This is a genomic window from Microbispora sp. NPDC049125, from assembly GCF_040802045.1.
GTDB lineage: Bacteria > Actinomycetota > Actinomycetes > Streptosporangiales > Streptosporangiaceae > Microbispora.
The window spans coordinates 57,672-115,342 of sequence record NZ_JBEZDW010000028.1 but is presented as its reverse complement, the minus strand read 5'-3'; the positions used below and the strand labels follow the sequence as shown (position 1 = coordinate 115,342).

At 69.9% G+C, this 57,671-nt stretch carries 47 protein-coding genes and 2 tRNA genes (2 of these 49 cut by a window edge); 21 read left to right on the top strand and 28 right to left on the bottom strand.

All coding sequences use genetic code 11. The features are described 5' to 3' along the window. From AB0B72_RS28175 to AB0B72_RS28160, 4 genes are all read left to right on the top strand, one after another. Positions 1-507, top strand: partial view of a replication initiator gene (locus AB0B72_RS28175; RefSeq protein ID WP_367742076.1) — the 3' portion only. 873 nt of this gene lie to the left of the window's left edge; 507 of the gene's 1,380 nt are visible here — the last part of the coding sequence; its start codon lies beyond the left edge, outside the window; its stop codon occupies positions 505-507. Beyond that, positions 504-689 (top strand): helix-turn-helix domain-containing protein, encoded by a 186-nt coding sequence (locus AB0B72_RS28170; RefSeq protein ID WP_367742075.1) that lies wholly within the window; start codon positions 504-506, stop codon positions 687-689. Before AB0B72_RS28175 ends, AB0B72_RS28170 begins: the two co-directional genes overlap by 4 nt. Then, positions 686-1,930, top strand: a complete 1,245-nt coding sequence (locus tag AB0B72_RS28165) for a tyrosine-type recombinase/integrase (RefSeq protein ID WP_367742074.1) — start codon at positions 686-688, stop codon at positions 1,928-1,930. The genes AB0B72_RS28170 and AB0B72_RS28165 overlap by 4 nt, the downstream gene beginning before the upstream one ends. A gap of 162 nt (positions 1,931-2,092) precedes the next feature. Then, positions 2,093-2,812 carry an HNH endonuclease gene (locus AB0B72_RS28160; RefSeq protein WP_367742073.1) on the top strand — a complete coding sequence of 240 codons (720 nt, stop codon included), beginning with the start codon at positions 2,093-2,095 and terminating at the stop codon, positions 2,810-2,812. Positions 2,813-3,245: 433 nt separating this feature from the next. Here AB0B72_RS28160 and AB0B72_RS28155 read toward each other — a convergent pair. From AB0B72_RS28155 to AB0B72_RS28140, 4 genes are all read right to left on the bottom strand, one after another. Beyond that, positions 3,246-3,322: transfer RNA gene (locus tag AB0B72_RS28155), tRNA-Thr, on the bottom strand. Positions 3,323-3,389: 67 nt separating this feature from the next. After that, positions 3,390-4,940: an alpha/beta hydrolase gene (locus AB0B72_RS28150; RefSeq protein WP_367742072.1), complete on the bottom strand. Its 1,551-nt coding sequence runs from the start codon at positions 4,938-4,940 to the stop codon at positions 3,390-3,392. Positions 4,941-5,136: 196 nt separating this feature from the next. Continuing rightward, entirely contained in the window at positions 5,137-5,433 is a 297-nt protein-coding gene (locus tag AB0B72_RS28145; RefSeq protein WP_367742070.1) for an STAS domain-containing protein, read from the bottom strand. Then, positions 5,430-9,614: a SpoIIE family protein phosphatase gene (locus tag AB0B72_RS28140; protein WP_367742069.1), complete on the bottom strand. Its 4,185-nt coding sequence runs from the start codon at positions 9,612-9,614 to the stop codon at positions 5,430-5,432. Before AB0B72_RS28140 ends, AB0B72_RS28145 begins: the two co-directional genes overlap by 4 nt. 111 nt (positions 9,615-9,725) lie before the next feature. Between AB0B72_RS28140 and AB0B72_RS28135 the strand changes: the two genes are divergently transcribed. Continuing rightward, positions 9,726-10,082, top strand: coding sequence for an STAS domain-containing protein (locus AB0B72_RS28135; protein WP_367742068.1), 357 nt, complete (start codon positions 9,726-9,728; stop codon positions 10,080-10,082). A gap of 42 nt (positions 10,083-10,124) precedes the next feature. Beyond that, positions 10,125-10,505, top strand: a complete 381-nt coding sequence (locus AB0B72_RS28130; RefSeq protein ID WP_367742066.1) for a PPOX class F420-dependent oxidoreductase — start codon at positions 10,125-10,127, stop codon at positions 10,503-10,505. A 197-nt stretch (positions 10,506-10,702) separates the two neighbouring features. Here the strand turns inward: AB0B72_RS28130 and AB0B72_RS28125 are convergent, their stop codons facing one another. From AB0B72_RS28125 to AB0B72_RS28115, 3 genes are all read right to left on the bottom strand, one after another. Beyond that, positions 10,703-11,326 (bottom strand): LGFP repeat-containing protein, encoded by a 624-nt coding sequence (locus tag AB0B72_RS28125; protein WP_367742065.1) that lies wholly within the window; start codon positions 11,324-11,326, stop codon positions 10,703-10,705. Between the two features lie 129 nt (positions 11,327-11,455). Beyond that, on the bottom strand, positions 11,456-12,046 hold the full coding sequence (locus AB0B72_RS28120) for an LGFP repeat-containing protein (RefSeq protein ID WP_367742064.1): 591 nt from the start codon (positions 12,044-12,046) through the stop codon (positions 11,456-11,458). A 698-nt stretch (positions 12,047-12,744) separates the two neighbouring features. Beyond that, on the bottom strand, positions 12,745-13,077 hold the full coding sequence (locus AB0B72_RS28115) for a winged helix-turn-helix transcriptional regulator (RefSeq protein WP_367742062.1): 333 nt from the start codon (positions 13,075-13,077) through the stop codon (positions 12,745-12,747). A 119-nt stretch (positions 13,078-13,196) separates the two neighbouring features. Here AB0B72_RS28115 and AB0B72_RS28110 point away from each other — a divergent pair, with 119 nt between their 5' ends. The 5 genes from AB0B72_RS28110 (at position 13,197) to AB0B72_RS28090 (ending at position 20,740) form a co-directional block, all read left to right on the top strand. Continuing rightward, entirely contained in the window at positions 13,197-14,048 is an 852-nt protein-coding gene (locus tag AB0B72_RS28110) for an MBL fold metallo-hydrolase (protein ID WP_367742061.1), read from the top strand. Beyond that, positions 14,045-14,923, top strand: coding sequence for an alpha/beta hydrolase (locus tag AB0B72_RS28105; protein WP_367742060.1), 879 nt, complete (start codon positions 14,045-14,047; stop codon positions 14,921-14,923). Before AB0B72_RS28110 ends, AB0B72_RS28105 begins: the two co-directional genes overlap by 4 nt. Before the next feature lie 99 nt (positions 14,924-15,022). Further along, entirely contained in the window at positions 15,023-16,351 is a 1,329-nt protein-coding gene (locus AB0B72_RS28100) for an SWIM zinc finger family protein (RefSeq protein WP_367742058.1), read from the top strand. Then, positions 16,348-19,572 carry a DUF6493 family protein gene (locus AB0B72_RS28095; protein ID WP_367742057.1) on the top strand — a complete coding sequence of 1,075 codons (3,225 nt, stop codon included), beginning with the start codon at positions 16,348-16,350 and terminating at the stop codon, positions 19,570-19,572. Before AB0B72_RS28100 ends, AB0B72_RS28095 begins: the two co-directional genes overlap by 4 nt. A gap of 154 nt (positions 19,573-19,726) precedes the next feature. Further along, positions 19,727-20,740, top strand: coding sequence for an NAD(P)-dependent alcohol dehydrogenase (locus tag AB0B72_RS28090; protein WP_367742056.1), 1,014 nt, complete (start codon positions 19,727-19,729; stop codon positions 20,738-20,740). A 287-nt stretch (positions 20,741-21,027) separates the two neighbouring features. On the opposite strand, the gene AB0B72_RS28085 is transcribed toward AB0B72_RS28090, so the two are convergent. From AB0B72_RS28085 to topA, 7 genes are all read right to left on the bottom strand, one after another. After that, on the bottom strand, positions 21,028-21,879 hold the full coding sequence (locus AB0B72_RS28085) for a stage 0 sporulation family protein (RefSeq protein ID WP_367742079.1): 852 nt from the start codon (positions 21,877-21,879) through the stop codon (positions 21,028-21,030). Positions 21,880-22,014: 135 nt separating this feature from the next. Then, positions 22,015-23,478 (bottom strand): hypothetical protein, encoded by a 1,464-nt coding sequence (locus AB0B72_RS28080; RefSeq protein ID WP_367742054.1) that lies wholly within the window; start codon positions 23,476-23,478, stop codon positions 22,015-22,017. After that, positions 23,475-24,029: a SigE family RNA polymerase sigma factor gene (locus AB0B72_RS28075; protein WP_367742053.1), complete on the bottom strand. Its 555-nt coding sequence runs from the start codon at positions 24,027-24,029 to the stop codon at positions 23,475-23,477. Before AB0B72_RS28075 ends, AB0B72_RS28080 begins: the two co-directional genes overlap by 4 nt. 133 nt (positions 24,030-24,162) lie before the next feature. Then, on the bottom strand, positions 24,163-25,341 hold the full coding sequence (locus AB0B72_RS28070; protein WP_367742052.1) for a DNA polymerase III subunit delta': 1,179 nt from the start codon (positions 25,339-25,341) through the stop codon (positions 24,163-24,165). A gap of 61 nt (positions 25,342-25,402) precedes the next feature. After that, the gene (gene tmk, locus AB0B72_RS28065) at positions 25,403-27,460 is read right to left on the bottom strand and encodes a dTMP kinase (RefSeq protein ID WP_367742051.1); all 2,058 of its coding nucleotides are present in this window, start codon (positions 27,458-27,460) and stop codon (positions 25,403-25,405) included. A gap of 320 nt (positions 27,461-27,780) precedes the next feature. Continuing rightward, positions 27,781-29,064 carry a metallophosphoesterase gene (locus tag AB0B72_RS28060; protein ID WP_367742050.1) on the bottom strand — a complete coding sequence of 428 codons (1,284 nt, stop codon included), beginning with the start codon at positions 29,062-29,064 and terminating at the stop codon, positions 27,781-27,783. Positions 29,065-29,193: 129 nt separating this feature from the next. Beyond that, positions 29,194-31,872 (bottom strand): type I DNA topoisomerase, encoded by a 2,679-nt coding sequence (gene topA / locus AB0B72_RS28055; protein ID WP_367742049.1) that lies wholly within the window; start codon positions 31,870-31,872, stop codon positions 29,194-29,196. A 284-nt stretch (positions 31,873-32,156) separates the two neighbouring features. Between topA and AB0B72_RS28050 the strand changes: the two genes are divergently transcribed. Then, positions 32,157-32,342, top strand: coding sequence for a DUF5703 family protein (locus AB0B72_RS28050; protein WP_367742048.1), 186 nt, complete (start codon positions 32,157-32,159; stop codon positions 32,340-32,342). A gap of 321 nt (positions 32,343-32,663) precedes the next feature. Here the strand turns inward: AB0B72_RS28050 and AB0B72_RS28045 are convergent, their stop codons facing one another. The 3 genes from AB0B72_RS28045 to AB0B72_RS28035 form a co-directional block, all read right to left on the bottom strand. Continuing rightward, a complete protein-coding gene (locus tag AB0B72_RS28045) occupies positions 32,664-34,703 on the bottom strand; it encodes a chaplin family protein (protein WP_367742047.1) in 2,040 nt (679 codons plus the stop codon). A 206-nt stretch (positions 34,704-34,909) separates the two neighbouring features. Beyond that, entirely contained in the window at positions 34,910-35,536 is a 627-nt protein-coding gene (locus AB0B72_RS28040; RefSeq protein WP_367742046.1) for a hypothetical protein, read from the bottom strand. A gap of 94 nt (positions 35,537-35,630) precedes the next feature. Then, positions 35,631-36,929: a M20/M25/M40 family metallo-hydrolase gene (locus AB0B72_RS28035; RefSeq protein WP_367742044.1), complete on the bottom strand. Its 1,299-nt coding sequence runs from the start codon at positions 36,927-36,929 to the stop codon at positions 35,631-35,633. 170 nt (positions 36,930-37,099) lie between these two features. On the opposite strand from AB0B72_RS28035, the gene AB0B72_RS28030 reads away from it, so the two are divergent. Then, positions 37,100-37,185: transfer RNA gene (locus tag AB0B72_RS28030), tRNA-Leu, on the top strand. 575 nt (positions 37,186-37,760) lie between these two features. Here the strand turns inward: AB0B72_RS28030 and AB0B72_RS28025 are convergent. After that, positions 37,761-38,240, bottom strand: coding sequence for a MarR family winged helix-turn-helix transcriptional regulator (locus tag AB0B72_RS28025; protein WP_367742043.1), 480 nt, complete (start codon positions 38,238-38,240; stop codon positions 37,761-37,763). Positions 38,241-38,298: 58 nt separating this feature from the next. Between AB0B72_RS28025 and AB0B72_RS28020 the strand changes: the two genes are divergently transcribed. Genes AB0B72_RS28020 through AB0B72_RS28010 form a run of 3 tightly spaced genes read left to right on the top strand, consistent with a single transcriptional unit; the run spans position 38,299 to position 39,991 of the window. After that, positions 38,299-39,075, top strand: a complete 777-nt coding sequence (locus AB0B72_RS28020) for an SDR family oxidoreductase (protein ID WP_367742042.1) — start codon at positions 38,299-38,301, stop codon at positions 39,073-39,075. Between the two features lie 40 nt (positions 39,076-39,115). Continuing rightward, positions 39,116-39,565 (top strand): SDR family NAD(P)-dependent oxidoreductase, encoded by a 450-nt coding sequence (locus AB0B72_RS28015; protein WP_367742041.1) that lies wholly within the window; start codon positions 39,116-39,118, stop codon positions 39,563-39,565. Positions 39,566-39,580: 15 nt separating this feature from the next. Next, a complete protein-coding gene (locus AB0B72_RS28010; RefSeq protein ID WP_367742040.1) occupies positions 39,581-39,991 on the top strand; it encodes a nuclear transport factor 2 family protein in 411 nt (136 codons plus the stop codon). Positions 39,992-40,078: 87 nt separating this feature from the next. On the opposite strand, the gene AB0B72_RS28005 is transcribed toward AB0B72_RS28010, so the two are convergent. From AB0B72_RS28005 to AB0B72_RS27990, 4 genes are all read right to left on the bottom strand, one after another. Continuing rightward, positions 40,079-41,395: a DJ-1/PfpI family protein gene (locus tag AB0B72_RS28005; protein ID WP_367742039.1), complete on the bottom strand. Its 1,317-nt coding sequence runs from the start codon at positions 41,393-41,395 to the stop codon at positions 40,079-40,081. A gap of 7 nt (positions 41,396-41,402) precedes the next feature. Then, positions 41,403-41,792, bottom strand: a complete 390-nt coding sequence (locus AB0B72_RS28000) for a hypothetical protein (protein WP_367742038.1) — start codon at positions 41,790-41,792, stop codon at positions 41,403-41,405. 120 nt (positions 41,793-41,912) lie between these two features. Continuing rightward, the gene (locus AB0B72_RS27995; protein ID WP_367742036.1) at positions 41,913-42,566 is read right to left on the bottom strand and encodes a response regulator; all 654 of its coding nucleotides are present in this window, start codon (positions 42,564-42,566) and stop codon (positions 41,913-41,915) included. Then, a complete protein-coding gene (locus AB0B72_RS27990; protein ID WP_367742035.1) occupies positions 42,563-43,657 on the bottom strand; it encodes a sensor histidine kinase in 1,095 nt (364 codons plus the stop codon). The genes AB0B72_RS27995 and AB0B72_RS27990 overlap by 4 nt, the downstream gene beginning before the upstream one ends. Positions 43,658-43,804: 147 nt before the next feature. On the opposite strand from AB0B72_RS27990, the gene AB0B72_RS27985 reads away from it, so the two are divergent. After that, positions 43,805-44,113, top strand: coding sequence for a hypothetical protein (locus AB0B72_RS27985; protein ID WP_367742033.1), 309 nt, complete (start codon positions 43,805-43,807; stop codon positions 44,111-44,113). Positions 44,114-44,241: 128 nt separating this feature from the next. Here AB0B72_RS27985 and AB0B72_RS27980 read toward each other — a convergent pair whose 3' ends face one another. Next, positions 44,242-45,162, bottom strand: coding sequence for a hypothetical protein (locus AB0B72_RS27980; protein ID WP_367742032.1), 921 nt, complete (start codon positions 45,160-45,162; stop codon positions 44,242-44,244). Between the two features lie 436 nt (positions 45,163-45,598). On the opposite strand from AB0B72_RS27980, the gene AB0B72_RS27975 reads away from it, so the two are divergent. Continuing rightward, complete coding sequence (locus AB0B72_RS27975; protein WP_367742031.1) at positions 45,599-45,973, top strand: hypothetical protein; 375 nt, start codon at positions 45,599-45,601, stop codon at positions 45,971-45,973. 33 nt (positions 45,974-46,006) lie between these two features. On the opposite strand, the gene AB0B72_RS27970 is transcribed toward AB0B72_RS27975, so the two are convergent. Next, positions 46,007-46,153 (bottom strand): hypothetical protein, encoded by a 147-nt coding sequence (locus AB0B72_RS27970; RefSeq protein ID WP_367742030.1) that lies wholly within the window; start codon positions 46,151-46,153, stop codon positions 46,007-46,009. Between the two features lie 59 nt (positions 46,154-46,212). Here AB0B72_RS27970 and AB0B72_RS27965 point away from each other — a divergent pair, with 59 nt between their 5' ends. From AB0B72_RS27965 to AB0B72_RS27955, 3 genes are all read left to right on the top strand, one after another. Then, entirely contained in the window at positions 46,213-47,004 is a 792-nt protein-coding gene (locus AB0B72_RS27965; RefSeq protein ID WP_367742029.1) for a maleylpyruvate isomerase family mycothiol-dependent enzyme, read from the top strand. 187 nt (positions 47,005-47,191) lie between these two features. Beyond that, positions 47,192-48,064 carry a helix-turn-helix domain-containing protein gene (locus AB0B72_RS27960; RefSeq protein WP_367742028.1) on the top strand — a complete coding sequence of 291 codons (873 nt, stop codon included), beginning with the start codon at positions 47,192-47,194 and terminating at the stop codon, positions 48,062-48,064. A gap of 167 nt (positions 48,065-48,231) precedes the next feature. Further along, a complete protein-coding gene (locus tag AB0B72_RS27955) occupies positions 48,232-50,166 on the top strand; it encodes a maleylacetate reductase and hydroxyquinol 1,2-dioxygenase domain-containing protein (protein ID WP_367742027.1) in 1,935 nt (644 codons plus the stop codon). Positions 50,167-50,188: 22 nt separating this feature from the next. On the opposite strand, the gene AB0B72_RS27950 is transcribed toward AB0B72_RS27955, so the two are convergent. The 4 genes from AB0B72_RS27950 to AB0B72_RS27935 all read right to left on the bottom strand — a co-directional run. After that, positions 50,189-51,655 (bottom strand): ATP-binding protein, encoded by a 1,467-nt coding sequence (locus AB0B72_RS27950; RefSeq protein WP_367742026.1) that lies wholly within the window; start codon positions 51,653-51,655, stop codon positions 50,189-50,191. A 140-nt stretch (positions 51,656-51,795) separates the two neighbouring features. Then, a complete protein-coding gene (locus AB0B72_RS27945) occupies positions 51,796-52,533 on the bottom strand; it encodes a lysostaphin resistance A-like protein (RefSeq protein ID WP_367742025.1) in 738 nt (245 codons plus the stop codon). A gap of 383 nt (positions 52,534-52,916) precedes the next feature. After that, entirely contained in the window at positions 52,917-53,384 is a 468-nt protein-coding gene (locus AB0B72_RS27940) for a hypothetical protein (RefSeq protein WP_367742024.1), read from the bottom strand. A 296-nt stretch (positions 53,385-53,680) separates the two neighbouring features. Next, positions 53,681-57,671, bottom strand: the final stretch of a protein-coding gene (locus AB0B72_RS27935; protein WP_367742023.1) for a hypothetical protein. The gene runs 5,111 nt beyond the window's last position; only the last 3,991 of its 9,102 coding nucleotides appear in the window; the start codon falls outside the window, past its right edge — the gene reads right to left on this strand; its stop codon occupies positions 53,681-53,683.

The following is a 57,671-nucleotide window of genomic DNA, read 5'->3' as shown; positions in this document are numbered from 1 at the left end:
CTCGACACCCGGCCGATCACCATGCACGGTGAGCTGACCGACCAGGCGGTTGCCGGCTACATCGCCAAGTACGCCACCAAGGCAGCCGAATGCGTCGGCACCCTGGACCGGCGTATCCAACCCCTGGAAAACCTCGCCGCCCTACCGATCCGCGAGCACGCCCGGCGGCTCATCGCCGAATGCCTGCGTCTCGGGTCCTTCGACGAACTGGCCGATCTCCGGCTGATCCAGTGGGCGCACATGCTCGGCTTCCGCGGCCACTTCTCCACCAAATCCCGCCGCTACTCCACCACCTTGGGCGCCCTGCGCGCCGCTCGGGCTGAGCACAAGCGCGACGAGCAGATCACCACCGGGCGCCTCCCTCTCTTCGACGAGGACACCGTCCTTGTGGTCGCGAAGTGGCAGTACGCCGGACAGGGCCTCTCCGCCGGAGACGCCCTCCTCGCCGCCGCCCTCACCGGTGTCCCAATGACCCACCTGAGCGACGCGCCTGGGGGTGGATCATGACTCGGCTTCTGCTCACCGTCCCGGAGGCCGCCGAAGCACTGGCGATCTCCCGCGCCAAGCTCTACCAGCTCATCGCCTCCGGCGCCGTCAACTCGGTCCGCATCGACGGCTCGCGACGGGTCCCCGTCGCCGCGCTCACCGACTACATCAACCGCCTGGCCATCGAGGAGCACGCGGCATGACCAAGACCCCCACCACCAAGGCCGCGTCCCCCACCAGGCCTACCAAAAGGAGCAGTCCCAAGCTGCGCGACGGGGTCATGAAGCGTGGTAGCACGTGGTCATACGTGATCCGCGTCAAGGACCCTGAGATCGGCGAGAGCAAGCCCAAATGGGTCGGCGGGTTCGCGACCGAGGACGAGGCGAAGGCTGCCCGTGACGAGGCCCGCGTGAACGCCCGGCGGGGTGAGTACGTCGACCGAAACGAGATCACCGTCAGCGAGTACCTCGACATGTGGATTGAGGACCACGCGATCGAGATCAAGCCGGGAACGCTGGAGGACTACCGGATCAGCATTCGCCTCTGCATCAAGCCGTACATCGGCAAGATGCGACTCCAAGCGGTTCGGCCCTCCACGGTCACGAAACTCTATCGGGATCTCCTCGCTCGCGGTGGGCGGAACGGCAAGCCGCTGGCGGTGTCGAGCGTCGTCCACACGCACGCGATCCTCCGCCGCGCCTTCCGTGACGCCGTGCTGGTCCATGAGTACCTGAGCAGCTCGCCCGTTGAGAAGGCCAAGCGGCCTCGTAGCGACCTGCGCGAGCCTGGAATGATCTGGACGCCCGCCCAGCTCCGGACATTCCTGTCTCTCGTCCGGTCGCATCGGCTCTACGCCTTTTTTCATCTGGCCGCCTATACGGGAGCGCGGCGCGGTGAACTCCTCAACCTTCGATGGCCTGACGTCGACCTGGAGAACAAGCAAGTCACCATCAAGGGTTCAACAGGCGTGGTGAACGGCGAGCACATCGAGGGAACCACGAAGAGCGGTCGGACGCGCGTGGTCACGATCGACGAGGGCACGGTCAACGTCCTCCGGGAACACCAAGAGGCTCAAGAAGCCGAGAAAGCGCGCGTCGGCGACGCGTGGAAGGGTGAGGAGAACGGCCATGTCTTTACGACGGCGTGGGGCGGTCCCATCTACCCGACGACTGTGACCGCGCTTCCGGCCAAGCTCATCAAGGCGTACAACGAACCGGAGGACGAGACGCAGGTCTCGGCCGAACCTCTGCCGTACGCCCGCCTTCACGACCTGCGCCATATCCACGCGACCACGCTGCTCCTCGCCGGCGTCCCGGTCCACATCGTTGCCGCCCGACTCGGCCATGCCGACCCTGCGATCACACTCCGCGTGTACGCCCACGTGATCCGCTCCGCAGAAACCGCTGCGGCCGAGGTCTTCGCCCAAGCGCTCAAATCAGGATGAACTATGACACAAGCCCAAATCAGAAGCCTGTCGCGCTACCGGCGCGGCGGGCTTCGGCAAGTTCCGGCTAGATTAGGCAGCGTTAGGCAAAGTTCTGATGTACGCTAGGTCTAGAAGGTTCCAGCCAGACAGCGAGCTTTCACCTAACCCACAGGAGTGCCCATGACCGTTGAGACCGCCCAGAGTCTTCCCGACTGGCGCGACACACGTCTTGGCACCATGGTTCGGGTAGCGATTTGGCTAACAACCGAAGTGCGCGAAGGAAATACCTTTACCTATGATCAACTACGCGAGGCGTTCCCAAACACCCCGCAGGTTGATCGACGGTTGCGAGACCTTCGCGATTATGAGTGGGAGATCGAAACCAGTCGGTCGCTGCCAACCTTAGCTCCTTCAGAGGCCCTGTTCGCCAGGAAGGGTATTCATGTTTGGGAGTCAGGTAAGCGCTCTTACCGCAACAAGCGGGCCAAGCATGAAGTCTTCGAACGCGACGGCTTCTCCTGCCTGCTCTGCGGCCTCCAAGCTGCAGAGGACACGGCTGACAGTCTTCTTCAGTTTGCACATGTGAAGCCCCGATCCCAAGGAGGTTCCGACGATCCCGAAAACATGATCACTGTCTGTAGGAGCTGCTCACAGAAACCCGGCCCTATAGGCAAGCGCAAAGCCGACGCTGAAGCCCTGTGGGAACTAGTTACAGATCTTCCCCTTCAGGAACAGGCTCGGCTGCTTAGCTGGATAGCCATGAACCGCAAGCCTATTACCGCAACTGAAAGGGCATGGGTGCTATATCGGCTCTTGAACAGCGAGCAGCGAAGCGAGTTCACGACCCGTCTTGGCCAAACGATCATAGATCGGACAGAGCCACCCAGCGGAGATGAATGATTAATACAGCAGTCGTCGGTCCCCGTCCCACTCACCACAGCTAGACGGGGACCGACTTGCTACCCGCCCCAAAGAAGAGAGGTAACGCATCTATGATGACTGATCAGAACTCCGGAGGTTCACCGAGGCCGGGAGGCTCTCAGCCTCTGGCCATCATCGCCTTGGCGCTGGCCATGGCATTCCAGGCCGGCTACAACCCGGACCAGATCCGCGAGGTCCTCAGCGCCGTTGCGGTAGCTCTTGTAGCTCTCGTAGCGGTGTACATCCTCCGTAGTCAGCGCGACGGCTGAGGTGACGAGGGTGGCGGCGCTTCAGCGTAGTCACCCTCCGCCGGGTACATCTGACCTGAACTGAAGACCACCACGCTGCGGCACGGCGTTAGCAGAGGTGTTAGCAAAAGGCCCTCCCGGATGGTCCGGGAGGGCCTTTGAGCTGGAGCCGCCTAAGGGAATCGAACCCTTGACCCCTTCATTACGAGTGAAGTGCTCTGGCCGACTGAGCTAAGGCGGCGTGCCGCGAACGGCGACGCCAAGTCTACAGGCTCGTCGGGGCTCTCGCGTACTCCACACGACCACAGCTATGTGATCTTCGGGCAGACCGTGCCGTTCTTGGGCACGCGCAGGGCGATGAGATAGTCGTCGACCGCGGTGTCCACGCAACTGGAGCCGGACCGGTAGGCCGTGTGCCCGTCGCCGTCGAAGCCCAGCAGCACTCCGGAGCTGAGCTCCGACGCCAGCCCCTTCGCCCACTCGTACGGCGTGGCGGGGTCGCGGACGGTCCCCACGACGACGATCGGCGGCGCCCCTTGGGCCTTGAGCGGCTTGTCGCCCGCGTCCGACTTCACGGGCCAGTACGCGCAGGGCAGCGAGCCCCACATCACGAACGACCCGAAGTGCGGGGACTGCTTCGCGGCCTCGGAGGCCGCGGTCTGGTAGGCCCCGAGCGCCTTCGGATACGGATGATCCAGGCAGTTGATCGCCATGTTCGACTCGGTCTGGTTGGAGTACGTCCCGTCCTGACGCCGGTCGACCAGCAGGTCCGCCATCCGGAGCAGGTCCGTGCCGTTCCCCTTGAAGGCCTGGCCGAGGGCCTGCGCCAGCCTGGGCCACGCCTCACGCTGGTACAGCGGGGTGACGATGCCGAGCACGGCCCACGCCTCGTCGATCTGCCGCCCGTCGCCCAGGTTGTTCTTCAGCGGTCGGTGGTCGGCGTTCGCCAGCAGGGCACTGATCTCGGTCATCGCGCCGTCGACCGTACGGCTGGTGAACGGGCTTCCCTTCTTCGCGATGGAGTCCTCGACGAACGCCTTCAGCGCCACCTCGAAGCCCTGGGCCTGCACCTCGTTGGCCTTCAGCGACGAGACGGCGGGGTCGACCGCGCCGTCGAGCACCAGGGCCCGCACCTGCTTGGGGAACAGGTCCGCGTACACCGCGCCGAGGTAGGTGCCGTACGACTTGCCGAGATAGGTGAGCCCGGTGTCGCCGACCACTCCGCGCAGCACGTCCATGTCCCTGGCCGCGTCGGCCGTGCCGACGTACGGCAGCAGCCTGGCCGACTTGGCCGCGCAGCCCTCCGCGAAGGCCTTCGACCCCTTCACCAGCGTGGCGAGCTCGCCGGACGTGTCCGGGCTCGCGTCCATCCCGACGAACGCGTCGAGCTGCGAGCCCGACATGCATCGGACGGGGGACGACTCGCCCACCCCTCGCGGGTCGAAGCCCACGATGTCGAAACGCGAGCGGATCGTGTCGGAGAACAGCGAGGTGGCGGCGCGGGCGTACTGCACGCCCGATCCCCCCGGGCCACCCGGGTTGATCAGCAGCGAGCCGATCCGCTTGCCGGAGGCCGGCAGTCGGATCACGCTGATGCCGATCCGCTCACCGGACGGCTTCTTGTAGTCCAGCGGCACGTTCATCTTCGCGCACTGGAAGCCCTGGCCGCAGTCCCGCCAGGCGGGCCGCTGGTCGTAGAAGGGCTGCAGCTCAGGCGTCGGCGCCGTGATCTTCGCGTGCGCGCCGGCTCCCGGCCGCCCCTCGCCGGTCTCCGTGCCGCTCGTGCAGCCGCCGGCGAGCAGCGCAGCGGCGCCCGCCGCCGCGACGCGCCGAGCAAGCCCCCGCTTGCCCCGCGTCACCTGGCCCACCCCTCGCCCGATCCGCCGGGACGGCGCCCCGATCCCCTGTGCCGCGTGCCTTGACTTGTGCAAGTGGCCTTTCGCATACCCCGTCGCTTCCTTTTGCCCCGACCGCGAACGTCACCGGTGACGAACACGGAGTAGTCACCAGCATGCCGTGTCACGCCCTATGCGGCCACTCGGGCGGCACATCTCGTCATGTCACATGCACGGTGACCACGGAGGCGAGGCCGGAGACGGTCAGGAGGGGGTGCAGGAGAGGAGGGACGATCAGGTCCAGATGGGGCGCATGCGCGAAAAGGGCGGTCAGCCCGGCGCTGTCGAGATACTCGACCGCGGTGAGGTCCACGACGAGGCGGTCCCCCTTGGCGGCGGCCGTGTCGAGGCCGGCGCGGAAGGCGTCGGCGTTGCTCATGTCGATCTCACCTGCGGCCGTCAGGACGGCAGTGCCGTCCGGGCGGTGGTGAGTGGAGAGCGTGAGCGGGGTGGTCATCGACTGATCCTTGTGTGCATGGTGACGGTGGTGCCGACGGCGCCGCTCTCGATGGTGACATCCTGCATCAGCGTCCGCATCAGGTAGATGCCGCGGCCACGGTGGGGGTTGGCGTGGGGGCGGGGGGTCCGCCAGCGTCCGGTGTCCGTGACGGCCAGGTGCAGGTCGTCCGCGGTGGCCGAGGCGGTCAGGCGCACCTCGTGGCCGGGGCTGTGGCGGTGCCCGTGCTCGATGGCGTTGGCGCAGGCCTCCCCCACGGCGACCAGGACGTCCTGGAGGAGGCGGGGGGCGATGTCCAGCTTGCCCAGCCACTGGCGCAGGGCGGTGCGTACGGGGGCGAGGTGCCGGGAGTCGGCGGCGAAGGCGACCTCCAGGGGGGCGGGGTGACGGTAGAGGAGGAGGGCGACGTCGTCGTCGTACCCGCCCGCCGGCTCCATGCCGCTCATGATGTGCCCGGCGAGGGCCTCGGGCGGATAGTTCAGGCCCTGCTTGGCGGCCTCCGCCGCCTCGCCGATCCCGGCGTCGATCGGGCGGCGCCGCCGTTCGACCAGGCCGTCCGTGTAGAGCAGCAGGACGCCGGTGGGAGGCAGGACGCACGTCGCCTCCGGCCGAGGCTCCGTCTGGTAGACGGCGAGCGGCGTGGAGCCCGCCTCGTCCAGCAACTGTGTGCGCCCGTCGGGATGGACGAGGATGCTGGGCGGATGGCCCGCGCTGCTGTAGGTGAGCCGTCCGGTCTCCGGGTCGAGCACGCCGCAGAACACGCTCGTGCAGGTCGCTCCGGGGATCATGGCGGCGAAGCGGTCCAGCGCGGTGAGGGTCTGGGCCGGGCCGGACGACAGCAGCAGGGCCCGGCAGGCGCTGCGCAGCTGTCCCATCACGGTGGCCGCCTGCAGGCCGCGGCCCACGCAGTCGCCCACCACGATGCCGATGCGCCCGTCGGGCAGCTCCACGGTGTCGTACCAGTCGCCGCCGACCTCCAGGGGACGGGCGGCGGGCTCGTACCGTACGGCGAAGCCGAGGGGCAGCCGCGCGGGGCCCAAGATCGCGCGCTGCAGGGCGAGCGCGGTCTCGCGCTGCTGGTCGAAGGTGTGGATGCGCTGCAGGGCCTGCCCGAGATAGCCGCACAGCACGGCGAGCAGCGTGTGGTCCTCGACGGTGAACGGGCGGGTGGCGCCGGGCTCGATCCACAGGGCGAGCGGGCCGGTGGGGTGCTCCATGATGATGCCGACCCCGGCCGGATCCGTGGTCGTGATCGGGTGCAGGGGCGTGCGACCGCGCAGTCCTTCGAGCGTCGCGCGCACCTGGTCGTCCAGATCCTCCCAGCGGATCTGCTCACCGCTGGTGGTCAGGTACCGCTGACCGGCGTCGTCCCAGGTGGCGGCGAGGATGCGCCGGGCCTCCCACAGCTCGCACAGCTGGGAGACGGCGGCCCGCAGGGCTTCGGGCAGGGTGCTCGCCTCGGCCAGCCGTACGCTGAGGGCGGCCAGGGCCGACTCGCGCTGCGTGGTGAACCGTTCGGCGGTGACGTCGCGGAAGGCCCCGACGACCATGCGCCTGCCGGTATCCGGCTCGCGGACCTCGTTGAAGGTGGCGGCCACCCACAGCCGGTGCCCGTCCCTGTGCGTGACCGGGGTGACGCTGCTGCCCCTGGTCCGTCCGAGCATGTGCGCGTACGTCTCGGTGGCCTGGCGGTGGGCCTCGGGGTCCTCGGCGGGGTCCACCCACCACGGGTGCGGCGCCTGGTAGGGCAACCCCTCCGGGCCGTACCCCAGGATGTCGGTGAAGGAGCTGTTGGCCTCGATCACGGCGCCCGTCTCGTCGAGGACGAAGAACGCCTCCTGCAACGAGTCGATCAGGGCGGCGCGCCAGGTCGCGTGATGGTTGCGCATCCTGGCCAGCTCCACGTTGGCGCGTACCCTGGCAAGCAGCTCGGCGGCGGAGAACGGTTTGACCAGGTAGTCGTCCGCCCCCGCGTCGAAGCCCTCGATGGAGGCCTCCTGCCCGGCGCGGGCCGACAGCAGCAGGACCGGCACGCCGGCCGTGCGCGGCTCGCCACGCAGCGCGGACACGAGCTGCAGCCCGTCCAGGCGGGGCATCATCACGTCGCTGATGATCAGATCGGGAGGGGACATGCGGGCGGAGTCGAGCGCCGCCAGCCCGTCGGTGACCGTCTCCACCTCGTAGTCGGCCTGCAGCAACCGCCGCAGGTAGTCGCGCATGTCGGCGTTGTCGTCGGCGATCAGCACCCTCTCCCGGGCCAGGTTCCCCGCGTGAGCGTCCGGGTGACCGTCCGGCGCGACCTCCGCCGTCATCGGCGCGAGCATCGCCTCCTCGACGGCCGGCGTGCCGGGCAGCCAGCGCAGCGCCTCCTGGATGTAGGGGTCGGCGGTGGCGGAGACCGCGCTGGTGGCCGCCGCGGGGATCAGGCTGTCCGCCGGCAGGTGCGCGTGGCCGAACGACAGCCGGAGTGTGAAGGTCGTCCCCTCCTCCTCGGCGCTGGTGGCGGTGATGCCGCCGGCGTGCAGGCCCACCAGCTCCCGTACGAGGGCCAGCCCGATTCCGCTGCCCTCGTTGGAGCGCGAGCGGGCGTTCTCGATGCGGTGGAAGCGTTCGAAGAGCCTGGGCATCTCGTCGGCGGGGACGCCGACGCCGGTGTCGGCGACGCGGAGCACCGCCTGCCCGTCCTCGGCCCGCAGGGTCACCCGGATGGAGCCGTCGAAGGTGAACTTCAAGGCGTTGCTCAGCAGGTTGAGCACCACCTTCTCCCACATGCCGCGGTCGACGTACACCGGCTCGGGGAGCGGCGGGCAGTCGACCTCGAAGGCCAGGCCGGCCTTCTCGACCGCGGCGCGGAAGACGCTGGCCAGCTCGGCCGTGAACGTGGCCAGGTCCACCGGCTCGAAGCGGGCCTGCATGCGCCCGGCCTCGATGCGGGAGAAGTCCAGAAGCGTGTTGACCAGCTTGCCCAGCCGCAGGCCGTTGCGGTGGATGACCTCAAGCTCCTCCCGCACCTTCCCGTCGTCGCCGGTCAGGCCCGCGCGAAGCTCCTCCACCGGGCCCATGATCAGGGTCAGCGGGGTGCGGAACTCATGGCTGATGTTGGAGAAGAACGTGGTCTTGGCCCGGTCGAGCTCGGCCAGCTCCTCCGCGCGCCGCTGCTGCACCTGATAGGCGACCGCACCGTTGATCAGGGCCGCGGTCTGCCTGGCCACCAGATCGAGGAACGTGCGGTACGCCTCGTCCAGGGCCCGTCCCGCGCTGGCCGCCAGCACGATCACCCCGACGGGCTCCGCACCCGTCTCGCCCGGCAGCGGCAGGACGACGGCCTGGTTGGGCGGCGTCTGCCAGCCTCCGGCCGGCAGCTCTCCGAACCGCTCCACCACGTCGTCGAGCACCACAGGACCGGTGACGAGCGCCTCGGCGAGCGGCCACTCCTCCGCGCCGTCGCCGGAGGGCCCCGGGGCGGCGCCTACGGACCGGGAGCCAGCGGGGCCCGGGTCGGCGCCGGCGGGGCTCGTGGCGACGGGAACGAGCTCCTCGCTACCGGAACGGCGCAGGTAGATGGTCGCGAACGGCACGTCCCGGCCCGCCCGGCCGAGGGCCTCGGCGACGAGCTGGCAGGCCTCCTCCGCGCTGCGGGCCGTGCCCGACTGGCCTCCGAGGTCCTGCAGGACCGCCAGGCGGCGCTCGCCGATCACCCGCTCGGTCGTGTCGCTCACCGCGGTGAAAACCCCGCGCACCTGGCCGTCGTCGTCGTGCAACGGGCTGTAGGAGTACGTCCAGTACGTCTCCTCCCAGTAGCCGTGCCGGTTCATCGGCAGCAGGAGGTCTTCCGACCAGGTGGCCTGGCCGGAGGCCATGACCGACTGCAGCATGGGGCCGATGATGTGCCAGATCTCCGTCCACACCAGGTCACCCGGCTTGGCCAGCGCCGGATGCTTGGTGCCCAGCAGCGGGAGATAGGCGTCGTTGTAGATGAACCGCAGCTCCGGGCCCCACCAAATGATCATGGGAAACCGTGAGGTCAGGCAGATCCTGCAGGCCGTACGCAAGCTCGCCGGCCATGTGGCCGGCTCCCCTATCGGCTCGGCGGACCACGCGAAGTCACGCATCCGCCGCGCCATCTCGCTGTCACCAGGGAAGACCAGTTCTGCCGGCTCGGCGTGCTCGCTGTCAGTCATCGCCCACGCCCCCTACCCTCCTCGGCGCCACTCATCCGCTCCTCCACGAGCGCGAACCCGGCAAGGGGTCGCCCGCCGTTTCAGATGGACGTGCCGGGTTAAGGAGCTATCGTGCCCGACCACCAACTGACCGTCATGGTCCACCCCCATCCAGCGGGCCCCTCGCTCATCGCCGTGGCCGGCGAGCTCGACTACCACACGGCGTCCCGCCTGCGCGAGACGCTCGACGACCTGCCGATGACGTCCGTCCCCGCACTGATCATCGACTTGACGGACGTGTCGTACTGCGACTCCACCGGCATCACCGTCCTCGTCGGCGCGCACCGCGGCACCCAGGCCGCCGGGATCCCCCTGGCGCTGAGCGGCGTGGACGACAACCTCCGGCGCATTCTCGGCATCATCGGCCTGGAGTCGCTGTTCCGCATCTACGACACCGCCGATTCCGCCGCGGCCGCGCTCACCGGTTGAGCCGCCGCCCGATCGGCCGTGTGGGGCCGTAGGGTTCGCGTCATGACACGTGTTGAGCGGCTCGGCGCGGAGCCGTACGTATCCGTGGCCACCTTCCGCAGGGACGGGACGCCGGTGGCGACGCCGATATGGGTGGTCGAGGACGGTGACGCCCTGGTGATCTGGACGCCGTCCGACGCCGGCAAGGTCAAGCGCATCCGGAACAACCCGAAGGTCACCGTGACCCCCTGCGACGTACGAGGCCACCTGCGGGGAGAGCCGGTCGAGGGGCGGGCCGAGATCCGCTCCGACGAGTACACCGACCGGATCCGCCGGCTTCTGATCAAGAAGTACGGCCTCCTGGGGTGGCTGACCGTCCGGGGCAGCGTCCTGCGCCGAGGGCGGCACGGCACCGTCGCCATATCGATCACCCTGGAGCCCTGAACGCCGGGCAGGGGCGCCCACGGCGTTCAACGGGGAAGGACCTGCGCCCGGAAGGTAGGACATCTGCCGCCGGAACTCCGGCGGGTACGGCGGACGTGACATCGGCACTTGTGAACGCCTCCCGGGACACATCGCCCCAAGTGCTTATCCGTCCACAAGACCGGCGCGACCTCACTCGCCAGAGGGCTGACCGCGCATCAGGTGACCAACCGCCCCGGGAGCGACCATCCACTGCACTCGGACCCGAGCTGGAAGACCCCACTGTTATCACAACCGCGGACCGAGAAATAATGAGAGAAGCCGCATGACTGTTGAGGTCCGTCGTAAGTGATGCACCCCACGGGGTCTGGTCCTGGTCCGCCCGCGTCTATGCTGAACCCGCCGTTCCATGGGTCGCGGCGCTTCACCTTGTAAGTATTGACTTTTCCGTTGTTGAATGAGTAGCGGACCTCGAAGTAGTCCCAGTCCCGTCCGGTCGGCCCCCATTGGAAGACGGCCTTGCCGCGGCTTTCGTACGTGCGGATGAGCATCTTCGGTCCCAGAGCCGGCGACCAGCCGATCTGACCGTTACGGAAGTCCTGCCTGCGGGCGTGGTTGGCGGTGAAGCCGTACTCGGCGCGTGTCGGGCAACCGAAAATGCTGCTCTCCCCGCCCGAGGCCCGCCACTTGTCACCGATCAGCCCATAGGGCGCGAACGCGGGATTGCACGCGGACGTCGTGGTGGCGGCAGTGGCACTGCCCGCATAGACAGGAAGCCCCACCAGCACGGCGGTCGAAAGCGCCAAAGTGGCCGACACCGAAAGAGAAAACCGGCGATTCATGATGTACTCCTACTCCGAAGGTCCGCAACCCTTTCAGGGCTTCTCAGTGATAAACGTGGCCGCTTGCAAGGAACTAGAACCCCGATTACAGCGCCACCCCGCCGCGCCGGGTCAACCGTTCGAATGGGTTCACAACCGCCCTGGGAGCGACCATCCACTGCACTCGGACCCGAGCTGGAATACCCCACTGTTGTCGCAGCCTCGGACCGAGAAATAATGAAGCTCGCCGGTGCTTCCCAGTTCTTCTGGCCCTGGTCCGTGGATCGGCCTGCTGAAGCCGCCGTTCCATGGGTCGCGACGCTTCACCTTGTAAGTCTTGACCTCTTCGTTGTTGAATGAGTAGCGGACCTCGAAGTAGTCCCAGTCCCGTCCGGTCGGCCCCCATTGGAAGACGGCCTTGCCGCCCGATGCGTACGTGCGGATGAGCATCTTCGGTCCCAGAGCCGGCGACCAGCCGATCTGACCGTTACGGAAGTCCTGCCTGCGGGCGTGGTTGGCGGTGAAGCCGTACTCGGCGCGTGTCGGGCAACCGAAAATGCTGCTCTCCCCGCCCGAGGCCCGCCACTTGTCACCGATCAGCCCATAGGGCGCGAACGCGGGATTGCACGCGGACGTCGTGGTGGCGGCAGTGGCACTGCCCGCATAGACAGGAAGCCCCACCAGCACGGCGGTCGAAAGCGCCAAAGTGGCCGACACCGAAAGAGAAAACCGGCGATTCATGATGTACTCCTACTCCGAAGGTCCGCAACCCTTTCAGGGCTTCTCAGTGATAAACGTGGCCGCTTGCAAGGAACTAGAACCCCGATTACAGCGCCGCCCCGTTCCGGCGCCGCGCGGCTTTTCCAGGTCGACCGACCGTGTGCGGCGTGTGCTCGGGGGCATTTCCGGGGCATCGCCATGACACCGGCGGCGGTGGCCAGGACGCCGAGGCCGGCGACGACGGGTGCCGACGTGCTCATAGCCGCCTCCTCGTCCATGCCGATGGGTCAACGGTGGCCGACACGCGTCCTTCGCGGATGCGTGCACGCCCTGCTTTTCGGCAGGGAAAACCCTCATCCGCGCAGAGTGGTCGCTGTGCCACCATTCCGGTGTGGCGGCAGCGGCGAGCGCCTAAGACGAGGCCCCGCCGGCGGCCTGTGAGGCAGGACTGCGATGGCCACCGACAGGCGCCCGGCGCGGGATGTACGTTTCACCGGATCGGCGCGATATCAGTGGTCTCACCCATGGCCGCAACCATCTTTTCTACGTGGTGGCCGTCGACGCGGCCGGGAACCGGAGCGTGGCCAGCCTGCTGGCCCGCGGCTGATCCACCGCGCTGCCGCCCCTCCCCAGCCCAGGCCCCTCCATGCCGCTCGCCCGCCGCCCCCTCCGCATCGCCGTCCATGGTGTCGTGCAGCGTGCCGGGGGGCGCGGCGCGGCTATCGATCGGCGTGCTTCACCGCCCAGGCGCAGATCGCGCCCAGCGGTTCGCGCAGCGTATGTCCCAGGTCGGTCAGCGCGTACTCCACGTGCTGGGGCGCCGTGTCCTTGATGACCCGCCGTTCGACCATGCCGTCCGTCTCCAGGCCTCGCAGCGTCTCGGTCAGCACCTTCTGCGTGATTCCGGGCAACCGCCTGCGCAACCGGCTGTGCCTCTGGGGCCCGGCCAGCAGGGCGTAGATCACCAGGACCCGCCACTTCGCCGCGAACCGCTCAAGAGCCTGTCGCGTCGCGCAGCTCTCCTCCAGCATGTCGGGAATCACGGGATCCACGCGGCCTCCCTCCGTATGCCTGCCCTATGGGCACCGCGAAGTGCCTTCTGGCTCGAAGACCCTGGCACGCCTAGCGTCAGCATCGCTTCGCGGATCAACACTAGAACAGGGGCGCAAGCATGAGTGATCTCGTCATCCACACGTACACGGCGGCGGAGCCGGGCCTGTTCGTCAACAGCTATCTGCTGGAGACGGCCGAAGGGGTCGTCCTCATCGACGGCAACCTGCTCGTCTCCGACGCCCGGGCCCTCGCGGCACGCCTGGCCGCGCTCCGCAAACCACTGCTCGGGGCGTTCGTCACCCACGCGCATCCCGACCACTTCAACGGCCTGCCGTACGTGGTGGGTGACGACGTGCCGATCCACGCCTCGGTCGCGGTGGCCAAGACGATCGAGCAGATCGCCGTGCCGAAGCGGGAGCAGTGGCAGCCGGTGTACGGCGACGAGTGGCCCGACCGCTACCGCGTGCCCGATCGCCTCCTGGACGACGGGGACACCGTGGAGATCGCCGGTCTGCGGGTGCGGATGCGCGACCTCGGGCCGGCGGAGAGCCACGCCGACTCGTGCCTGCTCGTGGACGCGGGCGGGAAGCGGGTGGCCTTCACAGGCGACCTGGCGTTCGGCGGAACGCACCCCTACACGGCGGACGGTCACTCCACTGCCTGGCTGGGCGTCCTGGACCGCGTAGTCGAGGAGCTGGACGGCCTGGTGCTCTATCCGGGCCACGGCTCACCGTCCGGCAGCGGCCTGCTCGTCCGGCAGCGGCAGTACCTGCTGATGTACCGGGAAGTCGTGCGACGGCTGGCCGGAGGCGCGACCTCCCTGACTGACGGGCAGAAACGGGAGCTGGCCGGCGTGATGACCGCGTTCCTGCCGGACGCCCGGCTGGAGTGGCTCATCGGTCTGGGGGCCGACGCGGTGGCCTCCGAGCTGTCCACCCCGGCCCGCACACCGGAGGAGGTCACGCGTTGACGGCCACGATACGGACCGAGCGGGTCACCTTCTCCGCGGCCGGTGTCGAGCTCGTCGGTGAGCTCAGGTTGCCCGACCGGCCCGAGGGCTCGCCGGCCATCGCCCTCACGGGACCGTTCACCGGCGTGAAGGACCAGGTCACCGGGCTGTACGCGGAGCGGCTCGCCCGGGAGGGCCTGGTCACCCTCGCCTTCGACCATCGAGGGCTCGGCGAGAGCGGGGGCCGCCGGGGCCACGAGGACAGCGAGGGCAAACTGGCCGATCTGCGCTCGGCGGTGAGCCTGCTCACCCGGCGCCCGGAGGTCGATCCGGGGCGCGTCGGCCTCGTCGGCGTCTGCCTCGGCGGCGGGTACGCCGTGCGGGCGGCGGCTGCCGACCCCCGGGTGAAGGCCGTCGCCGGGATCGCGGGCGCCTACAACAGCCCGGCCTGGTTCGCCGAGCAGATGGGCCTTGACGCCTACCGGGCCGCGCTCGGCAGTTTCCTCGACCACTACGACGAGTACCTGCCCGCGGTGGCGCCCGGCGGGGGCGAGGCCGCGATGCCCGGCGACGAACCGTACGCCTACTACGGCACCTCCCGCTCCGCGTCCCCGCACTGGTCGAACCGGGTGACCCGGGGGTCGCTCCACTCGCTGATGACCTTCGACGCGCTCGGCGCGGCCCCGCTGCTCGCGGACACGCCGCTGCTCGTGGTCCACGGCGAGGTCGACGCATACTGCCCGCCCGAGCTGGCGGACGAGCTCCTCGGCCGGAGCTCCGGGAAGAAGGAGATGCTCTGGCTGGACTGCCACGAGCACATCGACCTCTACGACGTGGAGCCGTACGTCACCCGAGCCGCCCAGGCGACGGCCGACTTCCTCCACCGCCACCTGTGAGCAGCCAGGACCACAGCCGCCCCGAGACCGCCGTGGCATCCCTGTCCCTTCGGCATCCGCCGCGCTGGATTGTCGGTGGGCCGATCTAATGTCCCGGCCATGACATCAGCGACGCAGGCGTACACGTATGCCGCGCCCTCCTCCCTTGTCGACGGTCGTCTCGGATTGGCGACCTCCGGCGGGCGGGCGCTGTCCGGCCCGGCCGTGGCCCCCCGGTTCTTCAGCGGCGTGGTGACCCAGGCGGCCCCCGCCGCAGGAGCCCTGCTCGCCGTCGCCGACGTGGCGCTGGCCCGCTACCACCAGCCGCAGGCGCGGCCCGGCTGGGTGCGCGACCCGGTGGTGACGTGCAATGGAGACCGGTTGCGGTTCGAGTCGTTCTCGGCATGCGGCGGCGTGTACGCCCGGCTTGATCTGCTGAACGGCGCGCTCGACGGCGAGGTGTTCGACCGGGGCACCACCAACGTCGACGTGAACGCGCCGCTCCGGGAGGCGCTGGCGCGCATCGGCGCGCGTGACCCGTTGCACCTGGGGGTCGGGCTCGACGAGCTGGTCGTGACCACGATGGATGGCGCGGTCGTGGAGAAGAAGGTGCCGCTGCCCGAGCGCTGGTTACGCGGCTTCGCCGAGGTGCAGGTCATCGCCTCGGGCATGGACCAGCGCGGTGAGCTGGCCGGCATGGCGGCGGTGCGGTTCCTGCGCGGGCTGCCCAGGAAGGGCACGGTGTGGGTCGCGCAGGCGGGCCGGAGCCTGAAGGTCTACGACCGTCAGGTTCCGGGCTCGGTCCAGCTCGCCGGCCCCAACCGGCTCGGCACGCTCCTGCCGCTGCTGCGCTTCGCGAAGTCCCTCCGGGTGTACGGCCCGGCCGACGCCGCCTCCAGCGCCTGGGAGCTGGAGCTCCCCGGCATGCGCTACACGCTCACCCTTTCGCCCGAGCGCTGGCGCGGCTTCTCCGGTGAAGGCGCGGTGCTCGACGACCTGGCGACCGGCGAGGCCGAGGACGACGCCGACGTGGTGGGCATGCTGCTCAACTTCGAGCCCGAAATCGAGATCGGCCTGCTGGCCGACCGCGCGGGCATGCCCGCCGACCGGGTGCGGGCCGCGCTGACGCAGCTCGGCGTCGCCGGCCGGGTCGGCTACGACCTGTCGGAGGCCGCTCACTTCCACCGTGAGCTGCCCTATGACAAGGACAACGTGATCCTGCTCAACCCGCGGCTGGCCAAGGCGCGCAAGCTCGTCGACGCGGGCGCCGTGCACCTCGAAGGCGAGCTGGTCACCGTCCACACCTCGGGCGGCGCGCGCCGGGTCTCGCCGGCCGACGGATCCTGCACCTGCGAGTGGTGGTGGGACCATCGCGGCTCCCGTGGGCCGTGCAAACACGTGCTGGCCGCCCGGATCGTCGCCCGCGCCGCCGCGGAGATCTCCCGATGACCCTCTGGACGGAGATCCGCGATCTGGTCGCGCGCAACCAGGTCGCCCTCCTGGCCGACCGGCTGATCACGCTCACCGAGGAGGAGCGCGCCGAGCTGGGCGGGCGGTTGCCCGGCCTCGTCAAGGAGCTGCGCCGTGTCCACACCGAGCGGGTGCGCGCCGAGCATCCCGACGACTTCGAGGAGATGGCCGTCTGGGAGGTCGGCGACCTGCTCGACAGACTGGCCGGCGCGCTGCTGCTGACCGGTGTCGGCGTCATCACCGGCCCGGCGGCCGCGGTGACGTGGATGACCAGCCGCGACGTCAACCGCCGCTGGGCCGACGACCCCAACGTCGCCCGGGTGTGCCGGGTGGCCGCCGCCCGCCCACGGGAGTGGCGTCGCGATGTCGCGGTCCGGCTGGCCCAGCGGGTGCGCCGTCCCGCCGACCGCATCGCGCCGCTGGCCGTGGCGCTGCTGCGCGAGTCCGGAGCCGAGCCGCCCGACCACGACCCGCTGGTGGCCGCCTGGCTGGCCGCGCCGAGCGTGGCCGACGACCCGCTGACCCCCGTGCTGCTGCCTCGTGTCTTCTACGCCGACGGAGCGGGCCGCGTCCTCCGTGACGAGCGGCTGGAGCCCCGGCCGACCCGCTGGCTGGCCGCCGCCGCCCGCGAGCTGCCCAGGGAGCAGGTGCTCGACGGTTGCGTGAGCCGTTTCCTGCGCGGCGGCGACGCGCAGGACCTGCGGTTCTTCGTCCGTCTGCACATGCTCCTCGATCCCACGCCCGCGGAGTCCGCGTCCCGCCTGCGCGACTACCTGCGGTTGTTGCCGTCGGCTCCGGGCACGGTCGCCGAGCTGGCCGCGGGGCAGGTCCGCAGGGCGATGCCGCTCGACCACGCCGACCTGGTCGAAGCGGTCGACGCGCTCACCTTCCGGGACGAGGCCAAATTCGCCGCCACGGGCCTGCGCTGGCTCGACCAGGCGATCCGGGCCACGCCCGAGGTGGCCGCCGATTTCGTGACCGCGCTGACCACGGCGTACGCGCACAAGTCCTTCGACGTGCGCAACCGCGCGGCCGAGCTGACCCTGAAACACGCCGGCCTGTTCGCCGGTCACACCGGGGCGATCCTCGACGCCGTCCACCACCTCCCCGCCGATCTGGGCGCGAAGCTGGCCGAGCGGTTCGGCGGCGAGGCCCCGGTCGAGGAGTCGCTGGAGCAGAAGGAGTTCCCGCCGCTGCCCGAGCTGCCGGAGGCGCGGCGGTTCCCGGAGCCGTCGATCTTCCCCGGCTACCACGAGCGCTGGATCGGCCAGGAGCGCTGGCTGGCGGCCTTCGTCGCCGGGTTCGCCGACGACCGGGCGGAGCTGCGCCGCAAGCTCAAGCCTCACGTCGAGCAGAGCCAGGGTTACTGGCGGTCCAGACAGGAGCGCTTCGACCCCGCCGACTGGCAGTCGGCGCTGTCCGCCGAGCTCGTCACTCCCGGGAGCGTGCCGGAGCTGCCGCCGATCGAACCGGAGAAGTTCTGGGACGACGCGAACCATTCCGTGGGAGTGCGCGCCCTCACCCGTGGTGAGGAGCCCGCCCCGGATAGGGGGCCCTGGGGGATCATGATGAGCGGCGACTACCGGCAGGGCCGCTACCTCGACGACGACACCCCGCTGCGCGCCTTCTTCATCACCTGGACCAGCGACGACGGCCCGGACGGGGCAGTGGCCTACGAGGGCGACCGGCAGATCCCCTTCGCCAGGGGCCGGATCCACCTGTACGGCTCCCCCACCGACGTCGAGCAGCCGTGGGATTCCGGCACCGACAGCGAGGACGTCGAGGAAGAGACCGTGGTGATCTACGACGGCGTACCGCCGGACCCCATCCATCCGGCGCGGACGAGGCCTGGCGTCCTGTACGACGACTCCGTGGAGGCCATGCCGTCCTTCGTCCTCGACCTCGCCTACGAGGGCATGGCCGAGCTCGGTGTGGACCCCGCCCGGATCGCGGCGATGCGGGCGAAGGAGCAGGTACCCCCGCCTGGCCAGAGCGAGCCGCTCGTGGAGGTGACCGTCGTCTTCGTCCCGCCCCGGCTGCGTTCCTTCATGCCCGAGGAGTTGCCCGAGGGCCACGAGTGGCGGCGGCGCAACCAGTTACCCCTTCCCAATCGGGTCTCCCCGCCCCATGATTTCCTGCTGCATCGCTACGCCGAGCTCGCCGAGGCCCTCAGGAACGGCACCCTGCCGCCCGTGCTGCTGGCCACGCCGACCTGGATGAGCGGCCACGTCGACCCCGACGTGCTGGTCGACCGGCTGGAGACCTGCGCGGCCGCCGGAGTGGAGCCGCCCCCGGCCGACCTCGCGCAGGCGCTGCTGCGGTTGCCCCGGGGCAGCCATCAGGCCGCTGCCGACCGGGCCGCCAAGGTCGACTCGGAGGCGGCCCGCTCGGCCGTCCGCTGGCTCGCCGGTGGCGGCATGGCCGACCCTGAGTGCGGCCACGTGTGGCGCCACATGTCGGGCGCGTCCATGGTCGAGTTCGGCGACGGCGCAACGGAGCACCTCACACAGGTCAGGCTGCAGCCCGTGTTGCGGGTGACGTCCCCGACAGGCCATCGGCTGATCGACGAGGTGCTGCTGCGTCAGCCGTTCGATTGGGCGATCGACGAGTCCGGCAGCACGCTCCAGGCGTGGCCCGCCATGCTGCCCTCACACCGCGAGGTCGTGGCCGTCAACTTCCTGCCCTACCTGCTGAGCGGTCACTGGGGTGCGTGGGTGACGCCCACGGAGATCACCGGCTTGGAGATCACTCAGGGCCCGATGGGGGAGTCCACGGCGGTGATCCTCGCCTTTCTCCTGGCCGACGGCGTGCCCGGCATGATCCCGCTGGCGCTGAGCATGGCCGCCAGGGGCGAGCTGCCCGCCGAGGCGATCGGCCGCCACCTCGCGCTGATGCTGCGCCGCACCTGGAAGGAGACCCGCCCCGCCATCGCGGCCCTGACCGAGCTGGCCGACGCCGGCGGCCACCACGAGGTGTGGCGCATCCTGCGTGCTCTGCTGCCCGGGATGTTGCCGGGCGAGGGGCAGCGCATCACCGTGACCCACGCCGATCTCGTCGCCTTCGCCGCCGACGTGGCACGCTGGACCGGCGCTCGCGGGGAGATTCCGGTCGTCGCCGAGTTCGCGCGCAGCCGCCGGACGATCCGCTTCGTCCACGAGTGCAAGCGCCTTCACGCCCAGCTCACCGGAGCCACGTCATGACCTCTGACGCCATCGGCACCGAGATCGGTAATCGCCATCAGCCGATTCCCTGTGGGGAATTGCCCGATATCGCGGCCGCCCCGCATGATCCCGACATCGGCGCGCGGCGTCCCAGGTGGCCCGCGCACGGAGCGGTACGGCGTGAAGGGCTGCGATGAAGAGCTATCGACTCGAACCCGGTCATGGGCTCGCCGGGTTGACCGTCCAGGACCGGGACGAGCCCGAACCCGGGCGCGGGCAGGTCCTCGTACGGATGCGGGCGAACTCCCTCGGTTTCCGCGACCTCCTGGTGGTGGCCGGCGACTATCCGATTCCCGTCCGGCCCGGCGTGGTGCCGGGCTGTGAAGGGGCCGGGGAGGTCGTCGCCGTCGGCCAGGACGTCACCCGCGTGAAGCCTGGCGACCGCGTGGCGGCCACGGTCTTCCCGCGCTGGCTCGACGGCCCGTTCAGGCGCGAGAACGCCGCGCAGCTCGGCACGATGATCGACGGTGTGCTGACCGAGTACGCGCTGCTGAGCGAGGACGGCGTGGTCCGCGTCCCGGACCACCTGTCTTTCGAGGAGGCCGCGGCGCTGCCGTTGGCCGCGGTGACCGCGTGGAACGCCCTCACCACCGGCGAGGCGCCGCATCCGGGCTCGACCGTGCTGACCCTCGGTTCTGGAGCCGTGTCGCTGTTCGTCCTGCGGTTCGCCAAGCTGTCCGGCGCCCGGGTGATCGTGACGACGTCCAGTGCCGCCAAGGCCGGCCGGCTGAGGGCGCTCGGGGCGGACGAGGTGATCGACTACCGGGAGCACCCGGACTGGTCGGCCGAGGTGCGCGCGCTGACCGGCGGCGTCGGCGTCGACCGCGTCGTCGACGCGGCGGGACCACTCGACCAGTCGCTGAGGTCCGTCGCCCCCAGCGGTGAGGTGGCGTTCGTGGGCTACTGGCTGTCCGGAGCCGAGGGGGCCACGCCCGTCGATCCCGCGGCCCTGTTCATGGCCGGCGCGGTGCTGCGCCGGGTGGCCACGGGCAGCCGGGCCCACTTCGTCCAGATGAACCGCGCCGTCGAGGCGCATCGGCTGCGTCCCGTGATCGACCGGGTCTTCCCGTTCGAGGACGTCCCGGCGGCCTTCGCGTACTGCGAGTCGGGCGGCGGATTCGGTAAGGTGATCATCAGTCACGGCTGACGCACGGCGGCCGGCCGCCTACGCGGGGATGGTTCCGCCAAGATCGGCGTTCCCTTCGTTGAGGAGGCGTGCTCCCCGCGAAGGCTGTGGGCGGTGGCTGGTACGCCTACCGGGTCGACGTCGTCTCAGAAGAGACAAGGAAGCAACGAGGGCTCGGTAACCTGCTCTGGACAGCGAGCCTGAAGCAATTCGGAAAACAGGAGCGACGAAGGCCGGATCACTGACCTGGCCTCCTGAACTACGAGGCATCGCGAGCAGAAGGCACGGCCGGCCCGCCATGCCTTCTTCTACTCCTCAGGGCCGCTCTCGGCCACGGTCTGCGCTTCGGTGTACATCGCGTCGTGTTGCTTGCGGGGGGCGCAGACGCTGGCCTTCGAGCAGGCGCAGCGGCGGCCGCCGTCGTTGAGGCGGACGATGACCGAGTCGGACGGCACGTTGTGGCCCACGACCGTGCCCGGGCCTTCCGGGGTGTCCACGGCCAGCCCGGTTCGTGGCGCCGAGGCGCGGAACTCCTGGTAGAGCGGGTGCTCGTACTTCAGGCAGCACATGAGCCGTCCGCAGGCGCCGGCGATCCTCAGCGGGTTGACCGGAAGGTCCTGGTCCTTGGCCATCCGGACCGAGACCGGCTCGAAGTCCTTGAGGAACGTCGCGCAGCACAGGTCGCGCCCGCACGGCCCGATGCCGCCCTGAAGCCTGGCCTCGTCACGCGGCCCGATCTGCCGTAGCTCCACGCGGGCGCGCAGGTTGCGGGCGAGGTCGCGCACGAGGCTGCGGAAGTCGACACGGTGGGGCGCGGAGAAGTACACGGTGTAGATGTTGTCGGCGTCCAGGTAGTCGACGCCGACCACCTTCATCGGGAGCTCGTGCCGCTTGATCAGCCGCTTCGACACGCTGCGCGCCTCGGCCCTGCGGCGCCGGTTGCCCTCGTCGCGGGTGAGGTGTTCCTCGGACGCGACGCCCTGGCAGACCGGGAGGCCCTCGACGTCGTCGCTCACGTACTGCGGCGCCCACACGCACTCGGCCACCTCGGGGCCCGAGTCGGTGGGGACGAGCACCTTGTCCCCCACCTTCGGGGAGTGGCCGCCGGGATCGAGGTAGTACAGCCGACCGTACCGGGTGAAGCTCACGGCCATGATCATGCCCAAGAGCCGGCCCTCCTCGAACTCGTCGCGGTGTGCGCCCGCCCCAACGATACGTGTCGTACGGCACGGACTGTCACATGGCGACGCTCCTCCGGCGGCCGCCCGTGGCGCCGGAGGAGCGGAAGCGGGGGTCTACCAGGCGAGACCGCCCGGCGACATCGGCCTCACGATGCCGTCGCGCGTCTTCGGCAGGGCACGGTACCGCGACCCGCTGATCACTCCCGTCTCGGCGTCACGCTGGACGAGAAGGTTCTGGCCGGTGCCGTCGACGTCCAGGGAGAGCAGTCCCCCGCCATCACCAGAGCGGAAGACGACCTCCCGCGGCCGCCCGTCCGTTCCGTACGCGATGATCCCTCCGGCGAACCGCTTCGTCCCGGGCGGCCTCATGGCGCCGTCGTACGCGGCGATGACTCGCGTTCCGTCGGGAGTGAGGGCCACGTCGGAGATGTCGCCGGACACGTCGCCGTAGGACTCTCGCAAGGTGAGCTTGCGAGCCTGGTCGAGTGTGCCACCCGACGCGGTGGTGTCGAGCAGCCACACGTCGAACGAGCTCCTGCAGAACATCACCGAGCCGGGCCGGGCGATGCGGGCCGCGGCAGAGGACGGTACGGGCTTGGGCGTCGGCGCGAGCTCGGACGTGCCGGCGCCGCGGCACTGGAAGGCGGAGATCATCACAGGTCGCCTGACCGTCCCGGGCGGTTCCGCCGCCGAAGGCTCCCTGACCGCCCCGGTCCTGGGATCGAGATGGACCTCTCCCGACGCCTCGGGGCGCGGCACGGCTTTCGCGTCCGGCGACGGTGCGATCGCTCCAGGCGACCTGGCCGGCGCTGGCGGGGGCACCCGGACCGACATCAGAAGGCCCGACCAGCGGCGGAAGATCGCGTAACGACCATCCGCGCTCATGGAGACGTCCGCGATACCCGAGACGTCCTTCCCCGACGTCCATGTACGGCTGTCGCCGGTCGCGGTGTCGGTGGTCACGAGCGCGGGGGCGCCTGTTCGGCACGGCTTGATGCCGTAGGCGAGCTTCACCCCGTCCCCGCTCACGGCCAGCGCCGTGATGAACGTGCCCTTCGGCGGTTCGGCCTCCACGGCTCCGTAGGACTCGACCTCGCCGGTCCCGTCGAGCGTGAAACGGTACAGGCGGGACCCGCAGTCGGCGCCTCGCGAGGCGGCGTAGAACAGCCGGTTGTCCTGGGCGGCTTGAACCTGGGTGAACGACCCACCCCCCTCGGGCGGCGACAGCTCGGCCGTCACCTTCCCGTCGGCGACGCTCATGATCTGGATGCCGCCGTGCCAGGTCCGCGCGATGAACGAGGGGGCCGCCGCCGGGCCCGCGGTCGTCGCCCCGGCCACGTTGATCGCGGCGCCCCCGCCGACCAGCGTGCCCACCGCGACCGCGACGGTCACAGAGGCCGCGGCCGCCACCGGCACAAACCATGTCCTCGTCCCGGTCCTCATCCCGGTCCTCGTCCCGGTCCGCGTACGGCGCAGCCCGGCCCGCCCGCGGACGTCGAGGTCGAGCGGCGGGGGCTCGCCGATCGTCTCGCCCACGCGGTGGGTGGCGTCGCGAAGCCGGTTGACGATGTCGTTCATCGCGTCTCCCCCAGGAGGCGGCCGAGCGCGTCGAGCGCCCGGGAGGTGGTGGACTTCACGGTGCCCCGGCTGATCCCCATGACCTGAGCCGTCTCCTCTTCGGACAGCTCGGCGTAGTAGCGCAGCACGAGGGCCTCGCGCTGGCGGCGGGGCAGGCGATGGAGGGCCTCCATCACCTCGCGCCGCTCGGCGCCGAGGAGTGCGGCCGACTCGGCCGACCAGACGGGCGGATCGTAGGTACCGGCGAACCAGGACGGCAGCCGCCTGCGCCGCAGCACGGTGCGCGCGTTGTTCAGGACGGCGGTGCGCAGGTAGACCAGCGCCTTCTCTTGATCGCGCAGGTCCCCGAACCGTCGGTGGAGGCCGAGGAACGCCTCCTGGACCACGTCTTCCGCGCTCTCCCGGTCACCGACCATGATGAGGGCGAGCCGGGTGAGGCCAAGGGCATGCTCGACGTAGATTCCGGTGATGGTGTCGGCGCCCGCCGATGTGGGCGAGGCGCTCATCGGCCCCCCGGGGGATTCGTCGAGATCGAGCGTTTCGGCCTTCATGTACCAGAGACGCGGAACACTCGGTCAGGTTGCTTCCCGGCGACGTCGATGACTTAGCGGGACCATGGCCGGGCCGCCCGCATCCGCGCGCCCCACACTCTCGGCGATGGCGCGGCCCGCCCGTCTCCGCACGTCAGACGGGGCTACGGAGGGCGAGGGTCATGGCCTCGACGGCGATCTGCGGATTCACGTTGGCCGCGAGGCGCTCCCGGCACTTCATGATCGCATCGGTGCGGCGGAGCGTGCTCTCCGGCGACGAGGCACGCGCCAGGGCCTCGACCTCGTGGCGGCGGTCCTCGTTGGCCAGCTCGACCACCGCGCCCAACTGAACGGCCAGGACATCCCGGTAGAACGCCACGAGATCAAGCAGGGCGAGGTCGAGGGAGTCGCGCTTGATCCTGGTCGCCCGCGACTTCTGCAGGCTCTCCAGATCCTTCAGAGCGCCCGCGCCACCACGGACCAGGCCCCTGTTCAGGCCCTTGCCCGAGGAGCCCTCGCCGTAGACCTTGCGCAGCTCGCTGGTCTCCACCTCGTTGAGCGCGGTGGTCGCGGCGTCGGAGTCCTCCGTGGAGATCTTCACGAGTCGCTCGGCGGCGGCGACGCAGTCCCCGACGCCGGTCAGCGACCGGGGAATCGACAGCACCTCGTCGCGGCGCCGCCGCACCTGCTCGTCGAGGGCGATCCTGCGCGCGCGGCCGATGTGCCCCTGCGCCGCCCGCGCCGCGAACAGCGCGGTCTCGTGCGGGACTCCGTCGCGCGTGGCGAGCACGTTCGCCACCGCCTCGGTCGGGGGCGTGCGGAGCGTCACGACGCGGCACCGGGACCGGATCGTGATGATCATGTCGTCGGGGGAAGGCGCGCACAGCAGCCACACCGTACGCGGCGGCGGCTCCTCGATGGCCTTGAGCAGAGCGTTGGCCGCCGCCTCTGTGACCCGGTCGGCGTCCTCGAACAGGACGATCCGCCAGCGCCCCAGCGTGGGAGCGCCGGCCGCCTTGAGGACCAGCTCCCGCGTCTGGCGCACGCTGTACGACAGGCCCTCCGGGCGCACGAAGGTCACGTCGGGGTGGGAGCCGACGTCCACCTGGTGGCAGGCCTCGCAGTGGCCACACCCCTGATCCGGGCAGAGCAGGGCGGCCGCGAACGCGCGGGCCGCGGTGGACCTGCCCGATCCGGGCGGCCCGGTGAAGAGCCAGGCATGGGTCATGCCGGCGCCGCGGCCACCGGCGACGGCCTCGGCGGCGGCCCCCGCGGCCTGGCGAAGCAAGGCGACGGCCTTGTCCTGGCCCACCAGATCCCCGAACACGCTCACGCCCTCAACCTACCCTCGCGATCACGCCGGCTCCGCCCGTCGTCCACAAGCTGTGGAAAAGTCAGTCGCGGATCGCCGGGATCGTCCCGGTGGCCGCCTCCGTCTCGTGGGGCACCGGGTCGGGCAGGATCTCCCGCACGCGGTCCTGGATGAGACGCGACACCTCGTTCTGCGGCAGCGTGCCGTCGACCACGAAATAGCGGTCGGGCTCGGCCGCCGCCAGCGAGCGGAACTCCCGCCGCACCCGCTCGTGGAACTCCACGGGCTCGGCCTCGATCCGGTCCGCGGGGGACGCCATCCTGCGCAGCCCGACCGAGGGAGGCAGGTCGATGAGCACGGTCAGATCGGGGACGAGGCCGCCCGTGGCCCACGTGTTGACCCTGACCACCTCGTCGCGATCGAGGGAGCGGCCGGCGCCCTGGTAGGCGAGCGAGGAGTCGACGTATCGGTCGGAGATGACGGTGGAGCCACGCTCCAGGGCCGGCCGGATGACCTTCTCGACGTGCTCGGCGCGGTCCGCGGCGTAAAGCATGGCCTCGGCCCGCGCGGACAGGCCCTGATGGGCGGCGTCGAGCAGGATGGCGCGCAGCCGCATGCCGACCTTGGTGGAGCCGGGCTCCCGGGTCTGGACGACGTCGAACCCCTGGTCGCGCAGCCAGATCGCGAGCAGACGCGACTGAGTGGTCTTGCCCGAGCCCTCGCCGCCCTCGAACGCCACGAAGAGGCCAGGCGTCTCGCCGCTCTCCTCCGGAGCGAGCCGCTCCCCCCGCAGCGCGGCCAGCAGGTCGGCGCGGACGGACACGTCCGGCCGGTCGTCCAGGCGCCGCAGGCCGCGGACGCCGACGACCACCACGACGAGCGCGGCCAGCAGGAGCACCAGGGTGGACCCGTCGACGCTGTAGCTCATCTCGCCGATCGCGAGGACGTGCGGGCCCAGGACGGCAGCCGGCACGGCGGCCAGGACGACGACCAGGAGCAGCGTGACGAGGCCGAGCGACTCCAGGTAGGCAAGCAACCGGCCGCGCGGCCCGTCCTCCACCTCCATGCCGATGAGCGTGAAGCCGATGACTCCGGCGATGCCGGCGCAGGTGCCCAGCGCCCCGGCGAGCAGGACGGCGAGCACCAGGTTGTGGATGAGCGCGAACGCCCCGACGGCCACCCCACCCGTGATGATCGCCAGGGCGAACACGCGGCGCCGGGACAGCCCGCCGAGCAGCCGGAGGCCGAGGAACAGGCCGAGCGCGGCTCCCGTGAAAAGCGCACCGAGCAGGGTGCCGTAGCCGGCGTCGCCGCCCCTGAGCGTCTGCTGGGTGTAGGGCCGGGCGAGGGCGGCCAGCGCTCCCCCTGCCGCGAGGACGGCGAGCATGCCGGTGACCAGGCGCCCGACGGTCCGGCCGCGGCCCAGGGAGCGCCGGCCGTCCATGATCTTCCGCGGCACCGACAGCGGAGGCACCCGGGCGCTGTCCACGGGGACGGGCCGCATCGCGAGCAGCAGCACCCCCGACACCAGGTAGCCCAGCGCGCCGACACCCAGCGCGAGATCCGTGGCCCGTACGGGGAACGCCGGAGCCGCCGTCGCGATCATGGTGATCAGGGCCGACACGGCGGCGAACAGCACGGCGGCGGCCGGTGCCGTGCCGTACGCGGCGAGCAGGCCGAGCCGGTCGACCTCCTCCGGCCGCTCCCCACGCACAAGCCCCGGTACGGCCGTGTCCCTGGCGGGCGCCCACAACAGGTGCAGGCAGGCGATCAGGAAGGCCGCTCCGAGCGCCCACTGGTAGCGGTCGACCAGCGGGACGGACAGCACCACCACGAACCTGGCCAGGTTGGCGAGGACCATGGTGGCCCTGGGGTCGAACCGGTGGGCCAGGGCTCCCACGAGCGGGCCGAGCAGGATCAGGGGCAGCAGCACGACGGCGAACATGCCGCCGACGGCGAGGATCTGCGCCTGGTAGCCCGAGCCGGCGGTGAGATCACCCGCCAGCGCCGTCAGCGCGACGACGGCGAGCCAGTCGCCGAGGCCGCAGACCGCCGAGGCCGTCCACAGCCTGCGGTACGGCGCGTTGGCCAGCACGTGCGGCGACTTGCGCCGCGCGGCGGCCCGGCCAGGGGTGCTCATGATGTCAGCGTATCCAGGTGTTCGCGTAGCTCGGGAAACGGCGGGCGGGCCGGATTTGCCCCGCCTACTCGTGGCCTGAGGGTATTACGTCTCGCATGCCCTCGCAGTCCGGACGCAGTCATCGCTCTGGCCTTTTCCGCCGGCGAGATCAGGCACTCTCCCCGGTGCCGCCGGACCGGTCCTGGCGACGGATCGGGCCCCTGGCGGGGTGGCTCCACGCCACGTCGCCCGACACGTCCGGCGACCTTCGAAGTGTGATCAGAGGCGAGTTCAAGGGGAGATCCTCTTTGGGACATCGCGGCAGGGAGCGTCAGGGACGGTCAGGCATGGAGCTCGATCAGGGTGATCTCCGGCGGAGCGCCGACGCGGACCGGCGGCCCCCAGTAGCCCGCGCCTCGGGTGACGTAGATCTGCGTGTCACCGCCCCCGGCGCGCGGGAACGACGCGAGGCCGGCCACCACGGGCTGCTGCAAGGGGACGATCAGGTTGAACGGCGCCATCTGACCGCCGTGGGTGTGCCCGGAAAGCTGGAGGTCGACTCCGTGGGCGGCCGCCTCCCTCACCTGGACGGGCTGATGGGCGAGCAGCACGACGGGCCGGCCCGCGTCCCGGCCGCCGAGGGCACTGCCGAGGTCCGGGCCGTCCCCGGACGCCTGGCCGTTCAGGTCGTTCACCCCCGCGAGATCCAGTACGGCTCCCGCATGCCTGATCTCGACGCGCTCGTTGCGCAGTGACCTGACCCCGAGGGAGTCGAGCTCGTCGATCCACTCCCGGGGGCCTTCGGCCGTGTAGTACTCATGGTTGCCGGTCACGAAATACGCCCCGTAGCGGGATTCCAGGGACCGGAGAGGTGCGGCGAGGGGGCCCAGCTCGGCCACGCTTCCGTCGACGAGATCGCCGACGATCGTGACGACGTCGGCCCGAAGCCCGTTGATCATGCGCACGATGCGCTCGGTGTGCCCCTTGCCGGTCAACGGGCCGAGATGGATGTCGCTGACCACGGCGAGCCGCAGCCCGTCCATCCTCGGGTCCAGCCGGGGCAGGCGCACCGGGACGCGCTCGATCACGGGATCGCCGAGCGCGCGCGTCACGCCGTAGCCCACTGTCGCCAGCGCGCCGGCCCCCGCGACGGCGGCGGCCGTGCGGGAGATGAAGAGCCGCCGGTCGATCCCCGCCCCACCTGCCTGCTGCTCATGTGGCGGCGAACCGGAGGCGCCGGCCTCCGCGAGAGGGGCCCCTGAGCCCGCCGCCACAGGCATGGCCGAAGGCGCCATCACGGACGCCGCCGCCTCCCGGCGGCCCGCCCGCTTCGCCGGCAGCAGGGCCACGGCCCGGGGAACCTCCACCAGCACGGAGAAGACGACCAGGTAGAACATCAGCGCCAGCCACAGGTAGCCCGGCCAGGCGACGACGCGCTCGAACCCCACACCGGCGATCCGGCCTCCCGCTCTGGTCGCCACCAGCGGCACCGCCAGCCCGACCAGCGTCCAGGTCAGCACCCGGCGCGCACGGGACCCCGGGCGGGTCGTGGACCTGACCAGGCGCCACCACAGGTAGAAGTGCACGACGACCACGGTCGCCAGGATCGTGACCAGGAACCCCACGAAAACCCCTCCTGCCGCCTGGCGATCAGGCGGCGAGGTTGATGCTACGAGGGTTTCGGCCGGGCGCGAGCCGACCGTCGGGCCGCCTGTGGACAACCCGGTGAGGCTGTGGACAACCCTCGCGCAGGGTCAGGAGGTGCCGGCGGGCTTCTTCGCCGCCGCCTTGGCCCGGGTGGCGGGACGCTTGGGGGCAGCCGGTGCACGCTCCCGCCGCTCGGCGAGCAGCTCGGCGGCCCGCTCGATCGTGATGTCCTCGACCGTGTCGCCCTTACGGAGCGACGCGTTCGTCTCGCCATCGGTGACGTACGGCCCGAAACGCCCTTCCTTGACCACCACCGGCTTCTTCGAGGCCGGGTCGTCGCCCAGCTCCCGGAGGGGCGGGGCCGCGGCCGCACGCCCCCGGCCACGCGCCTTCGGCTGCGCGAACAACTCCTTGGCCTTCTCGATGGTCACCGTCAGCAGGTCGTCCTCGGACGCGAGTGACCTGGAGTCCGTGCCCTTCTTGATGTAGGGCCCGAAGCGGCCGTTCTGCGCCGTGACCTCTTCGCCGTCGATCTGACCGACCACCCGGGGGAGCTTCAGCAGCAGCAGCGCCTGCTCCAGCGTCATCGTGTCGAGCGACATCGTCTTGAACAGCGAGCTGGTCCGCGGCTTGACGGCGTCGGCCTTCTTCGTCCGCTTCTTGCCTTCCGGCTGCTGGGGCTCCTCGGGAAGGATCTCCGTCACGTACGGCCCGTAACGGCCGTCCTTCGCCACGATCATCCGGCCGGTCTCCGGGTCGATTCCGAGCTCGCGGTCGCCACTCGGCCGGGAGAACAGCTCCTCGGCCTTCTCGGCGGTCAGCTCGTCCGGCGCCATGTCCTCGGGGATGTTGACCCGGGCGCCGTCGCGATCGAGGTACGGCCCGTAGCGGCCGACCCGGATGACGATGTCGGTCCCCCTGATGGGGAACGAGCTGATCTCCTTGGCGTCGATCTCGCCGAGGTCGGTGACCATCTCCTTGAGACCCTCGTCGCCGTCCTCGCCGAAGTAGAACCGGCGCAGTTCGGGCACCCGCTCGGCCCGGTCGTTGGCGATGTCGTCGAGGACCTTCTCCATGTCGGCCGTGAAGTCGTAGTCGACGAGGTTGCCGAAGTGCTGCTCCAGCAGGTTCACCACGGCGAAGGCGAGGAACGACGGCACCAGCGCGGTGCCCTTCTTGAACACGTACCCGCGGTCGAGGATCGTCCCGATGATCGACGCGTACGTCGACGGGCGGCCGATCTCGCGGTCCTCAAGCTCCTTGACCAGCGAGGCCTCGGTGTACCTGGCGGGCGGCTTGGTCGAGTGGCCGAGCGCGGTCAGCTGGGCCGCCGTCAGGCGATCGCCCTCGGCGAGGGCCGGCAGCCGCTTCTCCGAGTCGTCCCTGTCGGTCGACGGGTCGTCCGCGCCCTCGACGTACGCCTTGAGGAAGCCGTGGAAGGTGATCGTGCGGCCGGTGGCACTGAACTCCACGTTCTCACCGGTGCTGGAAGCCCCGGCGACCTTCACCGACACCGACTCGCCGACCGCGTCCTTCATCTGCGACGCGACCGTACGCTGCCAGATGAGCTCGTACAGCCGGAACATGTCGCCGGACAGCCCGGTCTCGCCCGGCGTGCGGAACTGCTCACCGGACGGGCGGATCGCCTCGTGCGCCTCCTGGGCGTTCTTCACCTTGCTGGTGTAGACGCGCGGCTTGTCCGGCACGTACGCCGCGCCGTACAGGTTGACGGCCTGGCTCCTGGCGGCGGCGACCGCGGTCTCCGACAGCGTGACGCTGTCGGTACGCATGTAGGTGATGTAGCCGTTCTCATACAGCCGCTGGGCGACCTGCATCGTGTACTTGGCGGAGAAGCCCAGCTTGCGGCTCGCCTCCTGCTGCAGCGTCGTCGTCCGGAACGGCGCGTACGGCTTGCGCGTGTACGGCTTGCGCTCGACCGACCGTACGGCGTACGACGCGCCTTCGAGCCTGCCGGCGAGGGCGGTGGCCGCGGCCTCGTCCAGATGAAGGATGTCGCCGCCCTTGAGCCGCCCGGTGGAGGCGAAGTCGCGGCCCTGGGCGACGCGCCTGCCGTCCACACCGGTCAGCGTGGCGCTGAACGTCGGCGGGTCGTCGGAGTCGCGTCCGGTGTCGAAGAGGGCCTGCAGGTCCCAGTAGTTGGCCGCGGTGAACGCCAGGCGCTCCCGCTCACGCTCGACGACCAGCCTGGTCGCGACCGACTGCACGCGGCCGGCGGACAGTCGCGGCTTGACCTTCTTCCACAGGACGGGGCTGACCTCGTAGCCGTAGAGGCGGTCGAGGATGCGCCGGGTCTCCTGGGCGTCGACCAGCCGCAGGTTGAGGTCGCGCGGGTTGGACACGGCGTCGCGGATCGCGTGCGGGGTGATCTCGTGGAACACCATGCGGTGCACCGGGATCTTCGGCTTGAGGACCTCGCGCAGATGCCACGCGATGGCCTCGCCCTCCCGGTCCTCGTCAGTGGCGAGGTAGAGCTCGTCGGCGTCCTTGAGAAGCTGCTTGAGCTTGGACACCTGAGACTTCTTGTCCGGGTTGACGACGTACAGCGGCTCGAACTCGTTGTCGACGTTCACCCCCAGGCGGGCCCACGTCTCGCCCTTGTACTTCTCCGGGATGTCATCGGCCTTCTCCGGAAGGTCACGGATGTGGCCGATGCTCGACTCCACGATGTAGCCGCGCCCGAGGTACCCGGCGATCGTCTTCGCCTTGGCAGGCGACTCCACGATCACCAGGCGGGTTCCGCCGGCGTTGCCGTTGTTGGCTGGCACGCTGCTACCTACCTCGCTGTCCGCTGTCATTCCCCATGCACCCGGGTTCCGTGCTCCCCGGCTTCGCGGTCCCTCGTCATTACGGCTCGGCGCCGAAGCCCCGTCGCCGTACCCGGCCTCCAGCACCCCGAGGGGGCCGTTATGAAGGTACCGGCCGCCGCAAGTTCTTCCCCCTCGGGCTACCCGCTTATGTCCGGGAATGCAAGCCGCCTGGACCTGTTATCCATGAGGACGCAGAATAGAGCCCATCGAGTTCCCTAGCACGCCCCCGGAGACTAATGGCTGTGCTCGACTACTCCTACTTGGATTTGTACCTGCCCCGTGGCACCTCGCGCGAAGTGGCGCGACAGATGTTGACCGAGCACGCGGAGCATGGCGACTGGGAGCTCGATCGGCTGCGCCTTTACCCTGATGGGAGCAGGCGCGTCCGGCTCCGCCGTAAGGTCATCCGGGCCGCCCGCACTCTGTGAGCGTACGGCACGGGCGTGCCGCTCCGCTTCACGGCGTGGCGTACGGCCTGGCGCAACGGGCGAATCTCACGGCGCGGGACGCCTTTCCCCCGGCTGGAAAACGGCCGGCGCACGCCCATCGCCGGCGTGGCCACGGAACGCGGCTGCCCGGCTGGATGGATGGACAAATGCGCTTTGCCCGCCCCGGGCCGCGCCCCCGGAACGGGCAAAGCATCGGTGCTCCCCCACGCTGGATGCGCGGGGGGCGTCAGTGTCGCCCGAGCCGGGCGCTCGGCGGACGGTCGACCGCCGAGACGCCCTGGCGCGGGCGATCGATATCCCTTACTTCCTGCCGAAGCGGAAGCGGCGGGTGACGGCGAACAGGCTCGCCGAGGCGGCGAACATGGCGCCGAGGACGAGCGCCGCGAACGAACCGGAGTTCATCCCCGTGAGACCCACAGGCTGCTCGGCGCTCATCAGGCCGAGGTTGTCCAGCGGCAGCGCCTCGGTGGCCTCACCCAGGTCGCCGGTCGGCAGACCGTTGGTGGCGTCGCCGAGCGTCTTGGTCACGGGCAGCGACCGGGTCGCGCCGTCCAGCGACCGCGCCGCCGGCACCGACTCGGTGACCTTGGAGACCGACGGGGCGGCCGGGGTGCCGCTGCTCGCGGCGTGCGCCTTGCGGGGAGCGGAGGGCCGGCTGGGCAGCGTGGGCAGGCTCGGCAACTCGGGAAGGCCGAGCATGCTCGGCAGGTCGCCGATGACGGGCGCCGACGGCACCGCGGCGGAGCTCATCTGCTGCGACAGGCCACTGGCCTCCTTGAGCCCCGACAGCATGGGGCTGGCGGGTGCCGCCGACATCATGCCCTCGCGCGCGGCGGCGTGCTGACGGCCCCAGTACCCGGAGTGGCCGTTGTGGCGGCCGGGGCCGACGTTGGCGCCGCCCAGGCACCCCGCGGCCGCGTCGCCCAGGACCGCGACCGAGTTGCCGCAGACGTTGATGGGCGCCGTGATGGGGGCGACCACCTGGTTGCCGGCGAGGATCCCGTGCCGGCCGGAGGTGATGTTGCCACCGCCGCCGGTGCCGCCGACGACGGCCGCGCCGCCCTTGCAGCCCGCGTGGGACCGCGCGAGAACGGCCACGGCGTTGCCGCAGACGTTGATCGGCGCGGTGATCGGCGCCACCACCTGGTTGCCGCCCAGGATGGACGAGCGTCCGGAGGTGACGTTGTGGCCGGCGCCCGAGCCGCCGTGGACCCAGTGGCCGTGGCTCCAGTGTCCGTGGCTCCAGCCGCCGTTGACGGAGGCCCCGCCGCGGCAGCCGGCGAACGCGTCACCCGCGATGGCGATGGCGTTGCCGCAGACGTTGATCGGCGCGGTGATCGGCGCCACCACCTGGTTGCCGCCGAGGACGCTGTGCGTCCCGTTGGTGACGTTGCCGCCTGCCGAGCCGCCCGGCCGGTGCCAGGTCGAGATGCCGCCGCGGCAGCTTCCCGAGCCGTTGCCGCAGACGTGAGTCGGCGCGATGATCGGCGCGACCACCTGGGTGCCGCTGCCGGCCGAGAAGCGGCCGTCGGTGTCGTGGCCGGTCGAGCCCGGGTGGTGGTGCCCGTGGCCGTACCCGCCCCACCCGTGGTGGCCGTGCCAGCGGCCGGTGCTGACGGACGAGCCACCGGTGCACCCGGAGAACGCCTCGCCGATGACCGCGACCGAGTTGCCGCAGACGTTGATCGGAGCGGTGATCGGGGCCACGACCTGGTTGCCGCCGAGCACCGAGGAGCGCCCGGAGGTGCGGTTGCCGCCGGCACGGGAACCGGCGCCGTTCTGGACCCACGCTCCGCCCTTGCAGCCCGCGGTGGCGTCGCCGAAGATGGCCACGGCGTTGCCGCAGAGGTTGACGGGAGCGGTGATCGGCGCGATCACCTGGTTGCCGCCGAGGACGCTGTGCCTCCCGCTGGTGACGTTGCCGCCCGCGCCGCGGCCGGAACCCGAGCCCTGGACGGCCGCGCCGCCCTTGCAGCCGGCCTCGGACTCGCCGAGCACGGCGACCGCGTTGCCGCAGGCGTTGACGGGAGCGGTGATCGGCGCCACCACCTGGTTGCCGCCGAGGACGCTGCCGTAGCCGGAGGTCCGGTTCTGCCCGGCACCGCTGCCGCCGCCCTGGAGGACGGCCGCGCCGCCCCGGGAGGAGGCCTCCGACTCACCGACGACGCCGACGGCGTTGCCGCTGATGTCGATCGGCAGGGTGACAGGCAGGTTCACCTGGTTGCCGCCGCCGACGGAGTTGCCGCCGTCGGTGTCGGCGAGAGCCGTACCGCTGCCGAAGGCCATGACACCGACCGCGAGGAACGCCGCGGGGGCTGAACCCTTCGCCCAGGTTCGCATGATGAAGCTCCTAAATGTGGTCCTACAAGGGGGTTACCTGACAGATCGCGACAGATGTCCATGCCAGAGCACAGCGGGGTCACGGACAGTCACGAGGGTGGGAGATTCCGCGTCACCCGCGCGGGAGCCTGCCGCCCGGGCACCACGGGGCGGGCAGGCGAAGGCACCGGTCAGCCATCAGGACGGGGACCGGTGCGAAGGCGGGATCAGTCCGGAGAGAAAGAAGGGTCGTCCGCCGCTGTGCGGACCACCGGAGGGGTCAGCGCTGCCGCGGGAGCGGTCAGCGTGGTGAAGCGCGGCTCGATCGCCGACCGCGCGACGTCCCCGAAGAGGAACGATCCACCGCTTGTCTGAGGGACCAAGCCCTGGTCACCCGGGGCGTGGTCGGCGGTGGACGGTGAGGGGAGCACGGGCTTCGACTGGCTGGTGAGCCCGTCGACAGTTCGCCCGGCCATGGCCTCGGCGTTGACCGATGCCTCGTGGATCGCCGTGGGGAAACCGTCGGACCTCCCCGCGGAGGCCGCGCCGGCGCTCGAGGAGAGCGAGCCGGGCGGGTCCGTCATGGGGAAATGGCCGGGGAGAGCCGACCCGGCGACACTGTGCAGGGGTCCGGCCCCGGTCACGGCTGCCGCCGTGCCGAAGACGCCGAAGATCACGCCGAGCAGCCAGCCGGCGGCGATCAGCCCGCCGACGACAAGGAGGCGACCCAGATGGAAGCCGGCCGCGAACCGCGCCATCCGGCCCCTCTCACCGGACCCGGGAGGCGTCACCGGCACGCGTGAGGCGGCGGCGGGCGATTGTGCCCCCCGCTGCTCATCCGGCGTGCGTGTCACGCGACCTCCCGAGTCCGCTGGGTCCGCCCGGTGCGGATCCAACCCTCAACGGAGAGTCACTGTAGCGGCACGGCACGTGATCGCAACGTATTTCTCAGCAGTAATCGAGGAAACGGTCAAGCACTCGAACGCCAAACTGGAGCGAATCCACCGGAACCCTCTCGTCGATGCCATGGAACATCCCCGAGAAGTCCAAGTCCTGCGGGAGCCGCAGCGGCGCGAAGCCGTACCCGCGGATGCCGAGGCGGCTGAAGGCCTTGAGGTCCGTGCCGCCGCTCAGCGTGTACGGCACGGCCCGCGAGCCGGGGTCCTCCTCGTGCAGCGCGTCGGCCATCGCCTTGACCAGCGGGCCCTTGAACGCCGTCTCGACGGCGATGTCGTGGTAGACGAACTCGCGGGCGACGTCCGGCCCGAGCAGCTCGTCCACCGTCTGGAAGAACTCGTCCTCGTAGCCGGGGAGGAACCGCCCGTCCACGTGGGCCGTGGCCGTCTGCGGGATGACGTTGGCCTTGTACCCCGACTCGAGCATCGTGGGGTTGACCGTGTTGCGGAGGGTGGCGCCGATCATCCTGGCGAGCGGGCCGAGCGTGGCCACCGCGGCCTCGGCGTCCTCGGCCTTCACCTCGACCTCGAAGACCTCCTCGAAGAACGCCTGGACGGTCGGCGTGAGCCGTACGGGCCATTCGTGCCGGCCGAGGCGGCCCACCGCTTCGGCGAGCCGGGTCACCGCGTTCTCGTCGTTGAGCATCGAGCCGTGACCGGCGCGTCCCTTCGCGGTCAGCCGCATCCAGGCGATGCCCTTCTCCGCCGCCTCGATCAGATAAAGCCGGCCCTTGTCGCCGACGGTCACGCTGAAGCCGCCGACCTCGCCGATCGCCTCTGTGCAGCCGTCGAAGACCTCGGGATGCTCGTCGACGAGCCACTGCGCGCCGTAATGGCCGCCGGCCTCCTCATCGGCCGTGAAGGCGAGGACGACGTCCCTCGGCGGCCTGCGCCCGGCGGCGAGCCGCTGCCGTACGACCGCGAGGATCATGGCGTCCATGTCCTTCATGTCCACCGCTCCGCGGCCCCAGACGCATCCGTCGGCGATCTCGCCGCTGAGCGGGTGGTGGCGCCAGTCGGCCGCGTCGAAGGGCACGACGTCCAGGTGGCCGTGCAGGAGCAGCGCGTCGCGGCCCGGGTTCGCCCCCTCGACCCGGGCGACGACGCTGGCCCGGCCGCGGTCGGACTCGAGGATCATCGGCTCGAGGCCCACGTCGGCGAGCTTGGCCGCGACGTACTCCGCCGCCTCGCGCTCGCCGGGGCCCTTGTTGTCCCCCGCGTTGGTCGAGTCGATGCGGATCAGGTCGCGGCACAGCTCGACGACCTCGTCCTCAGCGTTCAATGGGGTCATTGCGCCTCCTTGGCTGATGACCGATGTGACCCGCCTCCATCCTGCCGTCGTCTGGGACGTCCCCTCACGCCGCCTCGGCCTGGCGCATCGAATCCCGGTATGAAGCAGGGCTGGGACAGTGCTAATCTGTATCAGCCGACGCGGGATGACGATCCCGCGTGAGGCACCACGTCCGGGTGGCGGAATAGGCAGACGCGCTAGCTTGAGGTGCTAGTGCCCAGTGATGGGCATGGGGGTTCAAGTCCCCCCTCGGACACGTATCCTGTGCATGTTGGGCCTGGCTTCAACTGCGATCACCCTCTCGAGGGGGTCGTAGATGAGGTGCAGGCCCATCTGTGTGTAGTGGTCGTTACGGTCAGCGGGGTCCGCCTTCTTCAGGACTTCGGTCATCGCAGCCGAGTCGCGGTATCGGCCCCATGATCTCCTTCTCGGTGGTCTCTCTGCGGTCGACGCCGCGTAGCTGTCCTTCTGCCTTGAGCCGCTCGGCCCGGGTCTCGGCCATCCACTTGCCGACCTCCTGGGGTCACGTTTGTCATCACGATCGATTGATGCGTCACCACTGGTCGCCCAGACGTCCCGGAAGGGGTGTCCAGTCGAGACCGCTCGATGTGTCGCATCGCGGCTTTCCTAAGGCCAGTCTGGAAGGCGCATCCTCCACCCAGATTGGTCCAGCTTGGCGTTCACCGCCTCCAATCCCTGCCGCATGGCGTCCAGGTCGGCCCCGGTTTCGCCCACAAACCAGCCCCCACACTGACGACAACGACACCCCCGGCCGCTCCCCACAGTGGGCGCCCGTCAGCCGCCTGCCGCCAACGTGATGGCTGGGTACAGCTAGTGAATGCCTCCGGGGGTGTCGATCCTTGTCTGCTCCAGCCTGACGCCTGGGCCGGCGACAGCCTCGATCAGGGTCCAGAAGAGGTCGGCGTCTTGGCTCGGGATGACATCGAGAAGGTGCCGCCTCACCGCATCCGCATGCGCAACTCGCGCCTCGACGACGAGCCGGCGCGCGGTTCGAGTAGCTGCGATCCAACGTTGGGGGCCCGTTCCCTCGCGAGTGATCAGGCCACGGGCTTCCATCCGCCCGAGATGTCGCGACAGCCGGCTCCGTTGCCACCGGAGATCGTCGGCCAGCCGCTGTTGACGCAACGCCCCTCCGCCCTCCTCGACCAATCTGGTGAGCACCGAGAAGTCCGCACTCGACAGCCCGGTCACTGCAGCGATCTCCTGCGCCACCTGACGCATCACCACATCCGTGGCCTGTTTCCAGAGCGCCCATCGCGCCAGCTGCTCATCCGTCAACGGTCCGCTCACAGGTCGGACCCTACATCCCGTGTTGACATGTAAACACCAAGGGAAGCACCCTGTTTACATGTCAACATCAAGAGTGGTCCTGATCACCGGGGCGACCACCGGCATCGGCCTCGGCCTCGCGAAGCGGTTCCATCGACGCGGCGACCAGCTCCTTGTCACCGGCCGCTCGGAAGAGCGGCTCGACCGAGTCAGGGCACAGCTGCCCGGCGTCCTGACCTTCGCCGGTGATCTCGCGATACCCGCCGATCGCGAACGCCTGGCGCACCATGTGACGTCGGAGTTCCCTGACCTGGACGTGCTGATCAACAACGCCGGCATACAGCGGCGCGTGGAGATCGCACGGGACAGGGCCGCGTGGCATGAGCGCCAGCATGAGATCGACCTTCTCCTGGCCGCGCCCATCCATCTCGTCAGCCTGCTCACGCCGCTGCTGCTGGCCCATGGCAGGGACAGTCAGATCGTGAACGTCACGTCCGGCGGCGCCTTCAACCCGCAACCGTTCGCACCGACTTACAGCGCGGCGAAAGCAGCGCTCCACAGCTACACGATGAACCTCCGCTACGCGCTGGAGGGCACGACAGTCACTGTGACGGAACTGATTCCGCCGGCTGTCGCAACCGATCTGGCGGGCCCCGGGACAGCGCACGGCGCGGACGTCGACGAATTCTGCGACGCGGCGTTCACAGGTATAGACGAGGGCCGGGAAGAGGTCGGCTTCGGGCCCACGTCGTCGCCGGAGTTCCTACGACGACTGACTGAAGAGAACAGCCGCTTCGCGCAGGGCGCGAAACGGTTTCCGGTCGCACGGTATGTCAACGAAGCCACGATGAGCTGACCCTGACAGCAGCGAACTCGCGCCAACTTCGTGATCGTAGATGGTGATCACTACGTCCGGGGTGCTGATCCCGGTCCGATTCGCCTTGGCGCGCGTCGGCTCACGGCCCGGTCGCCCAAGGCTGACCGGCGGCATAGCGTCGGCGTTCACCGCCGACCTCTCGCGACCGGACGAGATTCCCGATCTGATCTCAGCGATCAACGCCCGCTACGGACACATCGATGTGGTCCAGTACGGGCCGATCGCCAAGGACCCGTTCCCGCCTGCAGCCGAGCTCGATCCGTCGCTCATCCGCCCCTGTATCGACCTGTACCTGAACACGCCCATGACGATCGTCCGGTCGGTGCTGCCGGACATGCTGCGGCGGCGGGACGGCACCACCCGCGTCACCCAGGGGCGTACTCAGCGACACCGTTATGGACGACGCCACGGCTCTCATGATGCCCTGCCTTTTGGGCTGTCTCGGCCGGCGCATCGTGAGGACCTCTAGACCCAGGGAGACCCTATGAGCGTGGAGAGCGACAACAAGCAGATCGTTCGCGACTACTACCGGCATGTCTCGGCCGGTGAGCGAGATGCGGCCAACGCGCTGCTGGCCGACGACGCCACGTGGTGGATCGCCGGGAAGCCGGAACAGTTCGCGTTGGCCGGCGAGCGCACCATGACCGAACACCGGCGGTTGCTCGGGACCATCGCCTCGGCCCTGCCGCACGGCGTGCAGGTTGAGGTGAACGCTATGACAGCTGAGGGTGACCGGGTCGCCGTCGAGACGGAGACGCACGGGATCTCGGCCGCCGGCACGGTCTACAACAACCAGTTCCACATGCTGTTCGTTATCCGCGACGGAAAGATCATCCACGTCAAGGAGTACCTCGACACGCTGCATGCCAAGGACGTGCTGCTTGACGGCGAGTGACAGGTGCCGTCGTCTCGACAGGTCGTCTCTCGCGGTGCTTGGACCGAGCCGCCGCCGCGTCCTCTGCCGGTCATGGCGCCGCCGCGATCAGGCCCGGACGAGAGCGTTCACGATGGTCCGAAGGCGCGGCAGGCAGATCACCGCGGCACTACCCAAGAGGATCAACAGGATGGGCGACGCCGTCTGCTGCCACGGCCATGCCGGGCCGTCCAGTCGCAGGCCGCCGGTCGGCAGTTCCATGGTCTCGGCGGTCCAGCGGGCGGTGGCCACATCCGCTGTCCGGGCCAGGTCCCGTACGGCGTCGTTGTAGGCGAAGTCCTGTCCGGAGTGGACGTACACCGGCTCCAGGCCGTCGGGGACCCGGCCCAGGCGAACGCCTGCTCCGGGCACGAGCAAGCGATCCAGGTCCGGGGCCGCGTGAGCGAGATCGGCGCGGGGCAGGAACGTCAGGCCATGCCGTGACCGGATCGGGCCGCCGTCCGCGCTCACGGCCAACGTCCGGTCTGCGAGCGACTGGGCGTGCGTGTCGAACACCGACGCCAGGTCGATTTCGCCGACACCCGGCGTCAGCACCACGCCGACGGTCGGCGGCGCCCACGTCCAACCCGCGTTGACGATCGCGGCCGGGGCGGGCATGGCGATGCCGGTCACGACCGGTGGCGTGTTGCCGTAGTACCGCCAGCCCACGGCCTTGGCCGCGTTCGCCGCCACCGTCGAACCGGCCAAGCGCTCGATCATGTGCAGGGTTCCGTCGATGCCGGACAACACGCCTGCGGTCGTGACGACGGTACCGCTGTCGACGAAACGCTTGCCGTGCACCCAGTTCACTGCGGGATAGTCCGACTCGAACGAGCCGATCCGCATCCAGTGCGCGGTCGCGGGCCGGCCGTCGAGCAGGCCCGCCGAGGCGAGGACACCGGCGCCGTTGCACACGCTCAGCAACAGCGTGCCGCGGCTCACCTGATCACGCAGCCACGTCGTGACAGGGCCGGTACTGGGCCGGCCGACGTCCGGCATCGCGGGGATGACCGCGAGCGTCGGCGCGGCACCGCCGGTGAGTCCGGCGAGATCCGCGAAGCTCAGATCCGGCACCAGGTCCAGACCACCGGTCAACGGCAGCGGACGCCTTCGCGACGCGACGGTGTAGACGTTGAACCGGCCCGAGGCGACGAGGATCTCGTAGGGGGCAAGGGCATCCGACACGACGGCCCCGTTGTCGCCGATCACCACGACCGCGGTCGGTTTGGCGGGGTCGAAAGCCGGAGGAGCGGCGGCGGGAACGGGCCGGTCCGGCCCGGGTGCGGACTTGGCGTCCAACGCGGCGTGGGCGGAGATCGCCCCGCCCGCCACCGGAATCAGGAGAACCGCGAGCACCGCGAGCGCGCGGCGCAGGAAGGTGCGCATCGAAACCTCAGTGCCAGTAGTGGTCGCGGCGCCACACCATGGCGGCCAGCATGAGCGGGAACATGATCACGTGCCCGGCCGTCATCAACCCCATGGCGGACAACGCCCCGAGCCAGAACGGCACCAGCAAGACGAGGAACGGTAAGTACATCGCGGCCGCCATCTCACCGATCCGCGCCCACGAATGCCTGTGCAAGACCATCGCCACGGTCATTCCGATGGTCATGTTCGTCGCCATGACGAGCGCGTCGACCTCCGGCCGTGCCAGCCAGGCGTCCGGCCACAGCGGTGCCAGCGCGAACATCCCGGCGAGCATGGCGATCACCATCTCGACGTAGTGCCAGACGAACCGGCCCAGCTTGCGACTCGTACTCCGGGTGGCTCCCATGGTCGCCATGACGTCCCCTCTGATTCGGCATCGACTGATACCGGCAAGAGTCGCCGCCGGCCGCCGTTCTGCCATGTGCCGGAGGTCATGCCCGAGGTCACGACGTGACCATGACCCGGGCGGGAACGGTCAGAGCAAACCGAGTGACCGTGCGCGCAATGCGGCTTGGGTGCGGTCGCGGGCGTTCAGTTTCGACAGGACGTTGGTGACATGGTTTTTCACGGTGCCCTCGGCCAGGTGAAGCGTTGCGGCGATTTCGCGGTTGCTGTGGCCGGTGGCGAGGAGGCGGAGGACTTCGAGTTCGCGGCCGGACAGCGGCACGACCAGTGGCTGCGGCTCCGGGGCGCCGGTCGAGGGCAGGCGGACGAACTGGGCGACCACCTTCGCGGCGACGGACGGCTGCAACACCGACTCGCCGCGGGCGGCGGCCAGGACGGCTTCGATCAGCTGGGCCGAGGAGACGTCCTTGAGCAGATAGCCCAAAGCTCCGGCGCGAAGGGCGGCGAACACGTCCTCGTCGTCGTCGAACGTCGTCAGCGCGATGATGCCGATGCCTGGGTGGTCGGTACGCAGGCGGCGGGTCGCGGCGACGCCGTCCAGGACGGGCATGCGCAGATCCATCAGGACGACGTCCGGGGTGAGCTCGGCGGCCCGGCGGATCGCTTCGTCGCCGTTGCCCGCCTCGCCGACGACCTCGATGGCGTCGTGCGTGGCCAGGAGGGTGGCCAGGGCCTCGCGGAACAGAGCCTGGTCGTCGACCAACAGGACGCGGACCGGGCTCATCCGGGAACCTCCATGCTCAATGTGTAGCCCGCCCCCGGTGCCGACTCGACGCTCAACCGTCCGCCCAGGTGCTCGGCGCGTTCCCGGAGCCCGACCAGGCCGAAACCGGACGCAGGCGTCGAAGCGGAGCCGGCGCCGTCGTCGCGGACGGCCAGCCGGACGGCGGTGTCAGCGTAGTCCAGGACCAAGTCGGCACGGGTTGCCTGCGCGTGCTTACGGACGTTGGTCAGACCCTCTTGCGCCGCACGGAACAAGGCCTCGCGCGTCTCGTCAGGCAACGGTCGCTGCTCGCCGGATATCGCGACGCTGGTGGTCACGCCCGCGGCGGATGTCACTTCGGCCAACGCCTGCAAGGCATCGGGCAGGGGAGGGGTTTCGCGTGGTTCGCGCAATGTGCGGACCGAGCGGCGTACTTCGGCGAGTGCGGCCTCGGCCTGGTCCTGGGCCTTGGCGAGCACCTCGTCGGCCTTGGCGGTGTCGGTCGGCAGGACCGCACGGGCGGCCTTGACCTGCATCTGGACGACGGTGAGCGAGTGCCCGAGCCCATCGTGGATGTCCCGTGCGACCCGGTTGCGTTCCTGCACGGTTGCGAGCCGCTCCGCCTGCGCGGCGTAGTCACGCAACTGCTCGTGCGCCTCGGCCAGTTCGACACGGGCGCGTTGTTCGCGTTGCAGCAACTCCGTCACGATCGCGGCGAACGCCGCGGCGACAAGTATCCCAAGCCCTTCCCGCAGCCCTTCACCCCACGACATGCCGAGGTGGACGAACGGGACCAGCCCGACCACGACCGCCGTCGCGGCGAGCGGCAACCGTAGCAACACGCACTGGCTGACCAGCACAACAAGCAGAAGCGTCGCGGCGACCCCAGCGCTCAGCGAGAACACGACGAACGCGACCGGCAGTTGCACGGCCACGTACCCGAGCGACCAGGCCAGCTGATTGCGCGCACGTACCCACGAGAAGCCGGCGGTGGCCAACGCGGTGAACACCGCGCCGAGCACGAGCGACGGCAGGGACTCTCCAGACGCGACGACCCCGATCAGCAGCGTGAGCAGCGCGCCGAAGGTCAGCACGGCCAGAGCCCTGTTCATGCGCTCACTGTGGGCCGTCCGGCTGCGCATGGTCAACTCACGGTGGAGACCGAGCGACAGGCGAATATGTCACTCAGGGTAGTTGTGTGATGACTGTAGGTTGCATCAGGGTCTCGGGTGACCGCCACAACCGCCTAGGAGGCTCCCTTGACGCTGTCCGGCGTTCCCACTCTCACCCGCCGCCTGGCCGTCGCCGCCGCTCTGGTCTCGGCAGTCGGCACCGTCGCCCTGCCCGCCACGGCGGCTACCCGGCCGACGCGACTGCCGGCGGGGGTGGTCGTGCCCCAAGACGGCGGCGCCGCCCAGCGACCCGCCGGTGACGATGTGTACCGCAACTGGTACACGAGTCACTCCAACTGCGTGGCAGCCGGCCAGGGAGGGATCGACCGAGGCCACTGGGAGCACTACACCTGCTCCGAGGGCGACTGGTTCTGGCACCTGTGGACCAACCGCTGAGCCGACGGGACGAGAGCGCGACGGGCACTTGAGACTTGGCGCGCGCCTCAAGCGATCGCGTCCCAGAGCCGAACCCGCCCGCGGGGCGGACGGGTTCGGCTCGTCGTCACCTGGTTCGGGTGCCGTCACTAGCGCCTGGTGAACGCCTCGAAGTAGGTGTCATGATCGCCTGGGTCGACGTCTTCGGCTGTAGGGCCGTCGACATGGAACGACAGGTTGCCGATCACGGTGTCGGTCCCGTCGCCGTCGACCCTCACGTTTATCGGGGTGGCGAAGGACTTGCCGGGCTGGAGCACGCTGTACGGCGTCTCGCAGTCCGCGATGGTCTGGCCGCTCACCACCTGTGTGCGGCAGCCGACGGGCTGCTTGGCGAAGGTGACGCCGGCGGGCAGGATGAACCCGTAGCGGATGATTCCCTCGGCCGGACGGCTGCCGTAGTTGTGGATGGCCCAGTCGAGGACGGCGCTGTGCCCCGCCTTGACCGGGGTCAGGCCGATCTCGCCGTCGTCGTCGCGGTCGACCACGACGTCGGCGTACACATCCTGGGCCCACGGGACAAGGTCGTAGCCCGCCGCGGTGACGGTGACCGGCACTTCGACGCTGTTGTCGTCCAGGTAGGGGTCGGGGGTCGCCCCGGCCACCTTCACCGACAGCGCGCCGGCCGGGCCCTCCTCCCCCAGGCTGTACAGCGGTACACCGACGTTGTGGGTGAAGTCCTGCATGTCGCCCAGCTTGCAGGTGTAGCCCCCGGCGTTCGCGACGCAGCCGCTGGGAACGACGTAGCCGACCCGCGTCTTGTCCAGCTTGCCGACATCGACGGTGACGGTGACCGCCTGGGCCTTCGCCTCGCCGAAGTTGACGACCCGGAACTGGAACGGCTTGGCGATGGCCTCCGTGACGCCTTTCGCGAGTTGGGTGCTCAACGGCATGACGGAGAGGTTCGACTCGTCCGCGGCGTACGCCGGGGCCCCGGCGATGACGAGGCCGGCGGCGGTAAGCAGAGCCCCGGCACCGGCGCAGGCCAGGCGGGCAGAGTTACGGATACGCATTTGTCCCCCGATGGATCACAGCTAGTGATCCGGAGGTTATCGAGCCGTTTAGGCGATCTACGACCTAGATCAGCATATTTGCGTATTTCGTGCAGCGAGATGCGCCGAACGTGCAGCCGGAAACCCGGATGACACCGCGACACCCGCGCGTCCAGGGCCTGCTGCGCGACGCCTGACACGAAGACCGTCCGCCTCCGCAGACCGCGCAGCCCGCCGACCCGAAGGTGGGCGGAGCACCAGAACGACGCCGGGACACCGCGACACCGTGAGGCGGCGGCGGCCGGTGTCGCCGGCGCACGGCCTCGTTCCTGAATCTTTCAGACGGCGGCGGCTTTTGATGTGGAGATCCGCATGCGTCGTCGCCGGTCACGGCATTCAACGGCATTCGATGGCCGATTCGGCGGCCGGAGCTTTTCGCCATCGCTACGGTACCGCCATGCGATTAATCCCATATGCGGCTTTGATGGTGGCCACGGTGGCGCTCGCTTCGTCCTGTGGATCGAGCCCGGCATCGGCGGCGCCCAAGGAGTGCAACGAGGCCCCGCCACTGATCGGCGAGAAGCTCTCCGCTTTCAGCTCCAGCGCGGAGGACCCCGCGAAGCTCAAGAAGGCGGTGTCCGGCGCGGCCACCGAGCTGGAGACCATGGCGGCCGCAGCCGGTGACACCACGATCAAGCAGGCGTTCCAGGACTTCGCCGCCGAACTCAAGCAGCTCAAGATCACGAACAAGAAGTCGGCGATCGCGGGCGCTCAGAAGGCCATCGCCGACGGCACCGCCAGCCTGAAGAAGATCGGCGAGGCCTGCGCCTGAGCCTGCTCGGGGAGCCTCGATCGCGGGTGGCCATCAAGCTCGGAGCAGCTCCCCGGCCGTCTGGGCGAACTCCTCCCACAGGCACGACACCGGGCGTACCGCCACCACCAGCGTCCTCGCAGCAGTGCGCAGCCTGTCACCTGAGCGGTGGGAGGCGAGGACGACGTCCGTGATGGCCAACCGGCGGCGACTGTGAAAATCGCTGTCCGATCACCGGAGCACGGTGATAGACATCCGGCGTGGAAAAGAGTCTTGAATTCCCTGACCTGCTTCGACTGATCGATGAGCGGTCGACCGCCTTCCGCGCCGCGGTCGCCGCCGCGCCCAGTCTCGACGCACAGGTGCCGACCTGCCCCGAGTGGACGCTGTTCGATCTGGTGAAGCACCTGGGTGGGGGAGACCGTTTCTGGGCCGCCATCGTCGGCGCGGGGCCTGCCGACGCTCCCCCGGCCGAGGCCGCCGCCGCGCGCGCCGCTCTGGAACTGCCGCGGGAGCGTGAGGCCCTGCTGGCCTGGCTGGCCGCGTCGACGCAGGTTCTGCTGAGCGCCCTGCGCGAGGCAGGACCGGAGAGCGGTAGCTGGACGTGGTGGCCTGCGTCGCAGTCACCGCAAACCTCCGGCGGTATCGCCCGGCATCGGGCCCAGGAGACCGCGGTGCACACGTACGACGCCCAGCTCACCGGGGGCGCCCCGCGGCCGCTGCCGGTCGAGGTGGCACTCGACGGTGTGGAGGAGTTCCTGTTCACTGTCTGCGCAACGCGGAGTGCCTGGCCGCACAAGCCCACGGCCTTCGACTTCCACGCCGCCGAGGGCCGCTCCTGGCGCCTCACGGCCGACGGCGACGGCGCACGCTCCACCCGCATCCCCGCGCCCACTGCCGCGACCGGCGAGGACTCGGACGCAGCCGGCGTCTCCGTCCATGGCACGGCCAGTGAGTTGGTCCTCTACCTGTACGACCGTATCCCGGCCGAATCCTTGCACGTTGACGGAGACACAGGGCTGCTCGACCTGCTCCGCGCCTGGGAACCGTAGGAGTAGGACGTAGCGGGGGCGGTTGGCGGCACCTCGAGCCGGTGGGACACGACTCTTCGCCAGGTTCGTCGGTCGCGGCACCGGGCTCGAACCCGCGAAGCGGCCACGGCCCGGCCGCGTCCACCGTTGAGGACGTTTGTAGGATCGGCAGCCGACTGCGGATTCTCGGTGCGAGGGGGGCACGAGGATGGGGGAGCTGGGTCTGGGCGACACGTGCGGCATACTCCGCCAACCGTGGGTCACCCCCCGGCGCGACAGTTCAGGTCTCGGGTGGGAGCATCTGTACGTCTCCACCCAGCGGGAACGGCCGTACCACGCCGAGTTCCCCCCCGCGGCCACCCATCTGCTGGTCCTGCACCTCGACGGCCCCGTCACGGTGAGCCGCGGCCAGGGCAGATCGCGGCGTTCGCGGAAGGTGCCGCCCGGAGGGTTCTTCCTCCACCCGGCCGGTCGCGCTCTGGCGGTGGAGCTCGGCGGCTGGCTCGACACGGTGCACGCGTACCTCACGGACAAGGCGTTGCGCGAGGCCAACGACGGCCGGGCGGTGGAGCTGGCCGAGGAGCTGGGCGCCACCGACACCCTGGTCGAGCAACTCATGCTGACCTTGCAAGGCGTCATACAGCGCTGGGAGCCTTCGGCACGCACCTACCTGGACCACCTGACCGCGATGCTCGCCGCCCAGCTCATGCACCGGCATCGCGCCGGCCGCGAGCGCACGCCGAGCAGAACGCCGAGCGGGCTCTCGTCGCGGCAGCTGTCCTCCGTGCGGGAGCTGATGGAGCAGCGGCTCGCCGAGCCGCTGCCGCTCTCCGACCTCGCCGCCGCCGCTTCACTGAGCGTCAGCCAGTTCACCCGGCAGTTCAGAGCGAGCACGGGAGAGTCACCGCACCAGCACCTGCTGCGGTTGCGCCTGGAGCAGGCATGCCGCCTGCTGCGTACCGGGACCTCCTCCATCGGCGAGGTGGCGGTCGGCTGCGGCTTCTCCCACCAGGAACATCTCACCCGGGTGATGCGGGCCCGGATGGGCACGACCCCTGCCGCCGTCCGCCGCGCGGGCTGACTCCCCAGGACCTCCCCCGGACCTTCGCCGGACCGCCGTCGCGCACCCCCTGGCGCGGCTTTCGTGCAGGCAGACGAGCCGAACGTGCAGGAAGGAACCCGGGCGGAAGACCGATACTCGGTTCCAGGTGACCCATGCGATACGGCGACGTTGTGAGGCGGAGCTCATTGAGGACCTGGACCCACGTCTCCCACCCCTCTCGGGTGGTCTTCGGAGCCGGCACGGTGCAGCGGCTCCGGGAGGAGGTCGAGCGGCTCGGCTGCTCCCGCGTGCTGCTGCTGTCCGGCCCGTCCGCGAAGGAGGCTTCCGCGAGGGCCCGCCACGCGCTCGGCGATCTCATGGTGGCCGGGTTCGACGGCGCGGTCATGCACACCCCCGTGGAGGTGACCGAGCAGGCCCTCCAGGCCCTGCGGAGCTCCTCGGCCGACTGCCTGGTGGCCGTCGGGGGCGGTTCCACCACGGGACTGTCCAAGGCGCTGGCACTGCGCACCGATCTGCCGCAGGTGATCCTCCCGACCACCTACTCCGGCTCGGAGGTGACCCCCGTGCTCGGCGAGACGCGGGACGGGCGGAAGGTCACGCGGTCGTCCCCCGCGATCCTGCCCGAGACCGTCGTCTACGACGTGGAACTCACCCGCACCCTGCCGACCGGCCTGTCGGTCACCAGCGGCGTCAACGCGCTCGCGCACGCCGTGGAGGCGCTGTACTCCACGGACGCCAACCCGGTCACCGACCTACTGGCGCTCGACGCGATCTCCCGGATCGCACGCGCGCTCCCCGTGGTCGCCACCGACCCCTCGGACATGGAGGCGCGCGCCGACCTGCTGCACGCGGCCTGGCTGGCCGGAACCTGCCTGGCCACGGCCGGCATGGGCCTGCATCACAAGCTGTGCCACACCCTGGGCGGCAGCTTCGGCCTGCCGCACGCGCAGACCCACACGGTCGTGCTGCCGCACGTCATGGCCTACAACGCGCCGGCGGCGAAAGACGCCATGAGCCGGATCGCCGGCGCGCTCGGCGTCGCCGACGCACCGAGCGGGCTGTTCGACCTCATCGCGGCGCTGCACGTTCCCACCTCGCTGCGTGAGCTCGGCATGGCCGAGGCCGACCTCCCGCGCGCCGCCGAACTGGCCGTGTCCACGCCGTATCCCAACCCCCGGAAGCCGACCGTCGAGGGCGTCCAAGGCCTGCTGAGCGACGCCTGGCACGGACGCCGCCCGGCTCCTCGGGCCGCCGAGTCCGCCGACTTGAAACTGCGCAAGCTCACCGAGCAGGTGGTCGCGAGCTTCGGCCACGCCCCGGATGCGCGGGTGGGGCTGCTCCTCGGTGACCTCGTGCGGCATCTGCACCACTTCCTGACGAGCAACGACGTCACCGAGCGCGAGTGGCAGTACGCGATCGACTTCCTCACCCGCACCGGTCAGATCAGCGGCCCGGCCCGGCAGGAGTTCATCCTGCTGTCGGACACCCTCGGCATCTCCAGCGTCGTCGACCTGCTGGCCAACTCGCGGACGCCCGGCAGCACGCCGTCCGCGGTGCTCGGCCCCTTCTACGTGGACGGACCTCCGGAGGCCGCGCACGGCTCCGACATCGCGGAAGGCCTGGACGGGACCCCGCTCTGGGCGGACATCACGATCACCGACACTCACGGAGCGCCCGTGCGGGGCGCCGTCGTGGACGTGTGGCAGTCCAACGAGGACGGCTTCTACGACGTCCAGCTCCCCGACCAGGACGGTCCGGTGCTCCGCGCCCGGTTCCGCGGCGACGAGCAGGGCCGGTTGACCTTCTGGTCCATCCTCCCGTCCGAGTACCCGATCCCCGATGACGGCCCGGTGGGCCAGATGCTCGCCGCGGTCGGACGCCACCCCAACCGCGCGCCCCACCTGCACTTCATGATCGCCGCACCCGGCCACCGCCGCCTGGTCACCCAGCTTTTCGTGGCGGGTGGCGCCTACCTGGACGGCGACAGCGTGTTCGGCGTCAAGGACGAGTTGATCGTCGACTTCACACCCCAGCACGGCCCCACCCCCGACGGCCGCGACATCGCCGGGGAGTGGCGGCGGCTCGACTTCACGTTCCGCATCGCCCCCCTGGCCGATTGACCGGGGGTCTCGTCTCAGGACGTCATGCTCCCGTGTAGAGCCGGTTCATGTCGACGAGCTCGACGTCGGAACGTCTGCCGGCCAGTCGGGTGAGATCGTTCGTGAAGCCGGAGCGGGCGAACAGAAGGAGCTTGGGCTGAGGGCCGACCCTGGTGCTGGGCAGAAGGCCTCGGAGGTGTTCCAGTCGTTCGACTTGAGGGGTGCCGACGGGAGCCTCGGTGCTTTTGGCCTCGCCGATCGCGATGATGCGGTCAGCGGCGAAGGAGGCCGTCTCAGTGACGACGACATCCAATTCGTGGCCTCGGCGGTGTTCCCGGCATGGGAGTTCCGTCGGGCGTACAGCGGTGGCGGTGCCGCCGAGCGTCTCGGGCGCCGCGTGCTCGAAGCACCACCGCCGCGCGAGGTCCTCGAAGTGCGCGCCGTAGATCTGAGAGGCCACGGTGTCCGCGTTGGCGCTCCAGACACGGTCGGCGCGGCCGGCTATCAGTTCGGCCTCATGGCGTCGAATGAGAAGCTGGTGCAGTCGTACGACAGGCTCGGCGATACGGAAGACACTGCGTTTACCGCGCAGGGCGTCGTCGGTCTGTTCGACCAGGCCGATGTCCTGCAAGCCGGACAGCAGATGAGCGAGTGCGCTGCTGGGGCGTCCCAATGCCGCCGCTATCTCCGAGCGCCGGTGGTTGCCGGCGCTGATCGCGCTCAGCGTGGCCGAGTATGACGTCGGGTCACTGATGGACGGCTCCTCACGGAGCAGCAGGGCGCCTTCGCGGAACATCGCGGAGGCCGGGTTGAGCAGACGCCGCTGAACCCAGCGGTCGAACCGGGTTACGTCGGCGGGTCCCGACCCGCCGCTCATCTCCAGATAGGCGGGGGTCCCGCCGAGCAGGGCGTGCAACCGAAACGCCAGCTCCGGATCGTGGTCCGCACCCCAGAAGGCGGCGGCCTCACGGAACCGGAACGGGCGCACGACCAACTCCATGGCCGCCCGCCCGCGCAACGGCGCGCCACCGGCGAGTAGCTGCGTCATCGTGGTCAGGGCGCTGCCACAGAGGATCAGCCGGGTTTGGGTGTGCTGCTTGGCGTACCCGAGCGGGCTGAGCGCCTGTTGAAGGTAGGAGGGCAGGGCGGGAGTGGCGGAGACCAGGTAGGGAAACTCATCGATGATGAGAGGGGTGACCTGGTTCTCCCCGAGCCGGAGCAGTTCGTCCATGGCTTCGCGCCAGGTCCGGAAGGTGACGGGCTGGCGCAGGCCACGATGAGCGGCATAGGCCGCTCCGAGATCGGCGAGGTTCTGCGCCTCCGTCTGCTGTGTGGCGCCGAACAGGAAGCCGCCGGTCTGCTGGGCGAGCAGTTCGAGCATGAGGGTCTTGCCTTGACGACGGCGGCCGTAAACCAGCCCGAGCGTCGCTTGAGGCACGGGGGATGCGACGAAGTCCCTGAGATCTTCCCACTCCGTGTCGCGACCGAACAAGCGCTCCGGCTTCTGCAACGACGACACCTCATGCGACTAAGCGGTATCTGCAACTATGATAGCTGTACCTATCATAGTTCAGCTACTAACGGCCGTGGACGCCCGGGAGCTTGGCGTAGTGGGCGGTGGCGGCGGCCTCTCACTGCCGCCGGTGTGGGTCACCAGGTGATTGTGGTGCTACAGAGTGATCTTCGGTTGACCAGAAGAATGGCCGCAGTGACGATCATGGCGATGGTCTCGATGAGGAGGAGAACGCCGTAAAGGCCGGGAATGTAGGCGATCATCGTTTCGGCCGCCATGTTGTGTCCCGTGTGAGCGCCGATCGGCAGCCAAAGGTTGCCGCCGATGACGCGGCAGGCGAGGAGCAGTGCGCCGAGGGCAACGGCCTGCACCACGTACAGAAGCTTCTCGCCGATGCCGGTCGCGTCGCTGTTGGAGAGGATGTGGTTGGCGCCGAAGGCCAGCGTGGTGAGCGCGAAAGAGGTCCGTGGCGGTAGCGCGGCGGTCAGGTTACGGAACAGGTAGCCCCGGTACCACAGCTCCTCAGGCACCGCCTGGGCCAGAAGCGGCCCCAGCACGAAGGGGATGAGGTGGTCTGGCGGCAGGGTGAGATGCCATGCGGCCGCACCGACGGCCACGCATACGGCGTCCGCGGCGATGATCACCGCGACGCCGGTGGCCAGGCCCGTGAGGAAGTGGGGCAGAGCCGTCCGGGAGAGGGCCAGGCCGGGTTCGAAGCCGGGCACGCGGTCGATGAAGCGGCGGGCGCAGGCGACCAGGAACGGGGCGATCGCCGCGACGGCCAGCATCGGGATCGCGAAGTCGAGATCCCGGGGTATCCCGGGGATCAGCCGGAGCAGCAGATCGAGCGCGACGCCTATGAGGATGGTCGCCATGAGCGCGAAGAAGACCAGCAGGCAGTACCAGCCGGACCTCAGCCGTCCGCCTGCCGTTCGCAGGATCGTCATGCCGGCAACGCTAGGGAGGACGGGCGGGAGGCGCATCGAGCCTTCGTCAGGTCTTCGACCATGACTTCGGTCATGGTCGGCGCTACGACCGCACGGTGATGTGGCGGGCTGGTCCAAGCAAGGTCATCGCCCGGCTCCCGCGCGCCCCTTCGCCCCCGTGGGCCGGCTTCCCCGGAGGCACTGCTGCCGGCCAGGGAGAGGCTGATCTTCGCCACCTGAGCCGGCCCGTCAACGCGCATCTGAGTCTCACGCCTCGGGAGCGCTCCCGCGACCGCGGTCCCCGGCGACCGGCCGGTGGCCTTCCCTGACCATCAGGCCACGACGCTGATCCCCGGCATGGGGCAGAGCATCTTCCGCTCCGCCTTGAACTCCTTCTTCACGCTCCAGTTGACCGTCTTGCCCGGAGGAACCTTCGCAAGGGTCTGCGCATAGTCCAGCGTCGTCGCCTTCGTCGTCGTGAAGAAAACGACGATCTTGTAGGTGACCGGCTTTTCTCCGGGGTTCCTCGCCGTTCCCTCGGCCCCCCACCCGCCTGGTACGGCCGCGCACGCGGTCTGAATGACGTTCCTGCGGACGCCCGGCTCATTGGCGATTTTCTTGGGCAGCGAATTGGCCACGACCTTCGCCGCGTCCGGCATCGCAGCGGCCGATTTCACCGGCCCGGCCGGGGTCTCGCGTACGGCATGCTCGCCCGAGGAACATCCGGCGGCCAGCGTGGAGGCCAGCATCAACAGGACGGAGGCTTTCACTGCCGGAAGTGCCGCATATCGCACGTTCACCGAGCAACTCCCCAGGTATCGGTTGGATTTTCGTCGATATCCGATTCAGGGCCCCGCGACACGACCCGATCGCCAAGCCGTGATGAACGAGACGTCAGACGCCCGGCGTAACCAATCCTTCGCGATTTCCCTGTCGCGCCGGGGCCGGATCTCCGTGGATTCTACGTACGCCAATGGCATTCGGCGGCGCCGATTACCGATCGCTGACTCCGATTTGACGCAAGCTCTCTCGGCGCTTGTTTTCCGGCCGATGGCCGCGGCGGGACGCGTTTCCGCCGCGGCCATTCACACGGCGGCTATCCGTGCCCGTGACGGGCGAATGCCGTACCGGAGCAGCGGTGACGGCCGGGACCGCCGGCCAGTCGCCCGGACACCTTCAGATGGCGGGCGTGTGCCGGAGCCGTGACGACGTTGCTCAGGCGATGGTCGCCACCGGTCCGCCTGAGCCGGATCGGATAGGTGATGACGGCGGTCTGGTGGGGCTTGAGCGTGCCGCGCCAGGTCAGGGTGGAGGTGTCCACCGACACGGTGCCGTTCGTGGCCTTGACGCCGCCGGCGTACTCGCCGTCGTCCAGGACGCCGGACAGGTCATCGGTGATCTCGACCTTCGTACGCTTCGAGGAGCCGGTGTTGCGGACCGTGATGACGTACCGGACCACGTCACGAGACCGTGGTCGGCCACGCTGACAGACCGGATAGGCAGGCGCCAGCAGCCAGGCCGGGATGGCCCCGGTGATCGCGTTCGACGGTTCGGCGTCTGGCTTGAAGGGTGGTGGCGACGGGTCAACGGGCAGATCGCCGGGCGACAGATCGCCGGGCGACGGTGACGGGCCGGCGGGCGATGGCGTCGGGCCGGGGGCCGGCGATGGCGGGCTGGGCACGGCCCTCACCGTGGCCGTCGACGTGTTGGAGCCCGTGACCGCACCCGACGGCTGGGTGCCGGAGGCGGTCGCGGTGTTCACGATCGACCCCCGGTCCATGTCGGCCCGCGTCACGACGTACGTCCCCGTGCAGGTCGTCGCCTCCCCCGGCGCCAGCACACTCACCGGGCACGTCACCACCGGACGTGTCCCCGTGCCGGTGAACGACTCATCGGCCGCGCTCACATCGGTCAGGGTGACATTCCCGGTGTTGGTGACCAGGTAGGAGTAGCGCACCGTCTGCCCCGCCGCCGACACGGTCGTCGGGTCAGCCGTCTTGACCAGCGACAACGACCCGCTCGCCGCGACCGTCACCGTGGCGGTCGACGTGTTGGAGACCGTCACCGCACCCGACGGCTGGGTGCCGGAGGCGGTCGCGGTGTTCGTGACCGACCCGGCGTCGATGTCCGCCTGCGTCACCTCGTACGTCCCCGCGCAGGTCGTCGACGCCCCCGGCGCCAGCACGCTCACCAGGCACGACACCACCACCGGCGCCCCCGAACCCGACGACACGTCCGTCACCCCCACATTCGTGAGAGTGACATTCCCGGCATTGGTCACCAGGTAGGAGTAAGTCACGACTTGCCCCGCCGCCGACACGGTCGTCGGGTCAGCCGTCTTGACCAGCGACAACGACCCGCTCGCCGCGGCCGTCACCGTGGCGGTCGACGTGTTGGAGACCGTCACCGCACCCGACGGCTGGGTGCCGGAGCCGGTCGCGGTGTTCGTGAACGACCCCGCGTTGATGTCCGCCTGCGTCACGACGTACGTCCCCGTACACGTCGTCGACGCCCCGGGCGTCAGCGTCGTGACCGGGCACGTGACCACCGGACGTGTCCCGGTGCCGGTGAACGACTGGTCGGCCGCGCTCACATTTGTCAGGGTGAGGTTGCCCGTGTTGGTCAGCAGGTAGGAGTAGTTCACCGTCTGCCCCGCGGCCGACACGGTCACCGGAGCGGCCGTCTTGACCAGCGACAACGTCGAGTCGGACGCGGCCGTCACCGCCGCGGTCGAGTCGACGGAGGTGACAGGCACGCCCGACGGCGAGACGGCCGAGGCGATCGCGGTGTTCACGACCGACCCGGCGTCGATGTCCGCCTGCGTCACCACGTACGTTCCCGTGCAGGTCGTCGACGCTTCCGGCGCCAGGGTGGTCACCGGGCACGTCACCGGCACGGGTCCTCCGGTGCCCGTGGTCGTATCCGTGACACTCAGCGCGGTGAGCGTGACATTTCCGGTGTTGGTGACCAGGTAGGAGTAGGTCACCGTCTCCCCCGCCATCGTGAGGGTCGTCCGATCGGCCGTCTTCAGGAGCGCGACCGCCGGGAGCGCGTCATCGGGGACCGTCGTCGTCGAACTGGCCGTGACCGCGGGACCCGTCGGCGGGGTGCCTGACACCGTGCCGGTGTTCGTGATCGACCCGGCGTCGATGTCCGCCTGCGTCACCACATATGTCCCCGTACACGTCGTCGACGCCCCCGGGGCCAGCGTCGTCACCGGGCACGACACGACCACCGGCGCCCCTGAACCCGACGACACATCCGTCACCCCCACATTCGTGAGGGTGACATTCCCGGCATTGGTCACCAGGTAGGAGTAGGTCACGACTTGTCCCGCCGCCGTCACCACGCCTGGATTCGCGGTCTTGAGCAATGTCACGCTCGGCACCGAGCCGGCGGTGACCGTGGCCGTCGACGGATTGGACGCGGTTTCCGGGCCCGTCGGCGGAGTGCCGAACGCCGTCCCGGTGTTCGTGATCGACCCGGCGTCGATGTCCGCCTGCGTCACGACATACGTCCCCGTACACGTCGTGGAATCCCCCGGCGCCAGCGTCGTCACCGGGCAGGTGATCGTCGGAGGCGTCCCCTGCCCCAGGAAGACATCCGTCACACGCAGGCCGGTGAGCGTCGCGTTCCCGGTGTTGACGACGTTGTACGAGTAGGTCACGACGTCGCCCGCCACCGCCACCGTGCCCGGGAAGGCCGTCTTCAGCAGTGCCAGCCCGGGGGCGGACGCGATCGTCACCGTCGCCGTCGAACTGGCCGTCACCACCGGACCCGTCGGCGGCGTCCCCGACGCCGTCCCGGTGTTCACGATCGACCCCGCGTCCACGTCGGCCTGGGTGCTGACGTACGTTCCCGTACACGTCGTCTCCTCCTGCGGCGCCAGGGTCGTCACCGGGCACGTCACCGCCACAGGACCACCGGAGCCGGACGTCACATCGGTCACCCCGATGCCGGTCAACGTCTGATTGCCCGTGTTGACGACCTGATAGGAGTACGTGATGGTCCGGCCCGCCGCCGTCACCGCGTTCGGGGACGCCGTCTTCAGCAACGCCAGCCCCGGGGCGGACGCGATCGTCACCGTCGCCGTCGAACTCGCCGCCACCGGCGGCCCCGTCGGAGGCGTTCCCGACGCCGTCCCGGTGTTCACGATCGAGCCGGCGTCCACATCGGCCTGCGTCGAGACATAGGTCCCGGTACACGTCGTGGAGTCCCCCGGCGCCAGCGTCGTCACCGGGCATGTCACCGCCACAGGACCACCGGAGCCGGACGTCACATCGGTGACCGTCAGATTAGTCAGAACCTGGTTGCCCGTGTTCACGACGTCGTACGAATAGACGATCGTCCGGCCGGCCGCCGCAACCGTGCTGGGGGACGCCGTCTTCAGCATCGCCAGGCCGGGAGCGGAGGCGATCGTCACCGTCGCCGTCGAACTGGCCGTCACCGGCGGACCCGTCGGCGGCGTCCCCGACGCCGTCCCCGTGTTCACGATCGAGCCGGCGGCCACGTCGTCCTGGGTGCTGACGTACGTCCCGGTACATGTCGTCTCCTCCTGCGGAGCCAGCGTCGTGACCGGGCAGGTCACCACCACCGGGCCACCGGAGCCGGACGTCACATCGGTGACCGTCAGATTCGTCAACGTCTGATTGCCGGTGTTGACGACCTGGTAGGAGTACGTGATGGTCCGGCCGGCCGAGGTCACCGTGCTCGGGGACGCCGTCTTCAGCATCGCCAGGCCGGGAGCGGACGCGATCGTCACCGTCGCGGTCGAACTCGCCGTCACCGGCGGACCCGTCGGCGGCGTCCCCGACGCCGTCCCCGTGTTCACGATCGACCCGGCGTCCACATCGGCCTGCGTCGAGACATAAGTCCCGGTACACGTCGTGGAGTCCCCCGGCGCCAGCGTCGTCACCGGACAGGTCACCGCCACGGGACCATCACTGCCGGTCGTCACATCGGTCACCCCGATGCCGGTCAACGTCTGATTGCCCGTGTTGACGACCTGATAGGAGTAGATGATCGTCCGGCCCGCCGCCGCAACCGTGCCGGGGAAGGCGGTCTTCAACATCGACAGGCCAGGGGTG

Bases quoted from the DNA above. Each gene is read 5' to 3' on its own strand.
- AB0B72_RS28100 (WP_367742058.1), top strand. From the start codon at position 15,023: ATGACATCAGCGACGCAGGCGTACACGTATGCCGCGCCCTCCTCCCTT.
- tmk (WP_367742051.1), bottom strand. From the start codon at position 27,460: ATGAGCACCCCTGGCCGGGCCGCCGCGCGGCGCAAGTCGCCGCACGTG.
- AB0B72_RS28005 (WP_367742039.1), bottom strand. From the start codon at position 41,395: ATGCGCACCTTCCTGCGCCGCGCGCTCGCGGTGCTCGCGGTTCTCCTG.
- AB0B72_RS28045 (WP_367742047.1), bottom strand. From the start codon at position 34,703: ATGCGAACCTGGGCGAAGGGTTCAGCCCCCGCGGCGTTCCTCGCGGTC.
- AB0B72_RS28080 (WP_367742054.1), bottom strand. From the start codon at position 23,478: ATGAACGACATCGTCAACCGGCTTCGCGACGCCACCCACCGCGTGGGC.
- AB0B72_RS28140 (WP_367742069.1), bottom strand. From the start codon at position 9,614: ATGACTGACAGCGAGCACGCCGAGCCGGCAGAACTGGTCTTCCCTGGT.
- AB0B72_RS28090 (WP_367742056.1), top strand. From the start codon at position 19,727: ATGAAGAGCTATCGACTCGAACCCGGTCATGGGCTCGCCGGGTTGACC.
- AB0B72_RS27980 (WP_367742032.1), bottom strand. From the start codon at position 45,162: ATGCGTATCCGTAACTCTGCCCGCCTGGCCTGCGCCGGTGCCGGGGCT.
- AB0B72_RS28145 (WP_367742070.1), bottom strand. From the start codon at position 5,433: ATGACCACCCCGCTCACGCTCTCCACTCACCACCGCCCGGACGGCACT.
- AB0B72_RS28035 (WP_367742044.1), bottom strand. From the start codon at position 36,929: ATGACCCCATTGAACGCTGAGGACGAGGTCGTCGAGCTGTGCCGCGAC.
- AB0B72_RS28110 (WP_367742061.1), top strand. From the start codon at position 13,197: ATGAGTGATCTCGTCATCCACACGTACACGGCGGCGGAGCCGGGCCTG.
- AB0B72_RS28095 (WP_367742057.1), top strand. From the start codon at position 16,348: ATGACCCTCTGGACGGAGATCCGCGATCTGGTCGCGCGCAACCAGGTC.
- AB0B72_RS28125 (WP_367742065.1), bottom strand. From the start codon at position 11,326: ATGAATCGCCGGTTTTCTCTTTCGGTGTCGGCCACTTTGGCGCTTTCG.
- AB0B72_RS28000 (WP_367742038.1), bottom strand. From the start codon at position 41,792: ATGGCGACCATGGGAGCCACCCGGAGTACGAGTCGCAAGCTGGGCCGG.
- AB0B72_RS28165 (WP_367742074.1), top strand. From the start codon at position 686: ATGACCAAGACCCCCACCACCAAGGCCGCGTCCCCCACCAGGCCTACC.
- AB0B72_RS27995 (WP_367742036.1), bottom strand. From the start codon at position 42,566: ATGAGCCCGGTCCGCGTCCTGTTGGTCGACGACCAGGCTCTGTTCCGC.
- AB0B72_RS28120 (WP_367742064.1), bottom strand. From the start codon at position 12,046: ATGAATCGCCGGTTTTCTCTTTCGGTGTCGGCCACTTTGGCGCTTTCG.
- AB0B72_RS28075 (WP_367742053.1), bottom strand. From the start codon at position 24,029: ATGAAGGCCGAAACGCTCGATCTCGACGAATCCCCCGGGGGGCCGATG.
- AB0B72_RS28015 (WP_367742041.1), top strand. From the start codon at position 39,116: ATGGTGATCACTACGTCCGGGGTGCTGATCCCGGTCCGATTCGCCTTG.
- AB0B72_RS27945 (WP_367742025.1), bottom strand. From the start codon at position 52,533: ATGGCGACCATCCTCATAGGCGTCGCGCTCGATCTGCTGCTCCGGCTG.
- AB0B72_RS28010 (WP_367742040.1), top strand. From the start codon at position 39,581: ATGAGCGTGGAGAGCGACAACAAGCAGATCGTTCGCGACTACTACCGG.
- AB0B72_RS28020 (WP_367742042.1), top strand. From the start codon at position 38,299: ATGTCAACATCAAGAGTGGTCCTGATCACCGGGGCGACCACCGGCATC.
- AB0B72_RS28170 (WP_367742075.1), top strand. From the start codon at position 504: ATGACTCGGCTTCTGCTCACCGTCCCGGAGGCCGCCGAAGCACTGGCG.
- AB0B72_RS27960 (WP_367742028.1), top strand. From the start codon at position 47,192: ATGGGGGAGCTGGGTCTGGGCGACACGTGCGGCATACTCCGCCAACCG.
- AB0B72_RS27975 (WP_367742031.1), top strand. From the start codon at position 45,599: ATGCGATTAATCCCATATGCGGCTTTGATGGTGGCCACGGTGGCGCTC.
- AB0B72_RS28130 (WP_367742066.1), top strand. From the start codon at position 10,125: ATGACACGTGTTGAGCGGCTCGGCGCGGAGCCGTACGTATCCGTGGCC.
- AB0B72_RS28160 (WP_367742073.1), top strand. From the start codon at position 2,093: ATGACCGTTGAGACCGCCCAGAGTCTTCCCGACTGGCGCGACACACGT.
- AB0B72_RS27990 (WP_367742035.1), bottom strand. From the start codon at position 43,657: ATGAACAGGGCTCTGGCCGTGCTGACCTTCGGCGCGCTGCTCACGCTG.
- AB0B72_RS28085 (WP_367742079.1), bottom strand. From the start codon at position 21,879: ATGATCATGGCCGTGAGCTTCACCCGGTACGGTCGGCTGTACTACCTC.